This is a genomic window from Paenibacillus sp. J14 (assembly GCF_000518465.1).
Classification (GTDB): domain Bacteria; phylum Bacillota; class Bacilli; order Paenibacillales; family Paenibacillaceae; genus Fontibacillus; species Fontibacillus barengoltzii.
In genome coordinates this window covers 57672-115342 of record NZ_JADQ01000010.1, presented here as the reverse complement: position 1 = coordinate 115342, position 57671 = coordinate 57672, and the positions used below count along the sequence as shown (strand labels likewise).

At 54.0% G+C, this 57671-nt stretch carries 49 protein-coding genes, 1 tRNA gene and 2 riboswitches (2 of these 52 cut by a window edge); of the genes, 32 read left to right on the top strand and 18 right to left on the bottom strand.

Annotated elements, in window-relative coordinates; all coding sequences use genetic code 11:
• The 3 genes in view from M891_RS0105435 to M891_RS0105425 are tightly spaced (at most 57 nt apart) and all read left to right on the top strand, a layout consistent with a single transcriptional unit that may run on beyond the window.
• A protein-coding gene (locus M891_RS0105435) for a cache domain-containing sensor histidine kinase (RefSeq protein WP_051416846.1) crosses the window boundary here: on the top strand, positions 1-1162 show its 3' portion. The gene continues 812 nt to the left of window position 1, outside the view; only the last 1162 of its 1974 coding nucleotides appear in the window; the start codon falls outside the window, past its left edge; it ends in the stop codon at positions 1160-1162.
• A complete protein-coding gene (locus M891_RS0105430; protein WP_028538109.1) occupies positions 1159-2742 on the top strand; it encodes a helix-turn-helix domain-containing protein in 1584 nt (527 codons plus the stop codon). Before M891_RS0105435 ends, M891_RS0105430 begins: the two co-directional genes overlap by 4 nt.
• Before the next feature lie 57 nt (positions 2743-2799).
• Positions 2800-5448: a beta-mannosidase gene (locus M891_RS0105425; RefSeq protein ID WP_028538108.1), complete on the top strand. Its 2649-nt coding sequence runs from the start codon at positions 2800-2802 to the stop codon at positions 5446-5448.
• A gap of 69 nt (positions 5449-5517) precedes the next feature.
• Here M891_RS0105425 and M891_RS0105420 read toward each other — a convergent pair whose 3' ends face one another.
• From M891_RS0105420 to M891_RS0105400, 5 genes are all read right to left on the bottom strand, one after another.
• Positions 5518-7527: a Na+/H+ antiporter gene (locus M891_RS0105420; protein ID WP_028538107.1), complete on the bottom strand. Its 2010-nt coding sequence runs from the start codon at positions 7525-7527 to the stop codon at positions 5518-5520.
• 182 nt (positions 7528-7709) lie between these two features.
• Entirely contained in the window at positions 7710-8741 is a 1032-nt protein-coding gene (locus tag M891_RS0105415) for a ribonucleotide-diphosphate reductase subunit beta (RefSeq protein ID WP_016313657.1), read from the bottom strand.
• A 517-nt stretch (positions 8742-9258) separates the two neighbouring features.
• Positions 9259-11592 (bottom strand): ribonucleoside-diphosphate reductase subunit alpha, encoded by a 2334-nt coding sequence (locus M891_RS0105410; RefSeq protein ID WP_028538106.1) that lies wholly within the window; start codon positions 11590-11592, stop codon positions 9259-9261.
• 149 nt (positions 11593-11741) lie between these two features.
• Entirely contained in the window at positions 11742-12260 is a 519-nt protein-coding gene (gene nrdG, locus M891_RS0105405) for an anaerobic ribonucleoside-triphosphate reductase activating protein (RefSeq protein ID WP_028538105.1), read from the bottom strand.
• Positions 12257-14233, bottom strand: coding sequence for an anaerobic ribonucleoside triphosphate reductase (locus tag M891_RS0105400; RefSeq protein WP_028538104.1), 1977 nt, complete (start codon positions 14231-14233; stop codon positions 12257-12259). The genes nrdG and M891_RS0105400 overlap by 4 nt, the downstream gene beginning before the upstream one ends.
• A 170-nt stretch (positions 14234-14403) precedes the next feature.
• Positions 14404-14656: riboswitch (cobalamin riboswitch) on the bottom strand.
• A gap of 335 nt (positions 14657-14991) precedes the next feature.
• Here M891_RS0105400 and M891_RS0105395 point away from each other — a divergent pair.
• Positions 14992-15291, top strand: coding sequence for an MTH1187 family thiamine-binding protein (locus M891_RS0105395; protein ID WP_028538103.1), 300 nt, complete (start codon positions 14992-14994; stop codon positions 15289-15291).
• A 71-nt stretch (positions 15292-15362) separates the two neighbouring features.
• A tRNA-Thr gene (locus M891_RS0105390) sits at positions 15363-15435 on the top strand.
• 54 nt (positions 15436-15489) lie between these two features.
• On the opposite strand, the gene M891_RS0105385 is transcribed toward M891_RS0105390, so the two are convergent.
• Positions 15490-16131: an FMN-dependent NADH-azoreductase gene (locus tag M891_RS0105385; RefSeq protein WP_028538102.1), complete on the bottom strand. Its 642-nt coding sequence runs from the start codon at positions 16129-16131 to the stop codon at positions 15490-15492.
• A gap of 114 nt (positions 16132-16245) precedes the next feature.
• Positions 16246-16857 carry a cupin domain-containing protein gene (locus M891_RS0105380; protein ID WP_084628820.1) on the bottom strand — a complete coding sequence of 204 codons (612 nt, stop codon included), beginning with the start codon at positions 16855-16857 and terminating at the stop codon, positions 16246-16248.
• A gap of 156 nt (positions 16858-17013) precedes the next feature.
• Between M891_RS0105380 and M891_RS23365 the strand changes: the two genes are divergently transcribed.
• Positions 17014-17433, top strand: a complete 420-nt coding sequence (locus M891_RS23365; protein WP_051416845.1) for a hypothetical protein — start codon at positions 17014-17016, stop codon at positions 17431-17433.
• Positions 17434-17497: 64 nt separating this feature from the next.
• On the opposite strand, the gene M891_RS0105370 is transcribed toward M891_RS23365, so the two are convergent.
• The 4 genes from M891_RS0105370 to M891_RS0105355 form a co-directional block, all read right to left on the bottom strand.
• Positions 17498-18586, bottom strand: a complete 1089-nt coding sequence (locus M891_RS0105370; protein ID WP_028538100.1) for a Ger(x)C family spore germination protein — start codon at positions 18584-18586, stop codon at positions 17498-17500.
• The gene (locus tag M891_RS0105365) at positions 18583-19656 is read right to left on the bottom strand and encodes a GerAB/ArcD/ProY family transporter (RefSeq protein ID WP_051416844.1); all 1074 of its coding nucleotides are present in this window, start codon (positions 19654-19656) and stop codon (positions 18583-18585) included. The genes M891_RS0105370 and M891_RS0105365 overlap by 4 nt, the downstream gene beginning before the upstream one ends.
• Positions 19649-20992, bottom strand: coding sequence for a spore germination protein (locus M891_RS0105360; RefSeq protein WP_051416843.1), 1344 nt, complete (start codon positions 20990-20992; stop codon positions 19649-19651). Before M891_RS0105360 ends, M891_RS0105365 begins: the two co-directional genes overlap by 8 nt.
• A gap of 163 nt (positions 20993-21155) precedes the next feature.
• Positions 21156-21314: a hypothetical protein gene (locus M891_RS0105355; RefSeq protein ID WP_028538097.1), complete on the bottom strand. Its 159-nt coding sequence runs from the start codon at positions 21312-21314 to the stop codon at positions 21156-21158.
• A gap of 533 nt (positions 21315-21847) precedes the next feature.
• Here M891_RS0105355 and M891_RS0105350 point away from each other — a divergent pair.
• The 9 genes from M891_RS0105350 (at position 21848) to M891_RS0105315 (ending at position 30654) form a co-directional block, all read left to right on the top strand.
• Positions 21848-22234, top strand: coding sequence for a NusG domain II-containing protein (locus tag M891_RS0105350; RefSeq protein WP_028538096.1), 387 nt, complete (start codon positions 21848-21850; stop codon positions 22232-22234).
• Positions 22221-22775, top strand: a complete 555-nt coding sequence (locus M891_RS0105345) for a Gx transporter family protein (protein WP_016313643.1) — start codon at positions 22221-22223, stop codon at positions 22773-22775. Before M891_RS0105350 ends, M891_RS0105345 begins: the two co-directional genes overlap by 14 nt.
• 44 nt (positions 22776-22819) lie before the next feature.
• The gene (locus M891_RS0105340) at positions 22820-23641 is read left to right on the top strand and encodes an ATP-binding cassette domain-containing protein (RefSeq protein ID WP_028538095.1); all 822 of its coding nucleotides are present in this window, start codon (positions 22820-22822) and stop codon (positions 23639-23641) included.
• Positions 23641-24708, top strand: coding sequence for an ATP-binding cassette domain-containing protein (locus M891_RS0105335; RefSeq protein WP_016313641.1), 1068 nt, complete (start codon positions 23641-23643; stop codon positions 24706-24708). The genes M891_RS0105340 and M891_RS0105335 overlap by 1 nt, the downstream gene beginning before the upstream one ends.
• Positions 24698-25498 (top strand): energy-coupling factor transporter transmembrane component T family protein, encoded by an 801-nt coding sequence (locus tag M891_RS0105330; RefSeq protein ID WP_016313640.1) that lies wholly within the window; start codon positions 24698-24700, stop codon positions 25496-25498. Before M891_RS0105335 ends, M891_RS0105330 begins: the two co-directional genes overlap by 11 nt.
• A gap of 100 nt (positions 25499-25598) precedes the next feature.
• Positions 25599-27656: a peptidase U32 family protein gene (locus M891_RS0105325; protein ID WP_028538094.1), complete on the top strand. Its 2058-nt coding sequence runs from the start codon at positions 25599-25601 to the stop codon at positions 27654-27656.
• Positions 27657-27728: 72 nt separating this feature from the next.
• Entirely contained in the window at positions 27729-29012 is a 1284-nt protein-coding gene (locus tag M891_RS0105320) for an aspartate aminotransferase family protein (RefSeq protein ID WP_028538093.1), read from the top strand.
• A gap of 41 nt (positions 29013-29053) precedes the next feature.
• Complete coding sequence (locus M891_RS25250) at positions 29054-29404, top strand: hypothetical protein (protein ID WP_157268763.1); 351 nt, start codon at positions 29054-29056, stop codon at positions 29402-29404.
• Between the two features lie 377 nt (positions 29405-29781).
• Positions 29782-30654 (top strand): UbiA-like polyprenyltransferase, encoded by an 873-nt coding sequence (locus tag M891_RS0105315; protein WP_028538092.1) that lies wholly within the window; start codon positions 29782-29784, stop codon positions 30652-30654.
• A gap of 91 nt (positions 30655-30745) precedes the next feature.
• Here the strand turns inward: M891_RS0105315 and M891_RS0105310 are convergent, their stop codons facing one another.
• The 4 genes from M891_RS0105310 to M891_RS0105295 form a co-directional block, all read right to left on the bottom strand.
• Positions 30746-31726, bottom strand: coding sequence for a polyprenyl synthetase family protein (locus tag M891_RS0105310; protein ID WP_028538091.1), 981 nt, complete (start codon positions 31724-31726; stop codon positions 30746-30748).
• Between the two features lie 100 nt (positions 31727-31826).
• Complete coding sequence (locus M891_RS0105305) at positions 31827-32279, bottom strand: hypothetical protein (RefSeq protein ID WP_016313635.1); 453 nt, start codon at positions 32277-32279, stop codon at positions 31827-31829.
• A 229-nt stretch (positions 32280-32508) separates the two neighbouring features.
• Positions 32509-34386 carry an NAD(P)/FAD-dependent oxidoreductase gene (locus tag M891_RS0105300; RefSeq protein WP_028538090.1) on the bottom strand — a complete coding sequence of 626 codons (1878 nt, stop codon included), beginning with the start codon at positions 34384-34386 and terminating at the stop codon, positions 32509-32511.
• Between the two features lie 42 nt (positions 34387-34428).
• The gene (locus M891_RS0105295) at positions 34429-35337 is read right to left on the bottom strand and encodes an FMN-binding protein (RefSeq protein WP_016313633.1); all 909 of its coding nucleotides are present in this window, start codon (positions 35335-35337) and stop codon (positions 34429-34431) included.
• Positions 35338-35777: 440 nt separating this feature from the next.
• Here M891_RS0105295 and M891_RS0105290 point away from each other — a divergent pair, with 440 nt between their 5' ends.
• Genes M891_RS0105290 through M891_RS0105280 form a run of 3 tightly spaced genes read left to right on the top strand, consistent with a single transcriptional unit; the run spans position 35778 to position 39186 of the window.
• Positions 35778-37283 carry an HD-GYP domain-containing protein gene (locus M891_RS0105290; protein WP_036625635.1) on the top strand — a complete coding sequence of 502 codons (1506 nt, stop codon included), beginning with the start codon at positions 35778-35780 and terminating at the stop codon, positions 37281-37283.
• Between the two features lie 39 nt (positions 37284-37322).
• The gene (locus M891_RS0105285) at positions 37323-38762 is read left to right on the top strand and encodes an ATP-binding protein (protein WP_028538089.1); all 1440 of its coding nucleotides are present in this window, start codon (positions 37323-37325) and stop codon (positions 38760-38762) included.
• A 40-nt stretch (positions 38763-38802) separates the two neighbouring features.
• Positions 38803-39186 (top strand): RidA family protein, encoded by a 384-nt coding sequence (locus tag M891_RS0105280; protein WP_028538088.1) that lies wholly within the window; start codon positions 38803-38805, stop codon positions 39184-39186.
• 360 nt (positions 39187-39546) lie between these two features.
• Here the strand turns inward: M891_RS0105280 and M891_RS0105270 are convergent, their stop codons facing one another.
• Positions 39547-40326 carry a hypothetical protein gene (locus M891_RS0105270; RefSeq protein ID WP_028538086.1) on the bottom strand — a complete coding sequence of 260 codons (780 nt, stop codon included), beginning with the start codon at positions 40324-40326 and terminating at the stop codon, positions 39547-39549.
• A gap of 181 nt (positions 40327-40507) precedes the next feature.
• Between M891_RS0105270 and M891_RS0105265 the strand changes: the two genes are divergently transcribed.
• From M891_RS0105265 to M891_RS0105240, 6 genes are all read left to right on the top strand, one after another.
• A complete protein-coding gene (locus M891_RS0105265) occupies positions 40508-43669 on the top strand; it encodes a DEAD/DEAH box helicase (RefSeq protein WP_028538085.1) in 3162 nt (1053 codons plus the stop codon).
• A gap of 34 nt (positions 43670-43703) precedes the next feature.
• A complete protein-coding gene (locus M891_RS24560) occupies positions 43704-44663 on the top strand; it encodes a hypothetical protein (protein ID WP_051416842.1) in 960 nt (319 codons plus the stop codon).
• A 271-nt stretch (positions 44664-44934) separates the two neighbouring features.
• The gene (locus M891_RS0105255) at positions 44935-45738 is read left to right on the top strand and encodes a zinc ribbon domain-containing protein (RefSeq protein WP_028538084.1); all 804 of its coding nucleotides are present in this window, start codon (positions 44935-44937) and stop codon (positions 45736-45738) included.
• 270 nt (positions 45739-46008) lie between these two features.
• The gene (locus M891_RS0105250; protein ID WP_028538083.1) at positions 46009-46314 is read left to right on the top strand and encodes a hypothetical protein; all 306 of its coding nucleotides are present in this window, start codon (positions 46009-46011) and stop codon (positions 46312-46314) included.
• Positions 46315-46439: 125 nt separating this feature from the next.
• Positions 46440-46540: riboswitch (purine riboswitch) on the top strand.
• A gap of 171 nt (positions 46541-46711) precedes the next feature.
• Positions 46712-47302 (top strand): xanthine phosphoribosyltransferase, encoded by a 591-nt coding sequence (locus M891_RS0105245; protein ID WP_028538082.1) that lies wholly within the window; start codon positions 46712-46714, stop codon positions 47300-47302.
• 35 nt (positions 47303-47337) lie between these two features.
• Positions 47338-48705 (top strand): nucleobase:cation symporter-2 family protein, encoded by a 1368-nt coding sequence (locus M891_RS0105240; protein ID WP_028538081.1) that lies wholly within the window; start codon positions 47338-47340, stop codon positions 48703-48705.
• A 25-nt stretch (positions 48706-48730) separates the two neighbouring features.
• Here the strand turns inward: M891_RS0105240 and M891_RS0105235 are convergent, their stop codons facing one another.
• Both M891_RS0105235 and M891_RS0105230 read right to left on the bottom strand, forming a co-directional pair.
• Entirely contained in the window at positions 48731-49069 is a 339-nt protein-coding gene (locus M891_RS0105235) for a DUF4870 domain-containing protein (RefSeq protein ID WP_028538080.1), read from the bottom strand.
• 59 nt (positions 49070-49128) lie between these two features.
• A complete protein-coding gene (locus tag M891_RS0105230; protein ID WP_028538079.1) occupies positions 49129-50298 on the bottom strand; it encodes an MGDG synthase family glycosyltransferase in 1170 nt (389 codons plus the stop codon).
• 270 nt (positions 50299-50568) lie between these two features.
• Here M891_RS0105230 and M891_RS0105225 point away from each other — a divergent pair, with 270 nt between their 5' ends.
• The 8 genes from M891_RS0105225 to M891_RS0105185 form a co-directional block, all read left to right on the top strand.
• Complete coding sequence (locus M891_RS0105225; protein ID WP_009224055.1) at positions 50569-50757, top strand: hypothetical protein; 189 nt, start codon at positions 50569-50571, stop codon at positions 50755-50757.
• A 141-nt stretch (positions 50758-50898) separates the two neighbouring features.
• Complete coding sequence (map, locus tag M891_RS0105220; RefSeq protein WP_028538078.1) at positions 50899-51654, top strand: type I methionyl aminopeptidase; 756 nt, start codon at positions 50899-50901, stop codon at positions 51652-51654.
• Positions 51655-52498: 844 nt separating this feature from the next.
• On the top strand, positions 52499-53557 hold the full coding sequence (gene coxB, locus M891_RS0105215) for a cytochrome c oxidase subunit II (protein ID WP_016313618.1): 1059 nt from the start codon (positions 52499-52501) through the stop codon (positions 53555-53557).
• A gap of 98 nt (positions 53558-53655) precedes the next feature.
• Entirely contained in the window at positions 53656-55506 is a 1851-nt protein-coding gene (gene ctaD, locus M891_RS0105210) for a cytochrome c oxidase subunit I (RefSeq protein WP_051135009.1), read from the top strand.
• Positions 55503-56129, top strand: coding sequence for a cytochrome (ubi)quinol oxidase subunit III (locus M891_RS0105205; RefSeq protein WP_016313616.1), 627 nt, complete (start codon positions 55503-55505; stop codon positions 56127-56129). Before ctaD ends, M891_RS0105205 begins: the two co-directional genes overlap by 4 nt.
• Positions 56130-56132: 3 nt before the next feature.
• Positions 56133-56453 (top strand): cytochrome C oxidase subunit IV family protein, encoded by a 321-nt coding sequence (locus M891_RS0105200; RefSeq protein WP_028538077.1) that lies wholly within the window; start codon positions 56133-56135, stop codon positions 56451-56453.
• A 186-nt stretch (positions 56454-56639) separates the two neighbouring features.
• Positions 56640-57587 carry a cytochrome c oxidase assembly factor CtaG gene (gene ctaG, locus M891_RS0105190; RefSeq protein ID WP_028538076.1) on the top strand — a complete coding sequence of 316 codons (948 nt, stop codon included), beginning with the start codon at positions 56640-56642 and terminating at the stop codon, positions 57585-57587.
• A 74-nt stretch (positions 57588-57661) separates the two neighbouring features.
• Positions 57662-57671, top strand: partial view of a DUF420 domain-containing protein gene (locus tag M891_RS0105185; RefSeq protein ID WP_016313612.1) — the 5' end (the start) only. The gene runs 455 nt beyond the window's last position; 10 of the gene's 465 nt are visible here — the first part of the coding sequence; its start codon is at positions 57662-57664; its stop codon lies beyond the right edge, outside the window.

Genomic DNA, 57671 nt, shown 5'->3' with positions numbered 1-57671 from the left:
AGGGGACGGAAAGTCGACCGTGCTGTACCGTCATGAGCCGTTAACCGGCTGGATGCTGGTGGGCAGCGTTCCTTACGACCAATACCGGGCGGAGAACCGCTATATTCTCACGTTAACCGCCGAGGTCGTTGGCGTGTCGGTGCTCGTGTGCACGCTGCTCATCTGGTTTACCGTTCGCCGGATTACCCGGCCGCTGCGCGTGTTAACCCGTCATTTGTCGCGGATCGATCCGGAGCGGCCTTTGCCGCGTTTTCCGGCGACCTCGGATGATGAGATCGGGCGGTTGGGCCACAGCTACAACATGCTTGGCGCGCATATCGAACAATTGAAGCGCGAAGTCATCCGCGGCGAAGCCCGCAAGAAAGAGGCTGATTTACGGGCCTTACAGGCGCAGATCAATCCGCATTTTTTATACAATACGTTGTCATCGATCCATTGGATTGCCCTGATGTCAGGAGAGCGGCGGATCGCCGATATGGTTGAAGGGTTAAGCGACTTCTTGCGGATCAGTCTTAATCAAGGCAAAGATTACTGCCCGGTTGAGCAGGAGGTGGCCCATATCCGAAATTATGTGCGCGTCCAATCGATCCGCTTCCCCGATAAATTTACGGTCGAGTATTTCGTAGATGAGACGCTGAACGACAAGTGGATGCTGAAGCTGCTGCTGCAGCCTTTGGTGGAAAATGCCTTGATCCATGGGATCCAAAAACGCGAAGGAATCGGTACCATCACCATCTTCATCCAGCCGGAGGGAAGACGCATGCACGTAACGGTCATGGACGACGGGCTTGGCATGAACGCCGAGCGCTTGGAGGAGGTACGCCAATCGTTGCTGCAACCCGCCGCTGACGGGGAGGAGAACGGGCGGCCCGGGATATCAGGAACGGCCTTGGCGGAGACGGCGGCAATGACGGTTACGGATGCCCCAACCCCTGTTCCAGTTGCTTTAACCGGAACTGCAGCCTCGACCTCGGCAACTCGGGTAACTGCGTCATCAGCAGCGACCACACCTGCAGGATGGTCGGCCGGATACGGGCTGCGTAACGTCAACGAGCGGCTGCTCTTGCACTACGGACAGGAATCGGGGCTCTCGATCGACAGCCGGGAAGGCGAGGGCACGCAGGTTTCATTTTCCATTCCGATCATGGAGGAATCGCCATGAATGTATTAATTGTAGATGACGAGGTGATTATCCGGACTGGGCTGGCCAGCGTCATCTCCTGGAGCGAGCTCGGACTCCATTTACTCCAGCCGGCTGCTTCTGCAGAGGAGGCGCTTGAGCGGCTGGAAGGGGAACGTCCGGATATTTTAATTACTGACATCCGGATGAATGGGTTAACCGGCCTAGAGCTGGCGGAAGAAGCAGTGAGACGGTTGCCTGGGCTGGAAGTGATCATTTTGTCCGGATATGGAGATTTTGCTTATGCCCAACAGGCGATTCGCCAAGGCGTTAGCGATTACCTGTTAAAAACGAGCAAACCGGAGGAAATCATCCGGACCGTGCTCAAAGCCAAGCAGCGGTTATTGGAGCGCCGGGCGGAGAATTCCCGCGCCCATCGGCAGGCACGGGAAGAACGGCAACGGCAGTTGTATAAATGGGTGATCGAGGGTGAGACGGGAGCGGCTCCCGGGGTTCCTGAGCCCTCAGATTCAAGTCAGCAGCTGAAGACCTTCGGGCATTCGGAGTACCGGCAAGTGCTGATTCTAACCGCCGGCGGCTGGGGGCAGGAGGAGGAGACCGGCTCGCTTCTGCGGTTTGCCGTCCAAAATATGCTGGAAGATCTGCTGCCCGGCGCGGCGGTGTTGATCCATCAAGGGCAGATCGTTTGTGTGACGGCGCCTGAGCAGAGTTTTCCACTATCCAGTGAACAGCGGTTTAAGGGGATGCTGGAGCGGATCGAAAACTTGCTGAACTGCCAGCTGCGCTTGGCTGTCGGCGTACCTGTGGAAGAGCAGGATCAAGTGCATCATAGTTATGTGACTGCACAGGCGGCTTTGGCTTATCATGATCTGCTGCCCGGCGCGAAGCTGCTGGATTACCAGGCGTTCGCGGACCGGAAAGGCGGGAAGACGGTCATCACGCAAGAAGAGGAGAATGAGCTTGGCTCGATCTTACTAGAGCAGGATCGGATGGCGTTGCGCGCGTGGACACATCGGCTGGCTGACGAGCTCACCGCAGATCCGGAATGCACGCCGGAATCGTATCAAGCCTGCCTGCAGTCCGCCGCCGTTGCCGCACACCGCTGGCTGGAGCGTACCCTCCGGGCGTTAGGGAAGGAAGGGGCCGCGCGCTTCACACCTTGGCAACAGCAGCACAACGGAGGTGCGAAGCTGAAGGATGAGCTGTTCCGCCATTTGCACGCCGTCATGAGCTTGTACCATGGTCATTTGGGCGAGGGGCAGGCTTCCCATGTGCAGCGGGCCAAAGCCTATATGGAGTCTTGCCCGGCGGAGGAGTTAAGCTTGCAGCAGGTTGCAGCTTATGTGCACCTGCATCCCGGCCATCTCAGCGAGCTGTTCAAAAAAGAAACCGGCAGCACTTTTAACGATTACGTTACGGCCTTGCGGATGCGCCGGGCCATGGAGCTGCTGGCGGTATCGCCAGCGAAGGTAAGTGAAATCGCCGGACTCACCGGATACGAGGACGTGAAATATTTCAGCCGGCTGTTTAAGAAGTATACCGGCAAGACGCCAAGCGAATTCCGCGAGGAAACGCCGGGCGGGACGATTCGGCAAGCTTAGCAGTACGGAAGGGATATTTTTTGATACACCATTTCATCAGGAAAAGAGGGACGATTTATGATCCTATCGGGACCATGGAAGCTGCAGCATTTTGAGGTTGGAGAGAAGCCGCCCCTGGAGTTGGCCGCTCCCGGTCTGGACGACCGCTTCTGGGTGGAGACCCACGTCCCGAGCGACGTACACTCAACGCTGCTCGCCCGTGGTTTGATCGATTCCCCGTATTACGGGCACAACGATGCGAAATGCCGCTGGATCGAGCGGAAGGAGTGGTGGTACCGCACGACGTTTGAGCTGGAGGCCCTGCCGGGGGAAACGGAGCGAATCGAGCTTGTCTTTGAAGGACTGGACACGTATGCGTCTGTTTTTGTTAACGGACATGAGATCGGTTCAGCGTCCAACATGTTCCGCTGCTACACGTTTGATGTCACGCGGATCGTCCGTGAGGGGCGGAATACGATAGCCGTTCGTTTTGATCCGCTGTATTTGCATCATCGGGATAAAGAGCAGCTCGAATGGTCCTCGTATACGAAGGAGCGGCCATGGATTCGCAAGGCGGCGATGAATTTTGGCTGGGATTGGGGGCCGCGCATCGTCACGACTGGAATCTGGGGACCGGTTCGACTGGAGCGTCGCAGATTGGCGAAGCTGACAAGCGTATATGCCGCGACGATCTCTGCGACGGCAGAGGAGGCGGTGATTCAGATCAGCGCCGAAGTGGAGGCTTATCGCTCCAGGACGGCGGCGGTTGCTGCCCTCCGCTTGCTGGATGCGGAAGGCGGGGAGGTTGCGTCGGCCACACTTTCGATGCTGGATGCAGAGCAGCCCCTTATAGGTGGACAAGCCGCGTTAAGACAAGCTTTCCCGAACGCAATCCGTACCAAAGGGGCCGCATCGGCCGAACTGCGCGTCGCCAATCCGCGGCGGTGGTGGACGCATGACTTGGGCGAGCCTTATTTGTACACGCTGGAAGTGACGCTGCTGGTCGGGGATGAAGAGGTTGACCGTTACGAGCAGCCCTTTGGTATACGGACGTTGGAATTATCGCTTGAGCAACCGGACGGCAGTCCGTCATTTGCCTTTATCCTTAATGGCATTAAGGTTTATGCCAAAGGAGCGAATTGGATTCCGGCAGATCATCTGATCGGATCGATTCCGGAGTCGACGTACCGCGGGTTAATTGAACTGGCGGTGGAGGGGCATATGAACATGCTGCGCGTATGGGCGGGCGGCATTTATGAGAAAGAGATTTTTTACGAGGAGTGCGATCGGCGCGGGGTGCTGGTATGGCAGGATTTCGCTTTTGCCAATGCGTTGTTCCCGGACTTCAACCATGACTTTATGGACAATGTGCGCCAGGAAATTATCGATAACGTCAAGCGGTTGCGGAATCGGGCTTCGCTGGCGCTCTGGTGCGGCAATAACGAAATCGATTGGCTGTATGACATGAAGTCGGCGGGCGGGGAGATTACCGGGGATTTTTATGGAGAATCGATTTATCATGAACTGATTCCCGGCTTGCTGGCTGAGTTGGATCCGTATCGACCGTATTGGCCTTCGTCGCCGTACGGGGCGCAGGATGGGTATGATGCCAATGATCCGAATCAGGGGGACCGTCATAACTGGCAGGTATGGCACGGGTCGGTGTATCCGCGTATGCAGGGCGAGAAGCCGCTATTGGATTACAGCATCCAAGGGGTCACGTTCAAAAATTTCAAACAAGACTTTGCCTTATTCAGCAGTGAGTTTGGCATGCACGCTTCCGCAAACCGGTATACGCTGGAGAAGAACATCCCGGAGGGACAGTTTACTTGGGGAAGCGCCGAGATGGCGTACCGGAATAAGGATACGAATCATCGTAAAGGGATTTTGCTCATGGAAGGCTATACCGGAATTCCGCGGGATATCGAGGAGTACATGAATTTCTCCATGTTAACGCAGGCCGAGGGGCTGAAATACGGGATCGAACATTATCGTCGGCAGCGTCACCGGAACAGCGGTGCACTGGTGTGGCAGCTCAACGACAGCTGGCCGGGGACGAGCTGGTCGATGATTGATTACGAGCTGTTGCCGAAGGCTTCGTATTATTATGGGAAGACGTTTTTTCATCCGGTGCTCTTGTCGCTGGAGCATGAACCGGGCGAACCGCTGCACGTGTGGGTCGTGAACGATACGCTGGAGCAGCTGGAGGGAACCGTGATTGTAACGGTTCATCCTTTGGTTCAGCAAGGGGGTGCGGCCAAAACGGCGGAAGGTACGAGAGACGGGGGGATTCGTCAGTTTACGTTGACGGCTGTGGTGCCGCCGCAAGCCGCGTTGCGGCTTGGGCGCTTGGAAGAGGCGGAGGCGCTGGCGGGGTTGGCGCCGGAAGAGGTGCTGGTGGAGCTGAGCGCTGCGGGGTTCAGCGCGCCGGTGAACCGCTATTACCTGCGCGATCCAAAGGAGCTGCGCTTGCCAGCGGCTGAACTGGACGTGCAGGTAGACGAAGCGGAGCAGACCGTCACGGTCACCGCCTCCGGCGGGGCAGCCGCCCGGCTGGTCAAGCTGGAGCTGCCGCTGGGCGGGGTCCGTTACAGCGACAACTACTTCGACCTGCTGCCGGGCGAGAGTCGGACGGTGCGCCTCCGGCACCCGGACGGCTTGCCATTGCCCTGGGCAGCGCTGCGGGTTGGCGCTCTGAACGCCGCCGCCTGGCTGGGCAAGCGTTAAGGCGGTCGGCGGGGCGAGCCGCTGCGACAGCATCCAAAAACACCTCCACATTTGTGGAGGTGTTTTTGGCTATTCCTCGTGCTCGAAGAGGGTGATGCCCTCGATTTGGTTGATCGTTCTGCGCAGCTCCCGGGCTTGCTCTCGGCTGATGTCGCCATTTTCGAACATCCGGTTGACTTCTGCGCGTTCAGCATCCATTACGATCAGCCGCAGTTCTTCCTTCTGCGCTTCCGTCTTCTCGTTGAAGGGACTTGAGGAACCTTTCAGACGTGCGATGGCACGCTTGTAATCCAGGATGACATATTGAACAATGTTGTCGGAATCGTCTCCCTTTTTCAACCCCTGTAAATATTCGAGTGCTGCTTGCAAGGCCTTCAGGTGAATGTCCCGCCCTACGGCCTTCAAGTTGTCATCTTTGTATTTCCGTCTCGCCCGGCGGAAATCCCGGACGGTCGTGCCGACCAGGAAGAAGAAGCGGGAGCTTCCGCTTTGCGACAGCTTCTCTTCCCGGTGATCCAAAGCCTTCTCGAAGGTTTCATACATCTCTTTATCGATTCTGCCTTCCTGGACGGCTTGTTGGATGTAGTTGCGTTCTACCTTAAGTGCGGCCCGGTGCAGTTCGGTGATTTTTCCGAGCATCTCGGGTCGATCAAGCCGCCGAGCGCCCGATTGATCCAACGCGGGCTTCAGCAGCCGGCTATACTCGTCCATAAGCTGGTAGGCTGCGACTTTGTTGTCGTCGTCCATGACCTCTTTGATCTTGTTCAGCGCAACGCGCAACACGCGGGTCCGAGCTTCGTTGTAATCGAGGAACGGGCTGTCCTCTTCGCCGGGTGCTCCCCCTTTGCTAAGCATCGGCAAAAAGATCGTGGCTGCGATCAACGTAAACAAGATCACACCCGCGGCCAAGAACAGAATCAACGACCGTTCCGGGAACGGACCGCCGCTGGCTACGACATAAGGGATAGACAGGACCCCCGCCATCGTAACCGCGCCGCGAACCCCGGTCAAGGTCAGCATCAGGCTGGACTTCGCTGTAGGTTTATCCCCTTTGCCTTTCTTGTAATCATGAATGGCAAATAGATGCGACCAGATAAAGCGAATCCCCAAGATGCCAACCCCAACAATGAGCACGTACCCAATCGCCAGCACATTGTTAATATTCGGGTTAGCGACCGTATCCTGAATCGACGACGGGATGTTCAGACCAAGCAGCAGGAAGACAACCCCGTTCAGGACGAACAGCAGGGTGGACCAAATATTTTCCGTTAACAATTGTTCCTTGGCCAGCATCGTTTCCGTCCGCTCCCGCATCAGTGAATGCACGATACCGCCGACAACAACGGCAATAACGCCGGAAGCATGCAGGAATTCCTCCGTCACGATAAAGATCAGGAACGGCGTGAGAATTTGCAGCAGCGAGTGCAGCGTCGTATCCTTAATCCCCTGTTTGAGCAGGGAGAACCGGATCCAGGCCATCGCCAAGCTGAGCACGAAACCAAGCAAAGCCCCGACCACGAACATATAGGAGAAGTCAAACAACGCTTCTTTCAGGGAAAAATAACCTGTCACAACCGCCGCGACCGCGTAGTTAAAAGCGACCAGGCCGGAGGCATCATTGATCAACGATTCCCCCCGGACCAGATTCAGCACCTTCTCCGGGATATGAATCCGCTTGGCGATCCCGTTGACCGCCACTGGATCGGTAGGGGAGAGGATCGCCGCCAGCGCGAACGCCGCAGCGAGCGGAATGTCAGGAATGACGGCATGAATGAGGTAACCGCCTCCCAACGTAGTTAATACGACGAGGATGATGGCATTCCCCAGAATCGCTCCGCGCATATTCCATAACTGGTCACGGGGGAAGTACCTTCCGTCGTTATACAACAGAGGCGCTACGAAGAGCAGCAAGAACCATTCCGTTTCAAGTTCGAGCGAGAACTCATTGTAGGCCAATGCAATGAGGATCCCAAGGGCGATTTGAGTCAGTGCAGTTGGGATCATCGGGATGTAGTGGCTGATAATGTTGGATACCACTAGACAGATGAGCAGCAAAATAACCGTAATCAGCAAATCCATGCAAGCAACGTCCTTCCGAATGTGTTTCAGGCACTTGGCCGATGGTTTAGGATGGTAATGATTATAGCATATCCTGTTTTTTTAAACCGAATTTAAATAGACAAACTTTTCTGCAAAAAAAAGCTCCTCCGCAGCCGACGCGGAAGAGCCATAGATCCGTTTCACTTAAGCAGAGCAAGGAATTATAGGTCATCGAACCCGTTGTCGTCGCCGACCTTGCCATAGTTGCGGGATTTCGCTTCGAAGAAGTCTGTTTTCGTCGCGTTCAGCGCTTCATCGGAGAACGGCTTGATCCACGGCATGCAGTTGATATCCACACCTTCATAGGCTTTGTCCAGCCCCATCAGCGTCAGCCGTTTGTTCGCGATGTACTTAATGTAATCGGACAATTCGTTTAAGTCGATGCCAGGGACATTTTTTAACGTATAGTGCGCCCAGTTCGTCTCTAGTTCGACCGCCTTGTCGATTGTGCGATAGGCGTAATCGATATTTTCCTTCGTGTTGAGTTCCGGATAATCGATCAGCAGTTGTTTGAACACTTCGGCGAAGAAGTAGCAGTGCTGGTTCTCATCCCGTTGGATGTACGAGATCATTTGGCTGGTGCCCATCATTTTCTGGTCCCGCGCCAGATTGTAGAAGAATGCGAACGTACTATAGAAGAAGATGCCCTCCAGAATAAGATCCGCTACCAGCGCTTCAAAAAACGATTGCGGCGTAGGTTCGTCACGGAAGTTCTGATAGATATTCGCGATAAATTTGTTGCGGTCCAGCAGCACTGGATCGTGCTTCCAATACTCGAAAATTTCTTTCTGCTCCTGCTCCGACACGATCGAGGACAGCACGTAGGAGTAGGATTGGTTATGTACGACTTCCTGCTGTCCGATGATCGCCGAGATCGCCTCCAGCGATGAGTCGGTGAAGTAGCGCTTTACATCGCCCACAAACATCGTCTGCATCGAGTCGAGCACCGCCAAGAGCGAGATGTTGATCTTGAAGGTACGTTGCTCTTCCGGATCGAGCAGGGCGAATTGCTGTGCGTCTTTGGCCATCGGGATCTCGTCAGCAATCCAGTGGTTGAGCAGCAGCACCTTGTACAGCTTGTACATATGCGGCATGCGGATGTCGTTCCAGTTCAGGATGCCTGAGCATTCGCCGCCGATGATGCGCGTAGATTTGTTGGGGGCTTCGGTATTAAAAATCGTTTGAAGTTGCATGGGATTTTCGCTCCTTAATTTTTGTTGAGTAAGTTGTACATGGGATGGGGGTATTGCGAGATCAGGTTGCCGGCGTTTCTCCAGAATCATTTCCCCCTCTGGCCCGCATGTATATATGTTCAAAACGTGAGCGCATCCCCGCAGGGGACAACGACGGTTACGCACGGAGCAGCACCATGTACCGCCGCAGTCGCAGTCCCCGCCCCGCAGGAGCACTGCAGTAGAGCGGGCCCGAAGGGCGGCAAGCGGCTCACTGCACATATGCCGCCCGGGTGCGCCGACAGCAGCAGTCCTGAGCAGCACGGTTTTCCAGGTCACCCGGGAGCGCCCAAAGTAAGACGTACCCGAAGGGGGAAAAACGTTCCACGAGCCAACCTCAGCGAATCCCCGATAGGGGAGAGCGCGCAGGAGCGCCTCTTGCTCTCCCACGTTCTTCCCCTTTGCGGGAGACCAGAGGGCAGCAGGCCCTCGGGCGCCCTCCCTTACGGTAAGGGAGGGGTGGGGAGGGTTGATTACCTCATGAGGCGCACGACTCACACTCCTCAATCGTCAACGCCCGGCTCCGCACATAATACGTCGATTTCAATCCGGCCTTCCAAGCATGCAGATGCAGGTCAAGGAAGTCGGCAGCCCGGATGTCCGGCCGTACGTACAGATTGAAGCTTTGGCCTTGGTCGACATGGCGCTGGCGCGCACCGGCCATTTCGATCGACCAATGCTGATCGATCAGGAACGCGGTCTTGTAGTACCAGATCGTTTTTTCGGACAGGTCCGGTGCCGGATTGGCGATTTTGTACGTCGTCTTCTCTTCATACGAGAGCAGCTCGTACAACGGATCGATGCTGGCGGTGGAGCCGGCGATAATCGAGGTTGAACCGTTAGGGGCGATGGCGAACATCCAGGCGTTGCGAACGCCGTTCTCACGCACTTCCTTCTGCAGCTCGCGCCATTGCTCGGTCGTCACGTATTTGCCTTCGCGGGAGCCGTCCACGTAACCGCGGGATTCGAAGTATTGCCCGGTTTCCCAATCGGAGCCGGCAAATTTCGGATATTTGCCTTTTTCCTTAGCCAGCTCCATGCTGGATTGGATCAGGAGGTAGTTGATCTTTTCATACAGCGCGTCATTGTATTCCACGGCCTCCTGGGATTCCCAGCGGATGCCTTCGAGCGCGAGCAGATGGTGCAGGCCAAACGTGCCGAGCCCGATCGCCCGATACTGGCTGTTCGTATACTGCGCTTGCAGCACTTCAATATTGTTGATGTCGATAACGTTATCAAGCATCCGCGTCTGAATCGGTACTAACCGCTCCAGTACGCCGGCCGGTACTGCGCGGGCCAGGTGGATGGAGTTCAGGTTGCAGACGACGAAGTCGCCCGGGATTTTGGACACGACGATCCGCGTTTGTCCGTCCTTCGTCACCAGTTCCTCTTGCTCGACGACGGTTGGCGATTGATTTTGCATAATCTCCGTACACAGATTGGACGAGTAAATCATCCCATGCGCGCGGTTCGGGTTCGCCCGGTTTACCGTATCGCGGTAGAACATGTACGGTGTGCCGGTCTCAAGCTGCGATTTCATGATGCGCTTCATGATATCAATCGCTGGCATCGTGATGCGTGACAGAGTAGGGTGGGCCACGGCTTCAGCGTATTTTTCACGGAAGCTGCCTTTCCCAAGCTCCTCGTCATAGAAATCCTCCAGCCCCAACGCACGCCCGTTCTCATCCTTCCAGCCCATCGTCTTCTTCACTTCGTGCGGGCAGAACAGATGCCATTCCCCGCGGGCCTCCACCGCCTCCATAAACAGATCAGGCAAGCATACGCCGTGGAAGACGTCATGCGCGCGCATCCGCTCGTCACCGTTGTTCAGCTTCAAGTCGAGGAAGGCGAGAATATCTTTGTGAAAAACATCCAGATAAACCGCAATCGCACCTTTACGAGTTCCCAGCTGGTCGACGCTGACGGCGGTGTTGTTCAGCTGGCGAATCCAAGGGATTACGCCGGAGCTGGTGTTCTTGTGGCCGCGAATGTCCGAGCCGCGCGCGCGGACCTTGCCGAGGTAAACGCCGATGCCGCCGCCCATTTTGCTCAAGCGGGCAACGTCGGTATTGGAGTCGAAGATGCCCTCAAGGGAATCGTCAACGGTATCGATAAAGCAGCTGGAGAGCTGGCCGGCTACTTTTTTACCGGCATTGGACATCGTTGGGGTTGCCGCGGTCATATACAGGTTGCTCATCGCCCAATACGCTTCCTTCACCAGCTCCAGACGCTTCTCTTCCGGCTCTTTATGCATCAGGTACATGGCGATGACCATATAACGCTCCTGCGGAAGTTCCATTGTCCGTCCGTCGAAGTCGGTCGCCAGGTAACGCTCCGTTAACGTCAACAGACCGATGTAGTCGAACAGCAGATCGCAGGATGGGTCGATCGTGCGGCCCAGCTCTTCAATTTGCTCTTTCGTATAGCACTCCAGCAGCTCTTCGCGGTAAATACCGAGCTGGCATAGCTCGGTGATGAGGTGATAGAACGACCCGTAAGGTTGCTCTGGATAGGCTTTGTAGCGACGATGAACCGCTGCTTTCTTATACAGAGAGGTAAGCAGGGAGCGAGCCGCTGCATATTTCCAATCCGGCTCATCTTTGCTGACCAGCTCCAGCGCGGACATCGTGAACGCATTACTGATTTCTTCCCCGGTCACCACATCCCGGCGGAGCTTCGCATGGACGCCGCGCAGCAGGCGCTCTTTATTGACGTTATGTAATCCTTGCAAAATTCGATCGGCGTAGACGCCCAGACGCTCGCTGTCAAACGCAAGCTGTCGGTTATTGGGTTTGGTCACTAGAGTAGGCATGAGATAAATCCTCACTTTCCATATATTAAGGTAGGATCAATACTGCAGATGAGGGGGCGTTACCCCAAATCTTGAATATTCAAATTGCATATATTTGCTGAAAAAGGGGCGCAATCAAGTTGCGCTCAGAAGGAATAAGATCAATCCGTTTAAAAAGTGAACCTAGGCTCCCACAACACGGCTTGTCCTTGCTGCAGGCTGGGTTGAATATCAATCAGCCGTTGATTGGAGCTGCCGCGGTAGAGCAGGGAAGGGTCGCGAAGCTCTTCAACGAACCTTCCGTCAACCAGCACCTCGCAGCGCCGCAGCAGTTCATATTCCGGGGAGCCGGGGTGTTCGATTAATTCTTCCAACGTATAACCGGTATAAATCCAGATGGATAGGGGCCCGGCTTCCGCCACTAGCCGATCAATAAAGCCGCACACTTCGGCGGCGGAGAAAAAAGGGTCACCGCCAAGGATCGTAAGCCCGCTGAGCAACGGATTATGTTTAATGTCATGAATGATTTCCGCTTCCCGCTCCAACGTGAACGGTTCCCCGTAATCGAAGCTCCAGGTTTTCGGACTGAAGCAGCCCTTGCAATAATGGCGGCATCCGCTGATGAAGATCGCTGCCCTCATGCCGGGTCCTTCATTAATGGACTCCGGATAATAGCCGCAAATGTTCATGCGTCGTGTTTCACCCGGTCACGAACCTCCGCTTGTTTGGCGGGGTTGAACCGTGTCTGATAATCGCCGGTCAGATAGCCGGTCACCCGGCGCAATCGGCGAATATGCACTTCGTTCTCATGGCTGCCGCAGGAAGGGCAGCTTGCCCCAATGATCCCTTCAAAGCCGCAGGCCGAGCAGCGGTCGATGGGATGATTAATGCTAAAATAGCTGACCTGCTGCTGCAGAGCGTATTGCACGATCTTCAGGAATGCCTCCGGATTGTTGCGGGCATTGCCGTTGAGCTCGATATAAGAGATCGCTCCGGCGTTGCACAGCCCGTGGAATTTGGCTTCCAGTTCGATTTTTCGTGCCGCACTGATATTGTAATAGACCGGGATATGGAACGAATTGGTGTAATACTCGCGGTCCAAAATCCCGGGCAGCGGGCCGTAGACCGCGCGATCGCGTTTGGTGAACTTGCCGGACAGCCCTTCCGCCGGGGTCGCAAACAGCGTGATATTCAGATTGTGAATTTCACTTTGGCCGTCGCAATAGTCGCGCATGTATGCGATCAGGTCGTAAGCTTTCTGATACACGGTTTCATCCTCACCGTGGTGCTTCCCGTACATCGCCTTCATGCATTCGGCCAACCCGATGAACCCGATGGACAAGCTGCCGTGCTTCAGCAATTCGCCGACCTGATCGTCCGGTGCCAGATGTTCACCGCCTTCCCAGACGCCTTCCCGCATCATGAAATCGGAAGCTTTGGCTTTCTGGGAAGCTTGAATCGAGAAGCGATGCAGCAATCCCTCAAGGGCGATATTCATATAGTGAGTCAGATCGCGGTAGAAGCCGTGCTCGTCGGGTTCTTGGCGGTGTCCCAACGCAATGCCATGCTTCAAGCCGAGCTTGACCAGGTTCAGCGTATTAAAGGAAAGATTGCCTTTGCCAGACAGGTGATTGCGTCCGAACCGATCCGCCAGCACCCGGGTGCGGCAGCCCATTGTCGCAAATTCCGTATCCGGATCCGTTGGATCGTAGTACATCAGATTCAGCGGAGCATCCAGGTTGGCGAAGTTGGGATAAAGCCGTTTGGCCGAGCATTCCGCCGCTTTCAGGAACAGGGAATAGTTAGGTTCCCCCGGATTTTGGTTGACGCCTTGCTTACATTTAAAAATCTGAATCGGGAATATCGGCGTTTCCCCATGACCGAGCCCGCGTATCGTGGCCGTAAGCAGGGAGTCGATGACCAACTGTCCTTCCGGTGAGGTGCATGTGCCGTAATTGATGCTGGTGAACGGGATTTGCCCGCCGGCCCGGCTCGACATCGTGTTCAGATTATGGATCAGGCTTTCGGCTGCCTGGAACGTCTCACTTTTGGTTTCCTTGAGCGCATAGCTAAATGCCTTAGGATATTGCATCTTCAGATCGCTGCGGCTCATGGTGATATCACCAAAATCAGCGTTCGCGTTGCCCTCCTCGAAATAATCCAGCCCTTTGCGGAAGTATTTGGCGAACGATTTGGCTACGTACGGAGCGAGATCAAAGTCCAGCTTATTGGCGGACACGCCGCCGTATTGGGAGTTTTGCTGGGATTGGAAAATGATCGCTACCAGCGCCATCGCCGTCATGATCGAAGTTGGCGGGCGTACGCTGCCGTTGCCGGTGTTGAAGCCTCTGCGCAGCAGCTTGTCAAACGGGATAAAGATACAGTTCGTTGTGCCAAGAGCATACTGATCCAAGTCGTGAACATACACGATATTATCCTGAATCGCCTGGACCAAGCGAGTTGGCAGTACGAAATGACTTGCATACCATTTGGAATACTCGCTGCCGAATTTGCTCATCTTGCCGGAGAAGCTCTCTCCGTTTAAATTGGCGTTCTCACGCAGCACCTCAAGATTGCGGCTCTGGACGATTTCCTCGCCCATTCGAATCACTTCATCCAGCAAGGTGTCCCGGCCGGTATACGTCTGGCTTACCCATGCCATAACACACTTCTCCTCCCTGTAAACCGAGCTTTAGTTCAAAAATAAAAGAGCATGTCCAACCAACGAGGTAGACATGCCCGAATGCACTGCAAAAAAGATGGACAGACCAAATCAAGGCCCAACATTTCGGCGGCAAGCGGACACCATCCCTGATCCTCGCAGGTTTTCCGTCGGTGTCTTTCAAACGGGCAGGTCTCCTGGCTTTCGGAACGTTGCTGACGCCTTCCCGCAGCTCATCAAACATTAAGCTGTAGTGGCATTTCGTCAGTCAACGGCTGGGTCTTCCAGACGATATAGGCGGAACGCCTGTCTTTAGTACCCAGCTACCGATTACAGTGGCGGGACCGCAGCGGACTTGCACCGCACTTCCCTTTTAAGCTCCGGCGGCTTGTCCGCCGGATCACCCGTTCACACTATATTTTGTTGCGTTGATCTAAGGATAGCCCAAGATGTTGTGTTTGTAAATGGGATTTTCCCATTGAAAACTGACTGAAAACGATGTGAAAACCTCCGGTCCGCACAATGATGCGGAGAGAGGGGGACGGATGAAAATTGTGAACATTTATAATTGGGACTGTAGGACTAGACGACGTTTTACAGGGGATGTGAGTTTTGGGGATGGCCTGGAAATTTAGCCGACGGGTTCGGTTGATCTTCAGGAGCGGGGGTGGTTAGAATAGAGTTATCGGACGAAAAATAGCTTAGGGATCTAAAGGATTCAAACTAATCCAATGACCAAGGAAAGAAGGGGACTGAGTATGGCTATCGCCGAAGTGACCGTCATTCCGATCGGGACGGGGAGCACCAGCCTCAGCGCTTATGTAGCCGAGTTGCATCGGGTGTTGGAGAAGCAGCAGGGCATCACCTTTACCCTGACCTCCATGAGTACGATTATTGAAGGATCGTTAGACGACGTGTTTGCTGCGATTCGCGCGATCCATGAAGCACCGTTCCAGTCCGGTGCCGGCCGGGTATCGACCTCGATCAAGATCGATGATCGCCGCGACAAAGCCAGCTCCTCGGAGCAGAAGCTGCGCTCGGTGCGCGAGAAATTATAATTTCTTGAAATTGGTGCTTGCATTATTTTTAAAACTCGGTATAATAAATTTTGTTCGCTAAAAACGAACCTGCTGGTGTAGCTCAGCTGGTAGAGCAACGCATTCGTAATGCGTGGGTCGGGGGTTCGAGTCCCTTCACCAGCATCTGATATGCAAGCGTAACGCGCCCTCCGAGGTTTTCGGGGGGCGCTTTTTTTATCATTTCATAGCCAACTGAACCGCCGATTTCTCCGCTTCGGTATAGGCCTTCTGCAAAACTTCATCTTTATCTAAAATGTCGGTTCCTTGGACCCGGAGGATTTCAAAATCCTCGATCCCCAGAAATTGAAACATCGATTTCAGGTACTTATAAGAGAATTCAACTTCGGTATACCAATCGTTGTTGGTATAAATCGCTCCGCTGCCCTGGATGACCACCATGCTGCGTCCGTCCTTAAGAAGACCTACGGATCCATTTTCGGTGTACTTGAAGGTTTCTTTGGCGATCATAATGTTATCCATATAGTCCTTTAATTTGGACGGCACGTTAAAGTTATGCAAAGGGTAGGCGATGATATACTTCCGCGCGCTTTTGAATTGTTGAAGGACCTTGTCCATCTTTCGGGTGACCTCGTGCTCTTCGCTCGTTAGTTCTTTACCGTTTCTTTGTTTTCTCCATGCGCTAAGTACCGTCTTGTCCACCATGGGGACAACGTCCTCGTATAAGTTGATTTGTTCGATGATCTCCTCGCCGGATTGATGCTCTCTATATTTTTTTAGAAAAAAGTCCAATACGTTCAGACTAAAAGATGCAGTCGAATTTGCCTCCGGGTGTGCGTTAATGACCAGTAATTTGCTCATTGTTGGTTCCTCCATTTTGTCTTTATTTTGTGTACATCTATAAGACAAGTGAAGGAATCCATTTGTGACAGCAAACAGGGAGGTTTCCATCAACCTCCCTGTCCCTCATCGAGATTACTCGTGCTCCATCATCGCTTCTCGTTTCGTCCGATGCACCGTGCCAAATTTATGGTGCGGCGGGGCATAAATGACATACACCTTCAGCGGCTCATTGCCGGTGTTGATGATGTTGTGCCACGTGCCCGCGGGGATGAAGACCGCGTCGTCTTCACGGATGTTTCGTACGAAGGTGAGGTGATCCGCACGATCGCCCATTTGCGCAACGCCTCGACCTTCTTCCACGCGTACAAACTGATCCGTATCCGGGTGAACCTCCAAGCCGATATCTTCACCGACCGGAATGCTCATCAAAGTGACCTGAAAATATTTGCCCGTCCAGAGAGCGGTCCGGAAGTTCCGGTTATGCTCGGCGGCATCGCTGATATTGATGACAAACGGCTGTTGCCCGTAATCTTGAAGGGGCTGCCGATCCCAAGATCCCTCTTGCAAAGGAGACGAATCGTATTCAGGATAGATCGGGCTGGGCTCGATATAGTCAGGATAGCGGGCAGGTTGATAGGCCGGCGGATTGGAATATCCGTAAGCGAAATAAGGCTGAGGATAGATGTAAGGATCATACGGAGCGGCGTACGACAAGCCGGGGTACGGTCCGGGAACATAACTCATGTCTGACATAACCTCCAAGTTTTTTTTCCATCATATGCCCATTTCTTGCTCCTGTGCTTGTATAAAATTGAGTCAATTCTACTAATGCATTCATCTAAGAATCTTCTTTCTCTCTAACATAGAATAGAACATACCTTAGCAAAGGGGAGAGATGGTATGGCAAAAACACTTTTGGATTACAACTCGACGGTTGTGACTCCGATTACCAATGGTGTTAACATTCCGATTCCGGTTGCAGGGGGCGTACAGATTGCAGGGGTTTCGGTATTCCTGGATCCCGCAGATCCAGCGTCCTTGACTAACCGTGTTGAGTTGAAGGCAACAATTGGCGTTGAAGCGCAGCTGGATACGCCGAACATCCTGGTGCGTATCTGGAGAGCAGGCACCGAAATCTTCTATGGACTGGTAGAAATCGAGGACGCCTTCAACGATTGGGGCCTTATCAATGTGCACATGGTTGAGCATGCCCCGCTTGGAGTCCAAAACTATCAATTGATCGTAGAAAATCAGGATAATAACAGCTCCGCCAGAGTTGTAGGGCCGGTCGTCTTCACGGCGATGGCTATCGGCGGATAATGCTCTTCTTTCATGAAAAATCCCCTCACGGTGCGACCGGGGGGGATTTTCTTGATTGTGAGCTTTATTGGCGAGTATTGATGTTATCGGTTTTTAGGTTCCCTTCGTTTTGAATTGTTGTTTTCACCACCAAGTCCACTCTCAGACGGGGAAAATATTCCGACCGCCAATGGGCGAGCTGTTCCCTCGGGATTTTGTTCCGGAAATATTGGCCTACGCCCAAGATGTCCGCTTCATGCTGTTGCATGGACTTTATCATTTTTCTGAAACGTTCAGTCAACTGGGACTCGAGCTCATCCTTGATTGTATCGATAGAAGGATGCCCGCGGGTTTCCAGGATCGACACCTTCAGATGGATCTGGCTGCGAATGTACGGTGCTCCGTTTTTCAGTGTAACGTGATGCTTCATGGAGTTGCCTAGGATAATCACGCTGGCGTGGTTCATGACCTCAATTCGGCCATGTGCGCTTCGCTCATTAAACGCATTGAACAGCAGGGTTTCATCCGCCGGAATTTGCCCGACCATCCGGCCGTGCTGGATGATGGCAGTGCCGGCGTTCTCGATGATGGTGCTTGTTCCTGATCGAATGAGCGGAATCCCGATGTCCCGGGTGTAAGAATGGATGCTGCGAAAGATTTCCCAGATTCGCGAGACCGCGACGGTTGGGCTTAGACCGGCATTTTTCTCGAAGAAGTTGTACAACACGGTTTGATCGGTTTCTGTCTCTTTATGTAAATGATCGAAGAATTTGCCTATATCCTCATCGCAAATGGCAACCAATGCTTTGGCTGAAATTTCACGGGAACGGATGAAGCTGGAGACGCTGTCGGCTAACCCTTCCTCGGCATATTTTCGTTCAAAGACAATGACTTTTAAATGCAGCAAATCCACGCGGGATTCCATATTTGAGCTAATCTCATCAACGATCTCGGTAATCGTCTGCCCCGTTCGTGTCACGAGCATAGATTTAGTCCCATCTTGGCCCGATTCGGGAATCATAAGAAATACTTTGTACATGGAATCTACCCGGGAGATCCCCATGACGATAGGCAAGGAACGGTGGTTGATGTCTCGATTATCCCAACATCCGCCTAGAATGAAGAGGCAGCAGATGGCCAGTACCATTTTTAGTAGAAGCAGACGGGTCTTCATACGGCAGTCGCAGCCTTCCGTCGGGAAATCCATCCCAGAATATAGATCGAAAACGGAATGACGAGGTAATTATAGGTATGCAACCAGGCATTCACATCAAAAAGGAAATCAACTTCCTGTAAATCTCGAATTTTGATGCCGGAGATGAAGATCAGCAGGTGGAGCGCGATGACGATGTAAGGCGTCCGGACGGTTTTCGGCAGACAACGCTTCAAGATCTCAGTATTGACCCAAACCGTCAAGGATACAAACAACATGAAGAACGTGACGGTGCAGAGCAAGAAGAACATCGTGATGCGGTCAAACATCAGCCAAGTAATATCAATGGTATCCACTGCGGTGATGAAGGGGAAATAGAACTTGGCCGCCGTATCCTCCCCAAAGGTTAACACCGGAATGTACACCGCAATCAAATAGAACGGAATAAGGGTAATGCTCCACCACAAGATTTTTTTACGGTTATACCGTATGCTGGGCTGGATGAATCCGAGATACATAAACCCACAGGCAAATGTAGACTCCATGTACTTGGGGTTGGTAAGGAACGAAAAATCGTTGCTCCATAAGGGGAAGACGTAATGCCAATCGACATTCTGAAACGCCATGCATAATACAAAGAGAATCAGAGGGAAAAAGATCACCCCCATAAGGACGCCGGTACGAAAAAGGGCATGGATGTCCAAGGAAGAGATGAAGGCCGAAATGATCGCAATGAGCAGCATGGTTGCCCATAACGGGGTGTAGGACAGAAACACGAGGGAGATCGTTTCCGCATACGCCCGAATCGTCACGGAGGCTAGCATAGACAAGTAAACGAATAGGGGCAACAGGAAGATCGCGGTAAGGAGCTTCCCATACTGGAGATAGATATCCATCAGGTTCTGGCCTTCAAAGCGGCTTAATCCCTTGGTATAGATGTAGATCAAAAACCAATGCAGAAGAAAGCCCAATAGGATCGAGATCCAGTGGGCTTCCTTCGTGCAGTCTATGATGGTCGTAGGGAAGATAAAGAAAACGATCCCGAGGTGAATCAGGATATGGACGATGATAACTTGAATACTTCTATCCACTCGAATCATCCTTTTGTTTAAAGAAGTGTAAGTAAGGAATACCGTAGGTGGTCGCACTGGCAAAATAAGCGCAGAGGATAACCAAGCCGGACATAATCCCAAGAATGCCAAATAGGGCAGCCAAGATTAACGTGAGATATTTGTACAGACGCAGGGGCAACGAGTTCTGAAATCCTACCACGGTCGAGTTGGCAATACTGGTTGCCGCCAAGATAATGATCAGCAGGCTGCTGACCAATCTGGCTTGAACGACGGCTTGTCCTAAAATAATCCCTCCAACGACCGTAAGTGTAGGGCCGATGCTCTTGGGCAGTCGGACACTGGCAACGATGATAAGCTCCAGCACAATTAACAGCAGCATGGTCTCTACGAATGCCGGGTACGGTACACCGGATCGGCTCTCGGCAATCGTAAGCGCCAGTTCAATCCGCAGTACCTCCGGGTTCACGGAGACGAGCGCAACATAGAGTGCAGGGATAATGAGGTCGATGAGGATGCCAGCCAAGCGTAGCCCCCGAATGATATACATGAACATAGCCGAGTAATTCCGGTCATTCTCCATCATGAAGATATCGCTGACTAAAGCCGGTAAAATCAAGGCAAGCGGTAACCGATCGATAAAAAGAAGAAGACGGCCTTGCCGGAGCGCATAGGCAGCCTCAATCGGCATCTCGGTTGTGTAGAATTTCGGCAAGGCGCTCCACGGATGGAAGCCAAGTGATTTGGAGAGACGTTGCACATTATAGATATCTTGGTGCTTGTTCGCCTCAAGGCGCTCCTTCACTTCTCGGAGTAGATCCGGCTTCACTTGACCTTCCAAGTACATCAGGGTTATTTTTCGAGGCGTGTTCTTTCCGGTAAGGTACATCTTCGTACATAACTTCTCCGTGTTTAATTCCTTCTTCATAAGTCCTACATTGGTCAGGAGGTCATCGCTGAAGGCGCTGGCCGCACCTTGCAGTACGTTCTCATTGAGCGGCTGTTCGATCCCGCGGTGCAAGGTAACGGGAACTGGCAAGATCTGCAGGTACACTTGGGGATCTGGACAGCAGACAATCAAGTTGCCGCTCGTCAAAGCGGAATACAAGGTATCTTCGTTAGGTTCCGAGAGGACTTGGCCAAGATGGGCTAATACCGACAAGAAGGCAATTGGATCTTGGCTCCCGTCCCAATCCGCCTCCCGGATGGAGATCTGCAGATTCGCCCAAGTTCTCGGCAGATCGATCAATGACTTGAATCCCATGACGCGAACTGGTCGTCCAGCCCATATATGCTCTTCGATAAAAAAATCGCCATCCTGCTCAAAACGGCTGCGAATGCGGTCCACAAGTTCCATTGCCAATCCTCTTTCTCTTTAAATCGTCTCAATGGAAGTGTTTGCTGGAAAGGATGGGAATATGTACGTTGATAGAAAAACACCGCCAAGGAAATGACGGTGTGCTCCATGCTGAATACCCGGAAGCTGTAGCTTCCGGGTCGCCCGTCTCCCAAACGGATGGCTAACGGTGTTCAATCAAGTCGATGGTACCCAACACAATATGGGCCAAACCAAAACCAAGCGCACCGGTAGCGGCAAGCTTATACTTGCTTCCAAGCAGTGTTGCGGCCGAAGCGGATACTACAGCTCCAAGAACGGTAGGAATCAAACCTTCGCGCATTTCATACACCCCTTTGGATTGTTTGGAAAGACAGCCTTATTCTAAGCAAAACAGGCACCGGCTATGCGCGCCAATGCCTGCTTCGTATTGTTATCCAAGCCTTCATATACACGTGAAGACCGGCCTTATTGTCCCTGCTCCGACTACAACAAACTGCCTGTTTCTAAAACAACAAATGCCCTACCTCTCATTTGTCCTTGCGGCTCCGATGACCGCGCCAGTGTGAATCAGAAAAACGTCCAAATTCTTACTTTGATTGGGTCATTCAAATAAGGAATTTCATACCGAACGGTATAAGGAGAGTTATAATCTTCTGAGGAACTGCAACGTGGTTATAACAACTAATTTATTATTATACTTGAATCAATAAAAAAAAGCAATACATATATTTAGAGGGCTTTTTAAAGTGATGATTTTGTGAAACCCGGGGAAAACCGAAAAACGTGAGATATTTGTCACACTAGAGGAGGGAAGGCACCATGTATAATGAGGTCATCTAAGATTTATATAATCAAAAAATAAGGGAGTTAGCCATGAAACGCGGAGATATCCTGTTGATCGGAGCCATCGTCGTGATTGCTTTGGCCTTCTTGGTTCCGAGATGGTTTGGCGATTCAAGTGAAAACAATCACAATAATGAGAATCGGGTTGTGAGAATCACAGTGGATGGGAAGCTGTATAAGACGGTGCAGTTGACCGGAGAAGAACAGACGGTGGACATTAAAACGGAGTATGGCTACAACATTTTGAAGGTACATGACTACGGGATTGAAATGATCGACGCTGACTGCCCGGATAAAGTGTGCCTGACCTTCGGATTTATTGACCGGAACGGCGGGACGATTGTTTGCCTGCCACATAAGTTGATGGTTGAAGTGGTAGCTACAGAAGGGGGCGACGAAGTTGATGCAATCCTTTAATGAGTCATCAAGCCTGATGTTAAAAAGAACGGTGATCGTCGCGATATTCGCGGCAGTGGCGGTCGTTCTCAGCTTGGTAGAGTCTCTGATTCCCGTGAACATGAGCGTGCCTGGGGCGAAGCTTGGGCTGGCGAATATTATGGTGCTGACTTGCCTTTATTTTCTCAGGGCCCGGGACGCCTTCATGATGGTGCTGTTAAAGACGCTGCTCACGGCGTTTATTTTCGGGACCTTTTCCAGCTTTCTGTTCAGTATTATGGGGGCGTTGTTCAGCTTTGCGGCGATGTGGTTTCTGCTACTGGTTGGGCGCAGACGGCTAAGCGTTATCGGGATTAGCATCGTTGGGGGGATTGCCCATAATATCGGGCAATTGACCGCCGCTGCTCTGTATTTTAGTACGACGAAAATTTTCTACTATTTACCGATGTTGCTCATCATGGGAGTTCTGACCGGGATCGCCGTTGGGATTGCCGTGAGATATTTGATTCCGTCGTTGTCGAAGCTGTCTTTGTTTGAAGGTTTTTTAGCGGAAACGGCATAAGCCGGAGGGGCTTCACATGACGTACACCTTAAGGGGAGAGAGAAATGGGAGAAACCGGATTCGCATATGAGCTGACGGAGGTTTCCTTCGCCTATCACCCGGAGCATCCTGTGCTTCATGATGTTACGCTTAGCATCCCTTCGGGCAGCTGGGTGTCGTTGGTGGGGCCGAACGGCTGCGGCAAATCCACGCTGGCAAAGCTGCTGGGCGGTTTGTTGGTGGCTAACCGCGGCGCGATATATGTGCAGGGAACGAAGCTGGATCGGGATACGTTGACTTCGCTGCGTCCACGCATCGGAATGGTGTTTCAAAACCCGGACAACCAATTTATCGGCGCCACGGTCGAAGAGGACATTGCCTTTGGCTTAGAGGGGCGTAATCTACCGCGAGAAGTTATGGTAGGGCGCGTAAAGGAATATGCGGATAAACTGCACATCGGCCATCTGCTGTCCAAGCATCCCTCGGAGTTGTCGGGAGGACAAAAACAGCGGGTGGCCGTCGCTTCCATCTTGGCGATGGAGCCGGACATCGTCATCTTTGATGAGGCCTCCTCGATGTTGGACGAGAAGGCCCGGGGCGAGCTGCTTGCCATCCTGCGGGACATGAAGCAGAGCGGACGTTACACGATGGTCTCGATTACGCATGACGCCGACGAGATTATGGCTTCGGATCGGGCGATCGTGCTGGGGGACGGAACGGTCGCTGCTGACCTGGAGCCAGGCGAGCTGTTTGGGGATGAAGCCCTGCTGGTAAATTGCCGGCTGATCGCTCCTTATCGGATTCGGCTGCAACAGGAGCTGAGGCGGCGAGGCGTGACGCTTCCTGCGGGCTTTGAACCAGTTGGTGAAGAGGAGGCGAATCTTTAATGGCGATACAGTTCGAGCAAGTCAGCTTCGCTTATGATGAGCGCAGCCTATGGCGGCACCATGCGTTGCAGGAGGTCGACCTCTACCTGGCGGACGGCGTATTTGCCGGGATTGCCGGGGCTTCCGGCTCGGGCAAATCGACGTTGATGCAGCATTTGAACGGCATTTTGAAGCCGACGGGCGGGAAGGTGCACGTTCTGGATGTAACGATGGAAGCTGGCGGCAAGGCACCGCCGCTGCGCGAGCTGCGGAGGCGGGTGGGGCTCGTCTTCCAGTTCCCGGAGCAGCAGTTGTTCGAAGACACGGTGGAGAAGGACCTTTGCTTTGGTCCGCTGAATTTTGGCTGCTCCTTAGACGAAGCCAAGGCGCGAGCCCGCCGCGCGCTGGCCCTGGTCGGGCTGGACGACACCTTCCTCAGCCGCAATCCGCTTCGCTTGAGCGGGGGGCAGATGCGCAAAGTAGCGATTGCCTCAGTGCTGGCGATGGAGCCGGACGTGATCGCGCTGGATGAGCCGACAGCGACGCTAGATCCGCAGAGCCGTGTTGAATTGGCAGAAATGCTCGCGCGGCTGCACCGTGAACAGGGGAAGACGGTGATTGTGGTGACGCACCGGATGGAGGAAATCCTTCCGTACGCAGAGCAATGGATCGTGATGAAAGACGGTCGGAAATCGTTCCAAGGCAGTGCGGCAGAGTTGGTCCGAGAGGCCCCACGGCTGGAATCCGAAGGACTGGCAATCCCCGCGTGTATCCGTTATTGGAATCAAGCGGCAGCCCTGTTCGGTCTGACGGGGGAGCCGCCGTGTTTGACGGCGGAGGCATTGGCCGAGCGGTTGGCTCGGTTGTTGAGCGATGAGTCTGGAGCGGATCGGTCAGAGGAGCAGCCTGAGCTTGTCGGGCGATCGGAAGAACGGGGGGCGTCAGCGGGTGCGTTGGTGGAAGGCCATGTGTTGGAGGAGCTTCCCGTACCGGCCTCGTTGTCCGTGGATCAGCCCGTTCCGGCCGGGCGGCTCAAGCCGATCCTTTCCGGCGTTTCAGGGGAAGGAGGCAACGGACATGCGAAATAAGCTACTGTTCGGACGCAGTATTGATACCGGCTCTTGGGTGCATGCAGTGGATCCCCGGGCCAAGTTGACCGGGATGATGTTGTACTTGATCGCGATCGTAGCCGTTGGCTCTTGGCCTGCTTTGGCGGTGGCCGCGGTGTTCTCGGTGGGCTATATGCTGTCGACCAAGATCCCGCTGAAATATTATTTGAAGGCGGCCAAACCGCTGTGGGTGCTGATGGTGTTCATCTTCATCGTTCAGTGCTTCACGGTAGAGTCGGGGGAAGCGCTTTGGTCGATCGGCTCCTGGACCCTGTACAGCGGCGGTGTCAGCAGCGGATTCATCGCGGCCTCCCGGATGGGGCTGCTAGTATCATTCACGGCGATCCTGACGTTTACGACAACGCCAGGGGTGTTGAATCAAGGATTGAGCGGGGTGCTGAAGCCGCTCAAACGCCTTGGCCTCTCGCCTGAGCGATTGACGCTGATGATGAGCATTGCGCTGCGCTTTATCCCCACGATTTTGGAGGAAACGCACAAGATTCTTAAAGCGCAGGCGTCGCGCGGTGCGGACCTGAAGGAGCTGCCATGGAAGGAGAAGGGGCGCATGCTGGTCTCGCTTCTTGTGCCGGTGACCGTCAGCGCCTTCCGCCGGGCGGAAGAGCTTGTATTGTCCATGGAGTCCCGGGGCTACACGTTAGGCGCACCGCGTTCGGAATACCACTTGTTGGTCTGGAGAAGTCGGGACACTTGGTTTGTCTTGTCCTATGTGGTTCTGGCTGCAGCGGTTGTGGTCTATCGGTTGATTTGAACTACCAATGCAAGACTGTCCGTGAGTCATTCATGTAGATAGAGTTGGATGGGATAGGTTGATAGGTTGGACATCAAAATCATGTGAGGGGGAAACGGCTGTGGCACGTTTTTTTAATGGAAAAGAAGTGGAGCTGCTGGCGCCTACGGGGACGTTCGAGATTTTCAAACAAGTCATTGTTGAGAATTGTGATGCGGTGTATTTCGGAGGGCCTAACCTGAATATGCGCCTGATGCGCAAAGGATTTAATTTTAGCCTGGAGGAAATTACGGAAGCTGTCCAGATTGCGCATGGACTTGGCAAAAAAGCCTACGTCACCGTCAACAATTTGCTGAATGAAGGCGAGCTGGAGGAGGCGCGGGCCTATTTGCGTTTCCTGGAATCGGCGGGACCGGATGCGATCATTGTCCAGGATTTTGCGGTGCTGAAGCTGATCCGGGAGATGAATTTGAAGTTAAATGTGCACTCCTCCGTCATGATGAACGTGCACAACGTGGAGATGGTCCGCGCTTTACAGGAGCTTGGGGTGACTCGCGTCGTCACTTCGCGGGAAATGGACCTTATGACAACTCGCTATCTTCAACAAGCGACCGGTATGGAGCTGGAGTACTTTGTGCATGGGGATATGTGCTCGGTGCATGGGGCGAACTGTTACTTCAGTTCGGCGGTATTCGGGATGAGCAGTAACCGGGGCAAATGCCTGAAGCCGTGCCGCTGGGATTATCGTGTAAAAAAAGACGGCAACGTCTATCCGGCGGAATACCCGTTGGCGGTTAAAGACATGTTCATGTACGAGCATATCCCAGAGCTGATTCATGGCGGGATCACTTCCTTCAAAATCGAAGGCCGCATGCGGGATGCCGCCTTCGTGGTGATGCTGGTGAAGGCGTATGGCGACGCGATTGACCGTTATATTAACGATCCGGTAGGCTTTGAACGCAACCGGGATACCAAGCTGCTTTATGATCATCGCAAGCGGGATTTTTCAACAGCCTATGCGTTTGGCCGACCGGGATTGTCCAACATCAACCGGCGTTACGAAGGAACAGGGAAGTTCTATAGCACAGGTAAAGTGTTTAGTACGCCAACGGAGGAACGGGAGCTCAGTGACAAACGGGTTGCTGTGATTCGCGAGACACTGGCGGCGGTGGGACAAGAGAAGGGAACGGTGCAGGAGATTCACGCGGCTCCTGGCGTCTCCGTGCACGTGAATAACGTGGCTCAGGCCAAGGCTGCGCTGGAAGCGGGAGCTGACCATCTTTATCTCTCCGGCGACGTTTTTGAGCCGGATCGTCCATTTACGAAGCAGGATGTGAAGGAACTGGCGGCAGTCAAAGGGAATGCGAAGCTTTATCTGAGCCTGCCGCGGATGATGACGGAACTGCATTTTGAAATGTATGACGGATTGTTGTCGGGCGAACGGTTGCCGATTGACGGCGTGATGGTGACAAATCTGGGCGCAATTCGGAAATTTGCCGATAAAGGGTACCCGCTGGTTGGGGATTTCAATCTGAACGTCTACAATCAGCTCGCGGCTGAGTTTTACCGGGAGCAGGGCGTCAGCCGGCTTACGGCCTCGATGGAGCTGCCGCTGAAGGAGCTGGCCGCGCTGCTGGCGCATGCCCCAGGCCCGCTGGAGGCCATCGTTCACGGCACACCGGCGATCATGTACATGGAGCATGACTTATACGAAAACGCCGAAGTGTTCCAAGCCATTGGCGAGGAAGACAATCACTTCGTGGATAACAGCATTCTCGTGCTAAAAACCGATAAAGGCGAAAATCCGGTTTACCGGGATGTGCATGGCCGCAACCATCTGATGTTGGCGAAAGAACTCTGTTTGTTGCCCGCGGTGAAGGAGTTGCTTGCGGCGGGACTCTCTGTCTTCCGCATCGAAGGGGCAACCTACCGCCCAGAACAGCTGGCCGAAATCGTGCGCACCTATAAGGCGGCGCTGGCGGATCCTGCAGCGGCCGGGTCGTTGTTTGCCGCGATGAAGCCGGTTTATGCCGGCTATACGCTGGGCGCGTTGCAGTTTGACGGCGGCAGAGCGAGCGGGGCAGCGGGTGCCGGAGCGGAGGCAGCCTCGACTCCCGAAGGCTCTGTCAAGGAAGAGGGCGTGGAAGTACGGGCTGAAGTGGCTGTAGGTGTGAAGTAGGAGCGGGAGCAAGAGCAGGAGTGCAAGAGTGCAAGAGTGCAAGCCTAATTGGGGGAAAGGAAGCGAAAGAACATGTCAAATTACATCGGACCGGACGAAGTGATCAAGAAACGGCAGCAATATTTTTATCCTTGCACCATCCATTTCTATCGAAATCCGCCGCAGTTGGTGAAAGGGGAAATGCAGTATTTGTACGGTCATGACGGGAAGCGGTATACGGACTTTTTTGCCGGCGTCTCCGTTGTGGCCAGCGGGCACTGCAATCCAGAGATTGCGGAACGGACGGCCGAGCAGCTGCGGATGCTGCAACACACGTCCACGATCTATTTGACGCAGCCGAATGTGGATTTGGCGGAGCGGCTGGCGGACGTGCTGCCGGGGAACCTGCGCCGCACCTTCTTCGTGAACAGCGGCTCGGAGGCGAATGAAGGCGCCTTGCTGCTGGCTCGCATGCATACGGGGCGGCGGGGCTTCCTGGCGCTGGAGCAAGGGCTCCACGGCCGGACGTATTTGACGATGAGTGTGACCGGGCTGGCGATGTGGCGGACGGATCCACAGCTGGCGCATGACACGGATGTCACGTTTATCCCCCGGCCGTATGAGCGCGGGCTCAGCGCCGATGAGGCGGCACGCCGTTCCATCGCCGCGCTGGAGGCTGCGCTGGCGGAGAAGGGCGGCGAGATCGCGGCAATGATCGCCGAGCCGATCCAGGGGAACGCCGGCATCGTCGCGCCGGCGGACTGGTATTTCGCTGAAGCGAAGCGGCTGCTGGAGCAGCACGGCGTGCTGCTCATCGCCGATGAGATTCAGACCGGCTTCGGCCGAACGGGCCGTATGTTCGCTATGGACCGTTACGGCGTCACGCCGGACATCCTGACGATGGCCAAGGCGCTGGGCAGCGGCATTCCGGTGGCGGGCTTCGCCACCACGGACGAGATCGCTTCCAGCCTGAACCGGCCATCCGCCTCCACATTCGGCGGCAACCCGGTCTCGTCCGTGACCGCGCTCGCGGTCCTGGACTACATCGAGGCGCATCGCCTGCCGGAGCGGGCCGAGCGCCTCGGTGAGCTGCTGCGCGGCGGCCTCCTGCGCCTCGCCGCGCGGTTCCCACAGCACGTCTCCGACGTGCGCGGCGCAGGGCTGATGCTCGGCGCAGAGCTGTGCGCCGAGGAGCCCGCCCGCGGCGCGAAGCTCACCGACGACGTGCTGGAAGCGATGCTGGACCGCGGCTATATCATCGGCAAGAACGGCGTGAACCGCAACGTTCTGGCCTTCCAACCGCCGCTGGTCATCGACGAGGCCGACGTGCGCGGCATGCTGGACGCGCTGGAGGCTTCGCTGGCGGAGCTGGTGTAACCCAGCTCCGCCAGCAGATGCGTTAGGCGGCAGTAGTGGGTGTGCCGCCTAAACGACAGGGGCGCCGCTTGCATAGCATGCCGCTGCCTAAGCGTCAGACGCGCCGCGCAGCCACAGGCGCCCCCAGCGCCGGCAGGCACCTCAGCGCCTGCCGGCACTTCCGGCGTCGGCCAGGGGTCCCAGCGCTCGCCGGCGTCCCAGCTTTGCTGCGTGAGGGGCCCAACGGGCACTCGCGCACGCAAGGGCCGCCCATGGTGACGCCGGACCCCTGGTCAATAACGGTAAAATTGACCGTTATTTTTCGGTGTGCCGGCGATTTACGTGAATTAGCGGTAAATGATACCGCTAATTTTACGATTGGCGGCCGTTTTGGCGGAATATGCGGAAAATAAGAGTACTTTTTACCGTTATTTTGCTGGAAACAGGCCGATGGGCCGAAAATAAAGGTACTTTTTAACGTTAATGAGACGGTCAGCCATGGGAGGGACGTCTGCCGAGTGAGAGACGGTCAGCCATGGGAGGGACGTCTGCCGAGTGAGGAGACGTCTTGCGAAAGAGGGGAGACGTGGCCTGACCGCCTGTCGCGCCGCCAGAAACGTGCACTGGGAGTAGCATGCTGTCCGGCGAGGCTTGTGGTCCTCTAGCTGCACGTGCTGTCCCGCTGCGTCGGGGTATGCCCGACGTCCTGAACCCGCTAGCGGGCCGGGGCACTTATATGAACGGTCCACGTGACGCTACGTGTTTTTTACGATGAGGAGAGTGACTATCGATGGAAATAGCCCGCAAAATCGGCACCAAAATCCGGCTGTACAGCGAATTGGTGATGTTTTCGCACACGTTGTTTTCGCTGCCCTTTGCGATCATCTCGATGATTTGGGCGGCAGAGGGGTTCCCTTCATGGCGCGTGATGCTGTGGGGATTGATCGCCTTGATCGGCGCCCGAAACGGGGCGAATGCCTTTAACCGCGTCGTCGACCGCGTTTTTGACGCGCAAAATCCACGCACCGCGCATCGTCACCTGCCGCAAAAGCTACTCGACGCCAAGGAGGTGCTGGTGTTCGTTGTGGTGAACTATGCGATCTTTATTTTTGCTGCAAGCATGTTAAATCCTTTGTGCTTGATCTTGTCGCCGGTGGCCATTTTCCTGATCTCTTCCTATTCTTATACCAAACGGTTTACGTACCTGAGCCATCTGTACCTGGGCTTTACGATCGCTTCGGCCCCCATCGGCGCCTGGTTTGCGGTTACCGGCCAATTTGCCTTTACGCCGTTTGTCCTCGGCACTGTAGTGATGCTGTGGATTGCCGGCTTCGATATTATCTACGGCTCGCAGGATATTGAGTTTGACCGCAATCACGGACTCTGGTCGATCCCTAGCGCGTTTGGGCTCAAGAACGGTCTGCGGATCGCAGCCGGCCTGCACGCGATTATGGTGCTGCTGCTGATTGCTTTAATCCCGATTCGCCACCTGAGCTGGCTTTATATTACAGGGATTATCATCGCGATCCTGCTGCTAATGACGGAGCACAAAATCATTAAGCCGTCGAACTGGAAACGGATGAATGTGGCCTCGTACAATTTGAACCAGGTCATCAGCATGGTGATTCTGTTCTTTACGCTAGGGGATTACTTCCTTCTGTGAAATGGTCGCTGATTACAGAGCAACAGACGTTTTAATACACAAAAAAGCACGAACCATAAGGGATAAGCTACCTTGAGGTTCGTGCTTATTTTTATTTCTCCCGCCCGCTGAAATACTCCAGCAGCGCTTGCAGATCCCGGTGCGCCGGGTAATGGCTGAGCCGGTGAATAATATCCTGCGCTTCAGCAAGATATTGGCGGCTGAGCGCTTCGGTTTGCTCCAGCGCGCCGCTGGCTTGAATCGCCGCGACGACGGCGTCCACTTCTTCAGCAGGGCTGTCTGCCGAGATAGCCCGGATCGCCGGGGCAAGGGTTTCGTCCTGCAACGCGAACAGGACGGGCAAGGTCACTTGGCCGCTGCGCAGGTCGCTGCCCGCCGGCTTGCCTAGCTTCTCCGCCGATTGGGTGAAATCGAGCACGTCGTCGCGGATTTGGAACGACATGCCCAGCTTTTCACCAAAGCGATACAGCAGCTCGGCCGTTTCCGTATCCGCTCCGGCGGCCTTGGCGCCGATTTGCAGGCAAGTGGCCATCAGTTGTGCGGTTTTATTTTTCGATTTCTCCAAGTATTCGTCGATCGTCACGTCATAGTCGAACAAGTGAGCAAGCTGCTGATATTCTCCGAGACATAGCTTGGTTGTGGCTAGAGAGGAGAGGTCGTACACGAATTTCTCTTGTTCCGCCGAATAGACGGAGATCAGCTCGATGACCCTCGCTGACATATAATTGCCTACATGCAGTGCACCGCTCACGCCCAGCTTGATATGCATCGCTTTCTGGCCGCGCCGCATGGGGGAATCATCGATAATATCGTCATGAATCAGTGAAGCGGCGTGGATGAATTCTGCGGCAGCGGCGAGCCGCCAGACCTTCTTCTCATCGGGATCAGGGCCGAAGCGGCTGCCGACGATCACCATCAAGGGGCGAATTCGTTTGCCGCCAGAACGAATCAATTCGATGATAGCTTTGGCCAATTGGGAGGAACGAGGGACGTCGCGATCATATTTGACCATGTTCTCAATTTCCCGATCGACAGTTTTTAAGGGGATGTTCAGTGTTTCCTCAAGCTTCATGTCGCTTCCCTCCTAAACTTGGGCTGGCAGTCATGGACACCGGTGCCGAGTATTTTGCAGGGCATCCGAAATCTCACAGGCATTCTCCGTCCACGGCCGTCTACATCGCCTGGCTGGCGGTGCTGCGGTTGTTGTCCAGCTGCAGGAACCGTTCCCAGGCTTTGAGCAAGCGCTCGTCTTCCGGATGACCTTGGGCGCGTTTGATTTGGAGTTGTTTGATGATCGGAGCGAGATGCCCAAGCAGATTGAATTCTTCCCACTTCAGGCAAAGCTCGACGTAAAAGCTGTATAGATAGTCGCCATCCAACACTTTGCGGGTTAACGTCTCGCCGGGGGCGAGGGAGCTGCATTCACTATGGCGTTGAAGGGCAAGCTTGATTGCGATGTAAATGGATAACAGACGGCATTGGCGTACCTGCGGCATGTCGTATTGCTCCAGCAAGGTAGCCAGGGGTGCCGCTTCAGGATAGGGTAAATCTACAATAATGCCGGTTTCGGGCGATAATTCGCCCTGCAATAAGCGATAAGCGTCTTCGATAAGCTTCGGATTCATAAGGACACACACTCCTTAAAGAGGTAGTTCAAAAAAGTCATCAGTTGATTACGAACCAACAATAGGCAGCGTATCCGGTGCTGAATCCTGACTTTTTTGAACCTTCGCCTAAATGCAGGCAGGCTTGCAGGGGATCCTCACACCGATGTCGGCAAAAGGATAAAAATGAGAGTAATGTACGCTTGAGGGCGCACATTACTCCAGTTCAAAGTTGCATAAAGAGCTGCGATTATTCCGTGTATAGGTACCATCTTCGTACGAACGGGATTCGTTTCCATTGTTTCTTGAGCCAAGGAAGTACATAGTAATCCAGGCCAAATGTGCTGCCCGATCCGCCGATCAATGCGACGCCTGCGGTCATGTACCACAGCATTTCCGTGGAGGCCATGCTGGAAGACCAGATCATGACGCCGAGAGCGACGGTGGCTGCCGAAGCGACAGCGGTGAACAGGCCAACGATGATCATGATGCCAAGGGCGATTTCCGCAAACACCATAAAGAACTGGAACACAGTTGCTAGAGCGGTATATCCGCCATCCGAGGTGTAGAAGAAGACATCCATAAACCAGCTGACGATGCTCTTGATAAATCCAGGTACCGGCAAAGCCGTAACCGCGGTCGAGGCGCTTTCTACGGCTGAAGCTGCCGCTTGAGCATCGACGGTCTTTGTCACTTCACTAGCTGCTTCACTGGCTGCTGACACAACGTCAGCTTTCGGAGAAGCAGGGATAAGGAAGATGTTCGAAGGGTCTTTCCAAACCTTCGGAAGCTTATCAAGACCTTCTTCCAGCCACTTGTAGCCCACGAAAATCCGCAGAGGCAGGAGCCAGAAGTTCGGCGAACGCTTCGCAAAGTGACCGCCAACGAAGCTTCTGCGATTGTTCACGTGGAAGAATTCATGCATCATATAAGTCCATACTTTCGCAAAACCAGACACGGTGAACAGGTAATACATATTGATTAAGTGCTTGCAGAACATGGCCATGAAGCCGCTCATCATGAACATTTTGTTTGGCAATCCGACATTCGCTACGCCGTAGCGGCTGCCGATGCAGACCATTGTTCCGTGGAAGCCCGGTTTATAGGACTTCTTCGGTTTGCCGTGAACATCCGCATAAATGTTATGAGCGATGAGCGGACCCGCTTGTTCGGCGTTCTCAACCATCTGCGGTACCGGACGGGTTTCGCCTTCCGGGATGAAGAAGATGTTGTCGCCAACAATATAAACGTTCTCGTGATCGACGCTTTGCAACTTGTCATTAGTGACGATCCGCTTGCGGCCTTCTTGCTTCACATCGAGCTTGCCGACGAGCTCAGAGCCTTCAACCCCGGCAGTCCACACGATCGTATCCGCTTCGAGCTCTTTCCCTTCGCCGAGCTGTACGCTGGTTGGGGTAACGCCGGTGATTTTGGCGCTTGTAATGATCTCTACGTTCATTTTGTGCAGACGTTTCGCCGCTTTTTCGATCAATTTATCCGGCAGGATCGGCAGGATTTTCGGAGCCATATCGGCTACGACCAGACGAACCTCGCTCGGATCGATATAGAACTCTTTGCACAGTTCATCGCGGAATTCAGCCAATTCGCCAACCAGTTCCACGCCGGTAAAGCCGGCGCCGACAACGACAAAGGACAGCATTTTACGGCGTTTTGCCGGATTGCTTACCTTCGCCGCTTCGCTGAACTTGCGACGTACTTGCTCTTTCAGACGCACAGCGTCTTCATAAGACCACAGGGTCAAGGCGTGCTCCTCAGCCCCCGGGATCCCAAAGAAGGTTGGTTTACAGCCGGTACCGATGACGAGGTAATCGTATTTATAAGTCTCTCGTTTGGACCGAAGCTCATTGGCGTTAAAATCAATGGCATCGATGGAATCGAGCACGACATCCACTTTTTGCCCGGCAAAAATCTTCTTCAATTCAATCTTGACAGAATCCTCTGGCGCCCGGTTTGCTGCAACCTCGTGCAGCTCCGTCAGCAACGTATGATAAGGATTGCGGTCAATCAGTTGGATCTCCACATCTTTGTCTTTTTTGAACAGTTTGGCCAGATGCTTGGAAGTGACTACACCGCCATAACCGCCGCCCAAAACTACAATTTTCTTCAAGAGATTCACCTTCTCATTTTAGGGTGGGGTGGGAATATGGGTTTATTTCGCTTGCTCAAGTGCTTGGCTCACGAGCTCGAAATGCGGTTGCAGCGTAATCGTTGCCCCAGCGATCGCGTCCGTTTTGCCCTCATCGTTAAATGTCACGGCAGCTGGATCTTGTTTTTCGATCAGGTAAGCTTCCGCTTTCGCTACTTCTTCATGCCATTCGGCTTGAGCACCGCCGGCTTTCATTCCATATTTGCCGTCAATCGAGTATTGCTTCTTGTCTTCGCCTTTGTCGTTCACACCGCTGAAGTTCACTTTGACGATCTTGCCGGCAGCGACGACAACGTCAACGGTATCTTTCCAACCAGAATGCTCGTCGAAGGAAGCTCCTTCTGCATGGTAAGTGCCGTCTTTGTAAGGACCAACCTCAACTGGACCGGCATTCAGCGCTTGATCAGCCAAGTTAAAAAATTCACTTACATGGACGGACACACCTGCGATGGCATCCGTTTTGCCGTCATCTCCCAAAGTGATCGCTTTAGGATCTTGCTTTTCGATCAGGTATTGCTCAACCTTCTCGGCTTGTTCGTGCCATTCGGAGGAAGCGCCGCCGGCTTTCATGCCGTACTTGCCTTCTTTGGAATAGGTCACTTTGTCGACGGGAGCTTTTTCGCTCAGCGCATTCCATTTGGCTTCTGTGATTTTGCCTCCGGATACCGTCAGGGTTACGTAGGATTGCCATCCGGAATTTGCATCCACTTCACCTTGGGCGAAGTATACGCCGTCTTGGTATTTCCCTTGCTCTGCAGCTGCGTTATTTGCTCCTGCATTGGTTTCGTTTGCAGCAGAAGTGTTGTTTGCAGGTTGCGCAGAGTTTGTGCTGTTCGCCTCATTGTCCGATCCACAGCCGGCCAATAGACCTAACAACAGTGCACTGCTCAGGATAATTGAAGCTTTTTTCATGATTGAGACCTCCAGTGAATGAAAATATATATATTAAAATGTGAAGACATTTTAATAACGAATATCAGGTGGGGGACCCTTGAAAAAGGCTGATCTGATAAGGGGTTCGGGAGTCCCGAAACCTTTGTTCGAAGGCATTTTAGCATATAAAAATAGGGCTTAATGTGAAATTTATCACATGGAGTGTGATCTAAAACAACTGCTCCAAACGGCGAAACCAGCACTACGTAAGGGAATACCGCGTTCAAAGAATTGCCCAATTTTTAAAATATATATTTTTAAAAGATGAGATGGCCTGGGAGGAACGAATTTCCCGTACCGAAAAGAGGGCATATAAACAAAAAGTTCCAAACGTTTTATGAAAATCGGCATGACTTCTACCGATATAAATAGAAGCGGGCATGCCCGGAAATACGCGAGACGGAAGGAAGGCATCTTCTTTGACGGTTTACAGGACATTTATTTCGCGCTTACTGCTTAACTACACAGCGGGACTCTTGCTTGCGGTCACCGCGGTCGCGAGCCTGATTGCGGCTGCACCGCTGGATATATCCCCTTCGGACTATGCCTGGCTGATCCGGATTCTGATCTTGTCGCTGTGCTGTATGCTGGGGCTGGAATGGCTGGTGTTCAGCCGGCAAATCAAGCCGATCCGCAGCGTGTTCATGGAGGAAGTGGGGAGCTATCAAACGCTTCAAAATGTGTATATCCGTACCCATCGTTTGCCATCGCTTGCCGTCAAGCGGATTCTAGGACCTCATTTGTTTGGCTTGGTTGTTCCGGCTGTGGCCTTATCGCTTGGGTTAATCCGGGCTGGTCACCTGTCAATTCCGCCTTACTATGTGTTGCTGGCTGCCTTGAGCGGCATTCTGGTCAGCAGCATGCATGCATTGGTCGAATATTATTTAACTTCCTATGCGATTCGTCCTGTCCTGCAGGAGTTAATTTCCTGGAGCCGCAGAATGTTTGGCAAAGATTTATCGCTGAACGGCAGGGTTATCGTCCCGGTATCTCGAAAATTAATATGGAGCTTTTTCTTGATGTGTATGGCTCCTTTGCTGCTATACAGCTTATCTATGCAGTTCCGGTTGGAGGACCTTGACCATGGAGCCTATGCCTACTGGCAGTGGGCCGGCTATGTCTTGGCCGTGAGTATTCTATTCGCAATGATTGGCTCCCGGCTGTTGGCCCGTGAGATCATGCTGCCGATTCAGCATTTGTACGAGCGGATGGCCGAGGTAAAAACCGGCAGCATTCGTACAGCGGCCAGTGATATGTTTTCGGATGAATTTTCCCGTCTGATCACGGGATTTAATCATATGCTGCGCGGGCTGCAAACTCAGGCGGCTCGAAATAGCCAACTGGTAGACAGCTACTTCGCGACGCTGGCAGCGGCGCTGGACGCCCGCGATCCGTATACAGCGGGACACTCTCTTCGAGTAGCCGAATACGCCGTCAAAATCGGGGAGTTGGCCGAGTTGCCTGAAGATCGCATTGATGAGCTGCGCAAGTCAGCGTTGCTCCATGATATCGGGAAAATCGGCATTCGCGATGCGATTCTGCTGAAGGATGGCCGATTAACCGACGAGGAATGGGAGCAGGTCAAGCAGCACCCCGTGCTTGGGGAAGCGATCTTAAAGCAGGTCGAGCCTGCGGATGCGATGGCTCCTTATTTGCCAGGGGTTCGGTCGCATCATGAGCGTTATGATGGAAAAGGTTATCCGGACGGGTTAGCCGGGGAGGAGATCCCGCTATTCGGGCGGATTATCGCCGTAGCCGACGCCTTTGACGCCATGACCTCAGATCGGCCTTATCGAAAAGGCTTAGCGAGAGATAAAGCGATCGAGATTTTGGAGCAGGGTCGCGGTACCCAATGGGATCCTTACTTCGCCGGACTGTTGGTGCAGCATTTTCGCAGCGATATCCCAAAAAAAGAGTCCAGCTGATCTTGAAGAGAAGCGGGTTCTACGAGCAGGAGTGGGGATATGGGGATCGGTATTAGCTTTATACTAAATTTAAGCATGTTAATCACCGTCGCTTATTTAACCAACATCCTATATAAATATGGTTTGCGAAAAATGCCGCCGCGCAGCTTGTACGTCTTGTCCGTTCTAATGATGATTTTCTCGGGCTGGCTATGTATCAAGTTTGGCTTCCGACTTCACGATGACGTCAGATTCGATCTTCGGGCAGTGCCGCTAATTATAGCGGCATTTGTTTATTCCCAGCCGTTAACGATGATCATCATCGGCTTCGGGATTGGCCTGGCCCGTCTGACGTTTGGTTTGAGCGAAGCAGCGATGGCCGGCTTTATTAACTTAACGGTCTTGGGATTTTTGTGCGCCGGACTAAATATCTGGATTCGGCGGACCAATTACAGCATTACCTTTAAGGGGATTGTAACCATACTTGTTGTGAATGTGGTCAACTCTCTGAACCTTGCCATCATCGGAGTCGTGCCCCGTAAGCATTATTTGCTGGATATCATGCCGATAGGACTTTCGTTAAGTATTGTACTCAGTATTGGCTTTGCTCTGATCCTTCGTGACTTTCAGTTGGGGGCAAGACAAAATCTGGAGCTGAAATACGCAAACGAGCTGCTCCGCAAGCAGGCCGATGAGCTGCAAAAGGCCAAGATTGGGCTGGAAGATCGGGCGAAGCAGTTATCTGAAGCTTCCAGCCACAAATCGGAGTTCTTGGCCACGATGTCGCATGAGTTGCGTACGCCGCTCAACAGTATTATTAATTTGGCGGAAATGATCGCCGAATCCGACGAAGCCAGCGAGGAAATTTCGGAATATGGCCAGATCATTCACAGATCAGGTGAAGAATTGCTTCAGATTATTAATGATATTTTGGATTTGTCCAAGGTGGAGGCAGGTCGGCTGGAGATTACAGACGAAGAAGTGGTATTGGAAGAAATCCCAGTATGGATTCAGCTGCAGTTCGAGCAAATTGCCGCTCAGAAGAATATTGCCTTTACGATCCAACTGGAGCAAGGTTTGCCCGATTCCATCATCTCTGATCCACAGCGGATCGCACAAATCCTGCGGAATTTATTGTCCAATGCGTTTAAGTTTACACATGAGGGACATGTGGAGTTAGACATCCGCCGTGCTCCGGCGAAGGGAATACACGAAGGGGAATGGCTGGTGTTTACCGTCTCGGATACCGGCATCGGCGTGGCTGAGGAGAAGCAGGGGGCGGTATTCGAGGCGTTTCAGCAAGCCGACGGCTCGATAAGTCGCCGATATGGAGGGACGGGTCTGGGCTTATCGATTAGCAGCAACCTGGCCCGCCTGCTTGGGGGGCACCTCCGTATGGAAAGCCAAGAAGGGCGAGGCAGCACCTTTTCCTTCTATTTGCCTTTAAAAATCGCTCGATCCCATTCCGGCGAAGTTCATGTACAGTCTGAGTTGCCGTGACGAAGGGGTTATCGGTAAAATGGGGAGAAGAAAGGATGGGATGATGAAGATGAAACAAGTAATTTCTACGACCGCTGCGCCAGGTGCCATTGGTCCATATTCGCAGGGGATTCAATTGGGAGATTTGATCTTTACTTCCGGCCAATTGGGATTGGTGCCGGAAACCGGTCAGCTTGCTGAAGGCGTGGAAGCACAGGCTGCACAAGCGCTGCGGAACGTTCAGGCAGTATTGGCTGCAGCCGGCAGCGGATTGGACAAGGTCATCAAGACGACTGTATTTTTGAAGGACATGAACGATTTTGCCAAGGTGAACGAAGTTTATGGTTCGTTCTTCGCAGAGCCGTATCCCGCGCGCAGTGCCGTCGAAGTGGCGCGTCTGCCTAAGGACGGCCTGGTAGAAATCGAAGTTATTGCGGTGAAGTAAAATATCCCCATGGACAGGCTTGGATGAAGCCAGTCCAACCAAGCTGCCGGAGGCGATGCCTTACGGCGGCTTTTTTTGTCGGGGAGGGAAAGGTAACTCTATCGGCTGCGCTCCTTTCGTGATTATCCCGTTGCTTCAGAGTGAGGTAGAAGATCTCTCGAATCTGAATGAAAGGGATACGCCGCACCTCTTGGTGGATTTTTTGTGGGAGAGCGGGTCCCTATGTTGGAAGGCATCCTCTGACGATTATCCCGTTGCCTCAGACAGGGAGTGGAGAATATTGAAGGACTTCTAAATCTGAACGAAAGGGATAATCGTGCAAAAGGAGGCGTGAAAGGGCCCCACAAGGGCAGCGGGGCTTTAGTCCCGCTCATGAGAGCGCAGAAAGACGATCCAAAGTGCGTACGCTATCAAGGCTAGCGATCCGGCGCTGGAGGCAATAGCGACAATTTGGTGCAGCTGAGGACCAGCTGCTAGGGCGCCATACCCCCACGCGAAGGTGAGCGGGACGATGGCGTCCCGCCAACGGAAGCCAACAAAGCAGGCGCTGAGGATCCCTACTGCAAGCAGCAGGAGGGTAAGCCCAAGATGGGATGGAGCGGAGACAGACGTTGCCGATATCGTGGCAGCAGATATAGAGGAATGGGGCAGCAGGGCGTCCACGCTAGCAAGCGCTGTAACACAGATCCATCCAAAATATAAACTGAACGGCAGGCGTACGAACCAAATTTCTGTGGCTGACGGGCGAAGGATATTCCGGGTGCTGTGGTACATCGAGGCGGCCACGAATACCAACAGAAATAACACCAGAGTCGATATCAGGGGTTGCCGCTCCCCTAAGGTGATCCACACGATCGAGAGGGTGCAGGTAAGCAGGAAGCGCACAGGCATGGGCGTCACTGAAAAGGGCTCGCGGTTAGGCCGCAGCAACGGGTAGAGGACCCAGCCAGACATCAGGACATAAATGATCAGCCAGATCGTAAAAGTATAGCCCGCCGGCGTAAGAAGCGCATGTAATCCGTGGGGAAACTGCTGGGGCCGGCGTAAGCCAAACGGAAGTGCTGCTGCCGCCAGGTTTGCCGCCATTAACGCTGCAAACGAGGCGAGATTTAACCAATGACCGGATCGACCGCGCAACATGGGAATGCACCTCCTTGATCTTTTTTTGGGTACTAGAAATATTGCCCATTTTTTCTCAAATGATAAGGGAGGGGATCGCGAGGCAGCAGGAGAGGGAGGAAGGCGGTTTTATATGCCGCCGTTTTCGTATAAGATGTTAGTAATGAATTTGGCTAGAATTAGTAACCGACGGGAGATCACCATGAATCAACGTCTTTATGGAATATGGCTGGGCGATGTAATGTTTTGCTTCTCCGGCGAAGTATCGGAGTCGAAGGTGGATGCTTGGACCGCCGTGCTCCGGCGTAAGGAGCTGGAGCCGGGGGTCCGGCCGTTTCAGCATGGCGTGCTTCGATTGGCAGAGGTCAGGTATCCGGTCTCTTCCGTTCGGAAGTCATATAAGAACGGAGAGCGGCGCAGTCTGATCGGCCGATCCCTGGAAGGATTGGCTTTGTCTGTGCCGGAGGCCTGGCGTTTGCTGCTGCATTGGGACGAATCCGTATGGGAGGAGCAGGGAATCAAGCCGGGCGCGGAAATGAGCTATTGGAGCAAGGCGGCCAAGTTTGCCCTGGAGCTGCTGCTGCGCGGCCGAATCGCGCCATCCATCCGTCCGGTGGCAACCACCGGACGCCGCCGCGGATCGCAGGGACAAATGCGGGCAGCTTGGGGGCCGCTTTTGACCGCACCGGAGGACGAGGTGCGGTTTCGGCGTTTGGCCGGAGCGATGCCGCCGATCTGCCTTGCTGCTGTGCAGACCGGGGCCGGGGCTTCCTCTGAAGACGAGGGGACGCTGGAGGATCGGCAGCTGGCGGTGCTGCATTCGTTTTTAACGGCAATGATTGATCACGAAGCGCGCGGGGCGGTTCAAGATTTGGGTCGGAAACTGAATGCCAGCCGGGCGGATTATCACCGGGGGTCGTCGCCGCTGGCAGAGCTGTGGTGGAACGGGTTGCTAACCGGTGCACAACCGCCGGATATTCAAGGCAGTGTGACGGAGCTGGAGCAGCTGAGCGCAGACATCGCCGCTGCCGGAGGCGGCCGCCCCCGGGCGGAGGAATCCGAGGACAGCGGTCCGGAAACGGGAAGCTTGCGCCTCTGCCTGCGGTTGGAGCCGTATCAGGATGCTCATGGCGAATCCGCTGAAGGTGAAGTGGTGACTGCGGTTTGGCGGCTCACTTTCTGGGCTGAGGGAGCTGAGCATCCAAGCGTGCTCCTGCCAGCCGGGCTCATTTGGAGTTATCCCGGGCCTGACATGGAAATTCACGGCCTTCTGTACCGGAATGTCCAGGAGAACTTCTTGCTGCGACTGAGCAAAGCCGCCGCGGTATCTCGGGAAGTCGCCGCTGCGATGGAGCATCCTCGCCCGCAGGATCTGCTTATGGATCCCAAAGACCTGATCACGTTCTTAAGCAAATCGGTGCCGGCGCTGCGCAAGCTAGGCGTGAACGTGCAGATGCCAACCCGCTGGACCCGAGAGGGACGGCGTTCCGCCAGTATTCGGATCCGAACCCGAGGGTTCGCGAGCGGGATGCTGGAGGGCAGAGGCGAGGAGAGACCTAAGCTGGGAGTGGATCAACTGGTCGCTTTTGAAGCGGAGGCACTGCTTGGAGGGCGTGAGCTTACCCGGGAAGAGTTGATGGAGCTGGCTTCGGCGAAGCTGCCGCTCGTATTTTTTCGCGGCGAATGGATTGAAGTGGATACGAAGGAGATCCGGCAGGTGCTAAAGTTCATGAAGCGACATGAAAACGGCACCTTGACCTTCCGCGAGTTGATGCACCTCGCTTCCGGCGATCAGGAAGTCCAATTGGAGGGCGTGAACATCGCTGGCATTGAAACCGCCGGGATGCTGTCGATCCTGATGGCAGGCGGAGCTGTTCGGCAACTTCATCCGCGTCCGGTTCCATCCGGGCTAAACGGAACGCTGCGCCCCTATCAGGAACGGGGATACCAGTGGCTGGCTACGATGCGCGAGCTGGGTTTTGGCGCCTTGCTGGCCGACGATATGGGTTTAGGAAAAACGGTGCAGGTGATCTCGGTGTTGTTGGACGGTGCTCAGCAGGCAGGGACCAAATGTCTGATCATCTGTCCGACCTCCTTGTTAGGCAACTGGCAACGGGAGTTTTCGCGGTTTGCTCCGGGGCTCAAGCTGTACGTCCATCACGGGAGTGACCGTTATCACGGGGAGCGTTTCCTCCAGGAGTACCGGACATGCGATGTGGTTTTAACGACGTATCAGCTGGCCGGCCGCGATGCGAAGGAGCTGCGTTCGGCGGAATGGACGACGGTGGTGCTGGATGAAGCCCAGTACATCAAAAATTACGGCACCAAGCAAGCGCAAAGCGTGATGAAGCTCAGCGCTCCGCACCGCATCGCCATGACGGGGACTCCCGTTGAGAATAGGCTCAGCGAATTGTGGTCGATTTTTCAATTTCTGAACCCGGGATACTTGGGGACACACGCTTCGTTTCGGGCGCGTTACTCCGGGGCTGGGGGAGAACAGCAAGCAGCCGAGCTGCAGAAGCTGCGGAAGTTAGTTGCGCCGTTTCTGCTACGCCGGCTCAAGAGCGATCCGGACATCCGCAAGGACTTGCCAGAGAAGATCGAGCTGAAATCGTATTGCTCCTTAACCGTTGAACAGGCGCGCTTATATCAATCGGTGACGACGGAATTGCTTAATCAGATCGGCGCCCAGAGCGGGATCGCCCGAAAGGGATTGGTGTTATCTTCGTTGACCCGGTTGAAACAAATTTGTGATCATCCGGAGTTGGTTGCAGGAAGCCGGGCGACAGAGTCGACGGCTTTTGGCCGCTCAGGCAAAATGGAACGGCTTGGCGAGTTGCTCGACATGATCATGGACAATGGCGAAGCGGCGCTGATTTTTACGCAATACGTTCGCATGGGTGAATTGCTGCAGGAGCGTTTGACGGAGCGGTATGGCGTGCGGCCGTTTTTTCTGCACGGCGGGGTGCCGAAGGCTGAGCGAGATCAGATGGTCCGGGCATTTCAGGAGGGTGAAGGCTCCCCGATCTTCGTGTTATCGCTGAAGGCTGGCGGCGTCGGCCTTAACCTGACCCGAGCGAATCATGTGGTCCACTATGACCGGTGGTGGAATCCAGCGGTGGAGAACCAGGCAACGGACCGGGTATTCCGAATTGGGCAGCAAAAGAACGTCGAGGTACATAAGCTGATCTGCCAAGGAACGCTGGAGGAGCGAATCGACGAATTAATCGAACGGAAAAAAACGCTGTCTGAACAGGTCGTTGGCTCCGGTGAGCAATGGCTGACCGAAATGAGCGACGAGGAGCTGCGCAACCTGATCGTGTTGCAGGAAAACGGACTGTCTCCGGAGGGCACGTTTGGTTGAGCGGTAGATAATAAGCTTGAGAGGAGGAGCATGCATGACCAGGCCCAAGACGAACGCGCAGGAACCTGACCAGCCGGTTGTCCGCTATGAAGCAGGCGGGCTGCAGGTCGAGATGGAACGGAATCATGTGGTACAGATCCCGCTGGCCCCAGTCGCAGCGCAGGATAAGCAGGCGCTGCTGCGCAAGCTCGCGGAACGGCCGCGCCTGGTGGCGGCGTTGGCCGAAGATGGAGCCGGCAGCATAGCGAAGCTGCTGCCGGCCGAGCACGCGCCGTGGCCGCTTGGCACGGGCTCGGCGGCACCCGGGGCCGCGAATGCGGGCGATGCCGCAGACGGCGGCGCTGCTGCGGGCGCGGGCGATGTGGCAGGCGGTGCCACGGGCGCAGGCACCCGCGCGAACGCACCGGCCCGCGGCGCAGGGACCGCCCCTGGCCCTGATGCGGGCCAGGGGGCTGCGACGCCAGGCGCACCTGGCGGCGTGCACTGCGCGTGCGGCGACCCGGGCTGCGCCCGGCTGGCGCCTGCGCTGGCCGCGGCCCGTGCGGCCTGGGCGGCTGATGCCGAGCTGCGGCTGCGCCAGCTCGGCTGGACGCGCGAGGCGCTGCTCGCCGCCGTCTGGGCGGCCTGGGCCGCCGAGGCGCCGCTGGCGGACGCCGAAGCGGCGCTGCGCCGTGCCGCCGGGCCGCACGACAGCGCCCGGCGCGAGGCCGCCGGCCCGGGCGGTCCGCCGCTGGCCGAGCGGCTGGCGGAAGCAGCCGAGCAAGGCCGGCTGCACGAGCCTGGGCCGGAGTTCCACGACGTCGACGTGGAACTCGGCCCTGTGGGCCCGCCGGCGGCAGGCGCCGAGGCGCCGCAGGCGGGCCCGGACCCCGCGCCATGGGCAGCGCTGCTGCCCGGCGTGCGGGGGGCGGCGACGGGGCTGGCGCTCGTCGCCGAGCGGGTCATGCAGCGGGCGGAGGCACTCGCCGCCCCGCTGCGCCGCAAGCCGGACTGACCGCTGGGCATGGTCAGTCCGGCCTCCCGGTGCCGGCGCCTAGAAGCCGCGCTGTAGCATGCGCGTCCCCTTCTTGGCCGCGTCCTCGCCACACCCACCCCGAAATATTCGCTGCGGCCAGCAGGGAAGCGCCAAGGGGCATGTGAGTCCCTAAATTGGAGCTGGATGGCTGCGGAGAACCCGAAGAGGCCGCTTCCTGAGTCGCAGGACGGTTTCATGGGGCTGCAAAATCTGGTATGATTATGAATATTTCGCGGGGAGGAATCATGTCATGAAAATTTTACAACGCTTGAAAGACGGTGCGGGCAAGGTTACCGATCGCGCGCAAAATGTCGTGGAGATTAGTAAACTAAACACTCAAATTTCAAATATCGAACGTGAGCTTGATTTATATTTTCATAAAATGGGCGAAGTGTTCTATGAAGCTTATCGGAAGAAGGATATGGCTGCAGCGGAGAAAGAGATGCTCGAACTGGCCAAAACCTGCGATCTGCTGACGGAGGAACGCGACGAGATTCGGATGAAAATCGCCGAGCTCAAGAATGAGCGCTTATGCGGCGCCTGCGGTCGGAACGTCGCGGAGGATGCCTTGTTCTGCCAATACTGCGGCCATAAGCTGGCCGTGGCGAAGCGAGCCGTTCCAACCGAGCTGCTGAAGCCGGTCCAGGAGCCGGTGAAGTCCCCGGCAGCCAGCGAGGCCGCCGCGAGTGTCGAGCCGCCTGTGATGAAGCAAGTCGAGGTGGACGAGATGGATACGCTGGAGCTTGCTGCGTCCCTTGTTCGGGAGAAAGCGGAGCAGCGGGAGCCAGAGCCCGTATCGGAAGCGGTGAAGCCGATCGATCCTGAGGAAGAAGAGCGTCTCCAGCGCGAGCTGGAGCGGGAACGCAGACGTCAGGAGGAGCTGGATCGCCGTATTCGCAGCTGGAAGCAGGACGCTGTCGCTCCACAACCGGAGAATTTGGATCAACCTGAAGTGATCATCGGCGGAGTGGCTACGGTGAAATGCCAAATCTGTTCGTCGACGCTGGTCAAAGGGACAAAATGGTGCCCGCATTGCGGCTCTGAACAAATCTAGCGTCGTACTGCGGGAACGGCTGGTTGCTTCAAAAAGTTCATCAGGTTGTCAAAAAGTATACTGCCGCAGCCGCACGCTGATTCGTAAGTATAGTTAAGAGCATGCGGTCTACGCCGGTACGGCGGCCCAGGGGCTGGGTTAGGGAATCCCAGCAGCTCCGCAGCTGTCGTGCCGTTTTTCTTATCGCGGGCGCTCGGCTTCAAGTGGATGCGACTGCCTGCTGCAGGAGATGCTATACCGCATAGAACTGGATACAGGAGCGTGCAGCACATGGAATGCATTGTACATTTTGACGTCGTACATAAGGATGAAGTGAAGCACCTGCGCGGATTGCTTTTTCTCGATCAAGGAAAGACGCCAACCGAAGCGGACTATCTGCAAATGTTCGATGAGATGGGATATAAGCTGCGTTTAGAAGATTGGGAGCATCTGCTGTTTAAGCCGACGGAAGCCGGTGCTGATTACAGCGAGATCCGGGTACGCCGCCTTGACACAGGGGAGAAGACGTACAAAGAAGACGGCGAGTTAAAAACATTGCTCACCCATCTATTGCCGCAGGAGCCGAAGCCGCTTTAAACCAGCTCTGGTGCGGTTAGACGGCACTGCTTCGCGCAGGGCTTTGCAAAGTTTTCACAGAACCCTAAAAGATTCCTCTTTCTCTACCCGGGCGGAATGCGTTATACTTCTAGCATTGTGTGTTATATATGAATCCATGAATTTTCCGTATAAGTGCAGGAATGGGCCTGCGCGTCTCTACCTGATCACCGGAAATGATCGGACTACGGAAAGTACCGCCTCGCATGCGCCCAGGAATCAAGGGGATCAGCTTTAGGCTTCTAGCCGTCCTGATCGCCTGGTATTGCAGTTCGGGCTTATTCGGTGCTTTCTAAATTTAAAGTCCATTTCCGTTGAGAAATGGGCTTTTTTGCGTTTAGTTCATGTGATGAATGATTGAAGGAGAGGGGAAACAGGAGTGAAACTGCTAAAAGACAAAGTGATGGCAGAAGGGATTGTTCTCGGCAACCAGGTGCTGAAGGTCGACTCGTTTCTTAACCACCAAATGGATCCGGTGCTGATGAAGGAAATAGGGGCCGAGTTCGCCCGGCGCTTTGGCGAAGAAGGGATTACGAAGGTGCTGACGATTGAATCGTCAGGGATTGCCCCGGCGATTATGACCGCGTTGGAGCTGAATGTGCCGATGATCTTTGCCCGCAAGCATCAATCCTTGACGCTGAAGGACAACATTTTTGTGGAAAAAGTCTACTCGTTCACCAAGCGGGAAACCAACGAGATCACGGTGTCGAAAAAGTTTCTGCATGCAGCCGATCGGGTGTTGATCGTGGACGACTTTTTGGCGAACGGTGAGGCAGCCTTTGGATTGACCCGCATTGTAGAGAAATCCGGGGCTTCGGTCGCCGGCATCGGGATCGTCATCGAGAAGTCGTTTCAGCCGGGAGGACGGTTGCTTACGGAAGCGGGGTACCGCGTTGAATCGCTCGTTCGGGTGGCCTCGTTGGAAGACGGTGCGGTGACGTTCGTGGAAGAAACACCGAATTATTCATGAGATGAACTATTAAATCGGGGAGGAACCAGATTTTTATGAAACGGGAACGTATTTTTCAGAAACACCGTCATCCGCTTAAAACCTTTTCATTAGGACTGCAGCACGTACTGGCGATGTATGCCGGGGCTGTCATCGTCCCGTTGATCGTTGGGGGAGCGCTTGATTTTACTAATCAGCAGCTGACTTACCTGATCGCCATCGACCTGTTGGCCTGCGGTGTCGCCACGTTGCTTCAAGTCTGGGGCAACCGCCTGTTTGGCATCGGGCTTCCGGTCATGCTGGGCTGCGCATTTCAAGCGGTGTCGCCGATGATTACCATCGGGCTGACCGACGGCGCAGGGGTCTCCGCGATTTACGGCGCAATTATTGCCTCCGGGCTGTTTGTTTTCCTGTTTGCCGGTTTGTTTGGCAAGCTGATTGCGTTGTTTCCGCCGGTGGTTACCGGCTCCGTGGTCACGATTATCGGCGTTACGCTGATCCCGGTGGCGATTACGGATCTTGGCGGCGGCAGTCCAGGGGACAATCCCGACTTTGGGAGTCCGCTGAATCTCGCGCTGGGCTTTGGGGTATTGCTGTTCGTGATTTTGATGAACCGTTTTGCCAAGGGCTTTCTGCGTTCCATCTCCGTCTTGCTGGGGCTGATTGCCGGGACGCTGGTGGCGGCGCTTGCCGGTAAAGTGGATTTGACGCCGCTGAAGGAAGCCAGCTGGTTTCATGCGGTACAACCGTTTTATTTTGGTGCACCTACGTTTCACGCTTCGGCGATTTTGACGATGATTCTGGTCGCGATCGTGAGCGTTGCCGAGTCGACCGGCGTCTTTATGGCGCTTGGCAAAATCGTGGATAAAGAAATTACGGATAAGGATTTGACGCGGGGGTATCGGGCGGAAGGGCTGGCGATCATGCTTGGCGGGATTTTCAACTCGTTTCCGTACACAACGTATTCTCAAAATGTCGGGCTTGTCCAAATGAGCCGGGTGAAAACCCGGGACGTCATCGTAGTAGCGGGTGCGCTGCTGATCTTGATCGGCTTCGTACCTAAGATCGCTGCATTAACGCAGCTCGTGCCGACGTCGGTGCTCGGCGGAGCGATGATCGCGTTATTTGGCCTCGTGTTGTCCTCCGGTGTTCGGATGCTGGGGGACCAAGTGGATTTGAACCGGCATGAAAATCTGCTGATCATCGCTTGTTCCGTCGGCATGGGGCTGGGTGTGACCGTGATGCCGGAGTTGTTCGACCAACTGCCAGCTAAGCTGCAGATTCTGGTGGACAATGGTATCGTTGCCGGCAGCTTTACGGCGATTGTGCTGAACTTGCTGTTTAACGGCTGGAAGGGCCAACGCAAGGCAGCTGAGCTGAATGGGGCTGCTGAACCAAGCGAAACCGCCAAAGCTACCGCATAAAATGTGCCTCGATCTCGCGGGTGAATTACATCCGTTGCAGCTGTTTTTCTGCGAGTTCGCCGATCCAAGGCAGCTTCAGCCATTTGCCCTGGAGCGCAGCCAGCATCATGACCACCCAAAGGGTAACGCCCAGCACGGTCAAGAGCAGATTGACGACCACGCCGATGACCGGTAGAAAGCCGGACAAGGCATGAGCCAGCATCAACCCGCCAAACAGCATAACCGACTGAAGGGCGTGGAACAGCACGTATCGGCTGCGCTTCTCGAGCACGAGAAACGCAACTCCACCCACAAACGCAAGCAAGTAGCACAGGAAGCCGGCGACATTTTCGTAGAGGCCGGTGGATGATTTAAAAGGGGACATCAGGACGACACCTACTTTCAGGAGAGGATTGTCTTATCCTAAATGTATGACGAGCCCCCTTATGAAAGAACTAGCTCGGCCTGCTTGGGCGCGAACCACTGCTCTAAAATATCGTCTGCAATCACCTCCGCGGCTTCCGGCCGACGGAGGTTTTCTATTTTTTGGCGAAGCTCGGTTAGCCGGTGTGGATCTTGGAATAGCGCATCGATTTCCTCGGTCAGCTCTGCAGGGGTTCGGGTGATGCAGGCCACGCCCTTTTGGGCCAAATAACGTGCATTATTGAGCTCTTGCCCTGGGACAGGACGATAGACAAACACCGGCAGTCGGCAAGCCAGCGCCTCGGACAAGGTGATCCCTCCCGGCTTGGTTACGATGCAGTCGCATTGATGCATCAAGGCAGCGACCTGATCAACATATTCCAAGAGGTGTACGTCTGAATGGGGAGGGAGCTGCTCATGCAGTGCACGGTACAGCTCATGGTTTCTGCCGCAAACGGCGATCACACGGTAATGTTCCAGTGCTATAAACCGCTCTATTACTTCGCGTACCCCCTGCATGGAACCGTAAGCCCCTGCCATCAGCAGGACGGTGGTTTTGTTGTTGGTGTGATTTTTTACGAAAAGCTCTTGAAGTGGACCAGGGAGGCGTTCTTGTCTGTCCGGATGCTGCAGATGAAACTCCGGCTTCACCGGGATGCCGCTGACTCGGATGCGTTCCTCGGGGATTCCCCGGCTGACCATTTCTGCCTTCAAGTCCTCGGTGGCGACGTAATAGCGGTCGACTCCGGAGTGGATCCAGCGTCCGTGCAGGTCAAAGTCGGTGATGATATTTGCCATCGGCAGAGATTGGCCGGTCCGCTTCAGCAGTCTGGGCATCGTGAGTTGGGGGAAGGTGTGGATGATCAAATTCGGTTGGGCTTGCTGCAGGGTTCGCTGCAGCTTGTTCATGCCAAACGAATTGATGACCTCGAGCAGCGGTGCTTCTTGCGGCATCTGTTTGGTGGCGTTGTAGACCCAACCGTAGAGGCCGGGGATGGTTTTGAAGCTCTGTATATACACGAACTTCGTCAGTCCGTTAATCAGCGGATGCGCTTCGGCCATCAGATCAAGCAGTGTAATGTCGGATACGCCTCGGCTTCGCAAGCTGGCTTCCACCGCTTTGGAGGCTTGGTAATGTCCATCTCCGTAGCTGGCATATAAAATCAGAATTTTTGGAGATTGGGAAGTCATGGATGTATCCCTCCTCTTCAAGTCCAGCAATGACATTCAACTGCTTGTAGTTTGCCCCTGCACCCGTTTATAAATAGTATTAGGTGAAGCGGATAAAAAATGTACGATTGGAAGAAAGCTGAAACCTTCTTCTGAATATGTTACAATAAGGGAATAGGAGGTCTTTCCATTACAACTAAATAGCCGGCATAGCTTCATGAATCTGAACCCGCACTTTTCGGCATCGCAAAATCGGAGCATTTACCTTAAGCGTTCTGGGAGGGAATCAGTATGGCAACAAAAGGTCATGATGAAGTGAAAGAAAGTTTACGGGAAATGACCCGAATCTTCAGACCGAAAGATCCGAAGAAGTTCGTGAAAGAATATGTACGCAAGTATCGGATTATGGGCGGCTATGAAGAGGAATTGACCCACCTGGTTGAGCATGAGCTCGGGAAATTGGACTCGTCTGTTTCCTGAAGACCATTTGAATCGAAGCATATTCGCCGTTCCGGCGCCTTGGGCGTTCGGGACGGTTTTTTTCTGCTGTTCCCACATATATTAAACTGACGGGAACATCACGAAATCAATCGTCGTGCGGCAGCGGAAGGAGAACAAGATGTGAAGGTACGCATAAAAACCAAAGAGGAAATCAAGCGGATCCGTGAGGCGGGACGGATATTGGCCGAGTGCCACCGCGAAATCGCCAAAATGATCGGACCGGGAATTACGACCCTGGAAATTGATGCTTTCGTAGAGTCGTTTCTGGCGAAGCGAGGAGCTAAGGCGGAGCAGAAGGGATACCACGGCTTTCCGTTTGCGACATGTGCGTCGGTTAATGACGTGGTTTGCCACGGGTTCCCGGGCGATCGGAAGCTGGCGCTAGGAGACATCGTCACAATCGACATTGTCGTAGGCAAAAACGGCTGGATGGCCGATTCCGCCTGGTCTTACCGGATCGGTCAAGTGAGCGCTGAGGCGGAGAAGCTGTTGACGACCACCGAGCGGGCGCTCATGGCTGGCATTGCGCAGGCAGTCCCCGGCAACAAGATCGGGGATATCGGATATGCGGTGCAGCACGTAGCGCAGGCCGCGAACATCGGCATTGTGAAGCCGCTCATCGGCCACGGCATCGGCCAGTCGATGCACGAAGCGCCGGACGTGCCGAACTTCGGCCGGCCGCGCACGGGAGTGACGCTGCGACCGGGGATGGTGATCACGATCGAGCCGATCTTCACCGGCGGGGAAACCGGTGCGGTGTTGTGGGAGGACGACGGCTGGACGATTCGTACCGCGGATGGCAGCCTTGGCGCGCATTATGAACACACGCTGGCGATCACGGAGGATGGACCGTTGGTATTGACCAACGGGGAATAATGTGGACGAAGAGAGCGGAAGCTCTCTTTTTCTTTTGTTCTAACGGAACATAGAGCCGTTATTTGGCCAGTAGGCCGGCGCCTTGATTTCTAATGGAACCAGGAGACCTTATTTGGAGCGGGGATGGGGAATTGGCAGCCCATAACGTGGAATAAGGTCATCTGGTTCCGTTACAGCGGGAAATAGCCGGGAAATGTGTAAATAAGGTCGCTACGTTCCGTTAGAGTTACATGTTCCGCACCAGGCCACGCGCATCGCACCAAACCACATCTTCCGCACCAAGTCACACGCATCGCACCAAACCACTCGTTTCTCACCATTTCAACACGTTTAGCGCCACAGCCCGCACCATCACGTTCCCCAACAGCCACTTTTTTCTACTACTCGCAGCACGACCACGTAAGTCCCTGCAGCATAACCTCAAACTCCCAGACTCCCCCTGCACGCACTCGAACAGCGCCGCGCCTTCACGCCTGACCTGAGGCAATGTTTAAATTTCTTCTGCTGAAATGAAATAAAGTTTGAAGAAATGTCAAAAATGAAGCAGAGTAGGGAATCGTCACAATTCACCGAGTTTTGTTCAAAATTGGCAGCCTTTTCACTTGATGTCGAACTGGAGAAAACGTTCACAAAACCTTTTGTGACGCGGGTTTTCGGATTTTTGAACAATTTGTGAACTGCCCCTGAATCATTGACAAACGAGGGGTTCAATCATATATTTAATAGGTGATTGTTGTAATTGACAGGAATGTAGTTTCCGTGATAGACAGGTAGATTTTTGAGCTGCGCAGGCTGGAAATCTCTGTGATGCTGCGGAAGAAAACGTAAGAAGTGGGGTAGATCAATGATGAAACCTTGGAAGGCTGTTAAGCGGCTAGTACCTTTGTTTGCCATGCTAGCGTTGCTCTTGTCCGCATGCGGCCGTGAAGACCTGTCCGTGCTCAGACCGCAGGGTCCAGTAGCTGAAGGGCAGCTCGGATTAATTAAACTGTCGATTACGATCATGATTGTAGTCATGCTGATCGTATTCGGGATCGCGGCTTACGTGTGGATCAAGTATCGCCGTAAACCGGGGCAAAACGACATTCCCAAGCAAGTTGAAGGCAACCATAAGCTGGAGATCATCTGGACTGCCATTCCGTTGGTTCTGGTTCTGATTCTGGCGGTTGCAACGGTGCAGAAAGTTTTTGCCTTTGGCGAAGATTATTCGAAGGATGCCAATGCGGTGAAGGTTAAAGTCACTTCGCATTTGTTCTGGTGGGAGTTCACCTATCCGGATTACGGCATTACGACTGCCCAGGATATGATTATCCCTACGGGGAAGAAGATTGCGCTTGAGTTGAAGACAGCTGACGTGCTGCACTCCTTCTGGGTGCCTTCGCTCGGCGGCAAAACGGATACCAATACGGACGGAACGATTAACAAAGCTTGGCTAGAAGCCACGAACGAAGGGGTTTACCTCGGGAAGTGCGCCGAGCTGTGCGGGAAATCCCATGCTTTCATGGAGTTTAAAGTCAAGGCGGTTAGCCCAGAGTCGTTTGACCGTTGGGTTGAAGCGATGAAGGCGCCGGTACAAACAATTCAGGATCCAGCCGTTGCGGAAGTATTTAAGACGCAATGCTTGAGCTGCCACGCGATCGGTGATCAAGGCGGGCCACTGGGACCGAACTTGACGGGGATCGGCAGCAGAGAGACGGTTGCGAGCATTTTACATAATGCAGAAGCGTCCGGCAAACCGATCGACGGCAAACCGGTTAAGGATAATTTGGTGGAATGGCTGACGGATCCGCAAAAGGTAAAACCAGGTAACAAAATGCCAAATCCGAAGGAAGATCTCGGATTAACGGATGCTGAAATCGAAGCCATCGCCGACTACTTGGCTAACAGCAAATTATCTTATTAATCTTGCGTGCCTCTATGGACGGCATGGATGGATAGGAATTAATAGAGGGGGTACAAACCTTGGCTCATGCTCACACTGTCAAGCGGCACAAGGGGTTAATGGACTGGTTGACGACGGTCGATCACAAGAAAATCGCCATTTTGTATTTAGTGGCGGGCGGTTTGTTCTTTGGAATCGGCGGCATCGAAGCATTGCTGATCCGCGTGCAGCTGGCAAAACCGATGAATGATTTTGTATCGGCACAGCAATTTAACGAATTGATTACGATGCACGGCACAACGATGATTTTCCTTGGCGTTATGCCGGTGATCTTCGCCCTGATGAACGCGGTTATCCCGCTGCAAATCGGGGCTCGGGACGTCGCGTTCCCTTTCTTGAACGCTCTCGGATTTTGGACCTTCCTGTTTGGTGGACTGCTGCTGAACCTGAGCTGGTTGATGGGCGGTGCACCGGATGCAGGCTGGACCTCGTATACGCCGTTGTCGAGTACGACGTACAGCTTGACACACGGGGTTGACTTCTACACGATCGGCTTGCAGATCGCTGGTCTGGGGACACTGATCGGCGGTATCAACTTCCTGGCGACGATCATTACGATGCGCGCGCCGGGGATGTCCTTTATGCGGATGCCGATGTTTACTTGGACCACATTTGTAACGTCTGCCATGATCTTATTCGCTTTCCCGGCGATCACGGTAGGTCTGGTTCTGTTGACGTTTGACCGGATTCTCGGCGCAAACTTCTTTAATGTAGAAAGCGGCGGTAACCCGGTATTGTGGCAACATATTTTCTGGATTTTCGGACACCCTGAAGTTTACATTTTGATCTTGCCAGCGTTTGGGGTCATCTCCGAAGTTGTAAGTACGTTCTCGCGTAAGCGGTTGTTTGGTTATAGCTCGATGGTATTCGCTACGATCCTGATCGCCTTCCTGGGCTTCATGGTTTGGGCGCACCATATGTTTACGACAGGGATGGGGCCGGTGGCCAATGCGCTGTTCTCCATCGCTACGATGCTGATTGCCGTTCCGACGGGGATCAAAATCTTCAACTGGTTGTTTACGATGTGGGGCGGTCAAATCCGCTTTACGACGGCTAACCTGTTCGCTTCCGGTTTTATCCCAACGTTCGTTATGGGTGGGGTTACCGGGGTAATGCTGGCTTCGGCGCCGGCAGACTATCAATACCATGATACTTACTTCGTCGTAGCGCACTTCCACTATGTTATCGTAGGTGGTCTGGTTCTGGGCTTGTTCGCCGGACTGCATTACTGGTGGCCGAAGATGTTTGGCCGCGTCTTGAATGAGAAGCTTGGCAAATGGGAGTTCTGGACGTTTATTATCGGCTTCCATATGACGTTCTTCGTACAGCATTTCCTTGGCTTGCTAGGGATGCAACGCCGCGTCTTTACGTATTTGCCGAACCAAGGCTTTGACCTGTTGAACTTGATCAGTACGATCGGTGCCTTCTTGATGGGCGTTGGGGTGATCTTGTTCCTGGTGAATATTGCAATTACGGCAAGACAACCGAAGGGCGTTCCGGGTGATGTCTGGGAAGATGGACGTACGCTGGAATGGTCGATTGCTTCTCCGCCAGAGGAATACAACTTCAAGCAAATTCCGTTGGTTCGCGGGATTGATGCTTTCTGGAAAGAGAAGATGGCTGGCAACAAAGAAATGACGCCGGCGGAGCCGGTTGGTCCGATTCATATGCCTTCGCCGACGATTCTTCCATTTATTATGTCGGTAGGTTTGTTTATTGCTGGTCTGGGCTTTATGTTCGCGAACGATGATTTTGGTAACGGTGCGATGAACTTCCTGTTCAACAATTACATCGTAGTTGGCCTCGGCTTGGCGATTACGTTCTTGTCGATGCTGCTCCGTTCCTTGTTTGACGATCACGGCTGGCACATCGAACCGGATGAACTGAATGGGAAGGAGGTCAAAGCATGAGTGCACCAAACACATCGCATGTAGCAGGTACGTTGCCGCACGAACCAGAGAAGGCAACGCTGGAAGGCCGTAATAAAATTTTGGGCTTCTGGTTATTCCTTGGGGGCGAGGCCGTCCTGTTTGGTACCTTGTTTGCAACCTTCCTTACCTTGCGGAATCAAATCGCCGATGGCCCGTCTGCAAGTGAGCTGTTTAATTTGGGGATGACGGCCGCTGCGACCTTTATCCTCTTGGTCAGCAGTTTGACGAGTGTGTTCGCCATTCAAGCGATGCACCGCGGAGACAAAGGGAAGCTGGCAGGCTGGCTGGCTGTAACTGTTCTGCTTGGCCTGGCCTTCCTTGTGCTGGAGATTTATGAATTTGCTGAGTATGTCCTGCATGAAGACTACGGCATGACCACAAGTGCGTTCAGTTCGGCGTTCTATACGCTGGTAGGCTTCCACGGCGCGCACGTGTTGTTCGGGATTTTGTGGATTTCCTTGCTCATTGGGCAACTCTTCAAAAAAGGTCTGACCGTCGTCACGGCACCGAAGATTTACGTGTCGGCTATTTACTGGCACTTCATCGACGTTGTCTGGGTGTTCATTTTCACGGTTGTCTACCTGCTCGGAAAGGTGGTCTAACGGATGGTCAATCAGGAATCAAACGGTTCACCGACGGTAAAGCACCGTCAGCGGCATGAAGGTCCGGAGAAACACATTGTCGCGTTTATTTTCTCCATCGTTCTGACCTTGATCGCTTTTGCAGCGGTTGCAGCCGGCGGAGTGAATACCGCGTTCACCGTCATTTTGTTGCTGTTGATGGCGGTACTGCAGGTGCTGGTTCAATTAGGTTACTGGATGCACATGAAGGATAAGGGCCATTTGATCCCGATCATCTTCATGGCTGGTGGATTTTTCGTTGCATTTACCGCGATTATTGCCGCTTTATATTGGATGTGGTGGTAAGAGAAGAAGAGGAGGCTCTCGCCAGATGGCGGGCCCCCTCTTTTGCGGGTTCAACTGCATAGTTAAGATAGGTATAGCACAAAAACGGTACCTTCCCGCTTGGGATGCTGTCACCGTTTTTGTCGTATTTACCCACTTGTTCACAATTTGGACAGAACTAAGCGCGCTGCGGAAGGAGGGTTTGCCGTGCTGGGGTTAGAATATTTTAATTTCACAGCGGTCTGGAGTCCGGTTTTCTTGGCTTTCATGCTGCTGGTGACAGCCGGATATTTTGTGTTGATTGGGCCGGGCGCTGAGAAATGGGCTGAAGGTGATGTCCACGTTCCCGTGGGACGGAAAGTGTTGTTTGTCACCGGGATGCTGTTGCTTTATCTAGCACAAGGCGGTCCGGTGGAACTGCTCGGCCATATGATGTTCAGCTTCCATATGCTCAGCATGGCGATGTCCTATCTGTTGGCGCCGCCGCTGTTAATGCTGGGACTGCCCCCTTGGGTTTGGCGCCGTGTGACAGCGTTTCTGGCTTCAAGCCCGCTCAGAGTATTGAAGTTTTTGGCTCGCCCGGTGGTGGCAGCTGTCGTGTTTAACGGGTTGTTTTCGTTTTATCATCTGCCGGTCGTGCATGACTATGTGATGCTTCATTTTGGCGTGCATCGAGTGTACTATGTCATTTTGTTTATCGCCGCAGTTCTCATGTGGTGGACGCTGGTCAATCCGTTGCCTGAGCGGGCAGGAGTTCAGGGCCTTAAGAAAATGGGTTTTATCTTCCTTAACATGGTGCTGCTCACACCAGCCTGCGGCTTAATTATTTTTGCGGACGAGCCGCTGTACGCGACTTACAGCGATCCGGCTGTCTGGGCGCGGGCGATGGGGTATTGCGTGACTGGAGACCCGGCGCAGCTGCTTCGTCAGTTCGGCGGACCGCAATTTTTTGGCTACTTGCAGCCGAACATCGATCAGCAGGTTGGTGGAATCCTGATGAAGTTCATTCAGGAATTCATCTTTGCGTCGATGCTGGCGTACGTGTTTTATCATTGGTACAAGCAGGAAAACCGCGAGAATGACCAGGAAGAAGCGGAAGGGGCTGCTTTGTCTAACTCTACGCTGAATCCACCTCCGCCTCAGACCGGATCTTAAGTCAACGGGATGGGAGGCCGGCCGGCGATCTTGGGTTGGAAGGCTATCTCACAAAACGTTTAGGAGGATGCAAATTGGATCTGT

Bases quoted from the DNA above. Each gene is read 5' to 3' on its own strand.
- M891_RS0105430 (WP_028538109.1), top strand. From the start codon at position 1,159: ATGAATGTATTAATTGTAGATGACGAGGTGATTATCCGGACTGGGCTG.
- M891_RS0105425 (WP_028538108.1), top strand. From the start codon at position 2,800: ATGATCCTATCGGGACCATGGAAGCTGCAGCATTTTGAGGTTGGAGAG.
- M891_RS0105420 (WP_028538107.1), bottom strand. From the start codon at position 7,527: ATGGATTTGCTGATTACGGTTATTTTGCTGCTCATCTGTCTAGTGGTA.
- M891_RS0105415 (WP_016313657.1), bottom strand. From the start codon at position 8,741: ATGCAACTTCAAACGATTTTTAATACCGAAGCCCCCAACAAATCTACG.
- M891_RS0105410 (WP_028538106.1), bottom strand. From the start codon at position 11,592: ATGCCTACTCTAGTGACCAAACCCAATAACCGACAGCTTGCGTTTGAC.
- nrdG (WP_028538105.1), bottom strand. From the start codon at position 12,260: ATGAACATTTGCGGCTATTATCCGGAGTCCATTAATGAAGGACCCGGC.
- M891_RS0105400 (WP_028538104.1), bottom strand. From the start codon at position 14,233: ATGGCATGGGTAAGCCAGACGTATACCGGCCGGGACACCTTGCTGGAT.
- M891_RS0105395 (WP_028538103.1), top strand. From the start codon at position 14,992: ATGGCTATCGCCGAAGTGACCGTCATTCCGATCGGGACGGGGAGCACC.
- M891_RS0105385 (WP_028538102.1), bottom strand. From the start codon at position 16,131: ATGAGCAAATTACTGGTCATTAACGCACACCCGGAGGCAAATTCGACT.
- M891_RS0105380 (WP_084628820.1), bottom strand. From the start codon at position 16,857: ATGAGTTATGTTCCCGGACCGTACCCCGGCTTGTCGTACGCCGCTCCG.
- M891_RS23365 (WP_051416845.1), top strand. From the start codon at position 17,014: ATGGCAAAAACACTTTTGGATTACAACTCGACGGTTGTGACTCCGATT.
- M891_RS0105370 (WP_028538100.1), bottom strand. From the start codon at position 18,586: ATGAAGACCCGTCTGCTTCTACTAAAAATGGTACTGGCCATCTGCTGC.
- M891_RS0105360 (WP_051416843.1), bottom strand. From the start codon at position 20,992: ATGGAACTTGTGGACCGCATTCGCAGCCGTTTTGAGCAGGATGGCGAT.
- M891_RS0105355 (WP_028538097.1), bottom strand. From the start codon at position 21,314: ATGCGCGAAGGTTTGATTCCTACCGTTCTTGGAGCTGTAGTATCCGCT.
- M891_RS0105350 (WP_028538096.1), top strand. From the start codon at position 21,848: ATGAAACGCGGAGATATCCTGTTGATCGGAGCCATCGTCGTGATTGCT.
- M891_RS0105345 (WP_016313643.1), top strand. From the start codon at position 22,221: ATGCAATCCTTTAATGAGTCATCAAGCCTGATGTTAAAAAGAACGGTG.
- M891_RS0105340 (WP_028538095.1), top strand. From the start codon at position 22,820: ATGGGAGAAACCGGATTCGCATATGAGCTGACGGAGGTTTCCTTCGCC.
- M891_RS0105335 (WP_016313641.1), top strand. From the start codon at position 23,641: ATGGCGATACAGTTCGAGCAAGTCAGCTTCGCTTATGATGAGCGCAGC.
- M891_RS0105330 (WP_016313640.1), top strand. From the start codon at position 24,698: ATGCGAAATAAGCTACTGTTCGGACGCAGTATTGATACCGGCTCTTGG.
- M891_RS0105320 (WP_028538093.1), top strand. From the start codon at position 27,729: ATGTCAAATTACATCGGACCGGACGAAGTGATCAAGAAACGGCAGCAA.
- M891_RS0105315 (WP_028538092.1), top strand. From the start codon at position 29,782: ATGGAAATAGCCCGCAAAATCGGCACCAAAATCCGGCTGTACAGCGAA.
- M891_RS0105310 (WP_028538091.1), bottom strand. From the start codon at position 31,726: ATGAAGCTTGAGGAAACACTGAACATCCCCTTAAAAACTGTCGATCGG.
- M891_RS0105305 (WP_016313635.1), bottom strand. From the start codon at position 32,279: ATGAATCCGAAGCTTATCGAAGACGCTTATCGCTTATTGCAGGGCGAA.
- M891_RS0105295 (WP_016313633.1), bottom strand. From the start codon at position 35,337: ATGAAAAAAGCTTCAATTATCCTGAGCAGTGCACTGTTGTTAGGTCTA.
- M891_RS0105285 (WP_028538089.1), top strand. From the start codon at position 37,323: ATGGGGATCGGTATTAGCTTTATACTAAATTTAAGCATGTTAATCACC.
- M891_RS0105280 (WP_028538088.1), top strand. From the start codon at position 38,803: ATGATGAAGATGAAACAAGTAATTTCTACGACCGCTGCGCCAGGTGCC.
- M891_RS0105270 (WP_028538086.1), bottom strand. From the start codon at position 40,326: ATGTTGCGCGGTCGATCCGGTCATTGGTTAAATCTCGCCTCGTTTGCA.
- M891_RS0105265 (WP_028538085.1), top strand. From the start codon at position 40,508: ATGAATCAACGTCTTTATGGAATATGGCTGGGCGATGTAATGTTTTGC.
- M891_RS24560 (WP_051416842.1), top strand. From the start codon at position 43,704: ATGACCAGGCCCAAGACGAACGCGCAGGAACCTGACCAGCCGGTTGTC.
- M891_RS0105255 (WP_028538084.1), top strand. From the start codon at position 44,935: ATGAAAATTTTACAACGCTTGAAAGACGGTGCGGGCAAGGTTACCGAT.
- M891_RS0105250 (WP_028538083.1), top strand. From the start codon at position 46,009: ATGGAATGCATTGTACATTTTGACGTCGTACATAAGGATGAAGTGAAG.
- M891_RS0105240 (WP_028538081.1), top strand. From the start codon at position 47,338: ATGAAACGGGAACGTATTTTTCAGAAACACCGTCATCCGCTTAAAACC.
- M891_RS0105235 (WP_028538080.1), bottom strand. From the start codon at position 49,069: ATGTCCCCTTTTAAATCATCCACCGGCCTCTACGAAAATGTCGCCGGC.
- M891_RS0105230 (WP_028538079.1), bottom strand. From the start codon at position 50,298: ATGACTTCCCAATCTCCAAAAATTCTGATTTTATATGCCAGCTACGGA.
- M891_RS0105225 (WP_009224055.1), top strand. From the start codon at position 50,569: ATGGCAACAAAAGGTCATGATGAAGTGAAAGAAAGTTTACGGGAAATG.
- coxB (WP_016313618.1), top strand. From the start codon at position 52,499: ATGATGAAACCTTGGAAGGCTGTTAAGCGGCTAGTACCTTTGTTTGCC.
- ctaD (WP_051135009.1), top strand. From the start codon at position 53,656: ATGGACTGGTTGACGACGGTCGATCACAAGAAAATCGCCATTTTGTAT.
- M891_RS0105205 (WP_016313616.1), top strand. From the start codon at position 55,503: ATGAGTGCACCAAACACATCGCATGTAGCAGGTACGTTGCCGCACGAA.
- M891_RS0105200 (WP_028538077.1), top strand. From the start codon at position 56,133: ATGGTCAATCAGGAATCAAACGGTTCACCGACGGTAAAGCACCGTCAG.